Here is a 56,322-nt window from a genome sequence, read left to right on the forward strand (position 1 = left end):
GCCCATGCTGCGTCGGCTCAAACTACTGATGCTATTACTGAGCCTGAGCCTGGTGCTCGCCGGCTGCAATCGCGTGGGCCTGGCCTACCGCAACCTGGACGTGATCATCCCCTGGACCCTCAACGACTACCTGGACATGAACGCCGGGCAGAAGAGCTGGTTCAACGACACCCTCAAGCAGCACCTGGCCTGGCACTGCACCACGCAATTGCCGGGTTACCTGGATTGGCTGGACCGCCTGCAGCGGATGGCCGATGACAATCAGGTCACCGACGCTGCCTTGCAGGCCCGTACCGTCGAGGCCAAGCAGGCCATCAACGAAATCGCCCACGAGATCACCCCCTCCGCCATCCAACTGCTACAGGGCCTGGATGATCAGCAGGTCAAGGACATGAACGACGCGCTGGCCAAGGACCTGCGCAAACGCCAGGACGAATACCTCAAGCCGCCCCTGGCACAGCAGATCAAGGAGCGCGCCGAACGCATGAATAAACGCCTGGACGCCTGGATCGGCCCGCTCAGCGCCAGCCAGCAGAACCGCGTAACCGCGTGGTCCATCGCCCTGGGCGAGCAGAACCGGGAATGGATCGGCAATCGCGCCCGCTGGCAGGCGCAATTTATCGACGCCGTGCAACAACGCCGCAGTGCCGATTTCCCGCAGAAGATCCAGCAGTTGCTGGTTGACCGCGAAAGCCTGTGGACCCCGGAGTACAGAGCGGCCTATGCCCGGACGGAAGCGGCGGCGCGCAGCCTGATTGTCGATGTGATGGCCGAAAGTACGCTGCAACAACGGCAGAAACTCACGCAGAAAATCGACAAGGTCCGCAGTGATTTCCAGGCACTTAAATGCTTGAAGAGCGCGCAGTCCTAACCGGGCACCAACGTCCCCAGCCAGGCCACCAGCGCCAGGATCAACACCACTGCGGCAGACTCCAGCGCAATGCTGCGACGCAGTGCTTTGACTGCCACGGTAGTGTCGCCCGCCGCCAGGGCGCGTTGCAGCAACGGCGTGAATTGCGAGCGATTGAGCGCCGCCAGCCCCAGCATCACACCGAACACGCCCAACTTGACGCACAACAGGAGCGCGTAGGTGCCCCCGGTGATGCCATCGAGGTTCGGCCCGACCACAAACAGATAATTCGCCACGCCCGTGCCGATCAGCACCGCTACGAACAGCATGCCCATCCGCTCGAACGCCGCCAGCGCGTGGGCCAGCCTGTGGAGCGCCGGTAACGAGGTACTCCTCAGCGCCAACCCGAATGCAGCCAGCGCGCCGACCCAACCCGCCGCCGCCAGCAGGTGCGCACTGTCGCTGAGGACGTGCCACAACCCCTGCGTACCCTCATGCATCACGCCGTGTCCAGCCCACGCCAGCGTCACCAGCGCAATCGCGCCGAACAGCGGCGCCAGTCGGGTATTGAGCGCAACCAGCACCAGCGCCACCATTCGCAAGCTCCAGGTCCAGCCCAGCTCGGTCTGCCAGAGCATCATCTGCAGGTGCGGCCACAGCGTTTGCCAATCTTCAGCGCCGCTCATGGCCTGGGTCATGACCAGCAGCGACGCCACCGACAGCAGTACGCCCAGGCACGCCGCCAGCCGCAACAGCGGCTGCAGATTCAATAGGCGGCGGTCGCCATAGAGGCCAAACAACCCCAGGCCGAACACCAGCATCAAATCCAGATAAAGCGCAAAACGCAGGAATATCGAGACCGCCTCACTCATGGCTGGACGCTGAACATCACATTCCCCAGGATCGGATGCGTATCGGACGACACCGCGCGCCAATCCACCCGATAAGTACCCGCCGTCAGCGCGGACGCCGGCTTGATCAGCATCACCTTGGGATCGGTACTGGCGGCGACGCTGGCTTTCACCGGCATCGGCGAGTGAGACATGCCGGGCATATCGGTCATGGTCAGTTTGGCGCCAGAAAACTGCGTCAGCAGGTTTTCCGAGAAACGCAGTTCAATCACGGCGGGGGGCGCCCCCTTGGCCCCATCCGATGGTGTGGACGACAGCAGCTTTGGATGAGCTGATACCGCTAGGCTGGTGATCAGTCCGGCGCACAGCACAGTAGTTTTCAACAATGACATGCAAGGCTCCAGGCCGCTCATGGCGGCGAGTGAGTTATAGGATGGGTAAAACCGTCAGAACCACAGACGCACACCGACCACCCAGCGCCATTGGCTGATGTCTTCGCCTTCATCCCGTGCGTATTGCGCGGTCTGGCCGTAGCTGCGGTTCCAGCTGACGCCCACGTAGGGCGCGAACTCACGGCGTACTTCGTAACGCAACCTCAAACCCAGCTCACTGTCCGACAGGCCCGAACCGACGCCGCGCGGCGGGTCGTTGTGTCCATAGAAGTTGAGTTCAGCGGTGGGCTGCAGGATCAGCCGGTTGGTCAGCAGGATGTCGTAGTCGCCTTCCAGGCGAGCAGCGGTACGACCCGCCTCACCGACAAACAACGTGGCTTCGGCTTCGAAGTTGTACAGCGCCATGCCCTGGGCGCCGAACGCCGCCCAGGTCTGGCCGTCGCCCGGTTTGAAGTCATGGCGCACGCCGCTCACCAGGTCCCACCACGGGCTGATGGCGTGCCCCCACAGGGCCTGGACCTCGGCACTTTCAGTGCGACCGGCACTGCGCTCGCCTTCACTGCGCAGCCACAGACGGTCGATATCGCCGCCAACCCAGCCTTTGATATCCCAGTTCAGCGCGCCTGCACCGTCACCGCCCTGCCATTCCAACTGGTTGATCAGCAGCAGCGAATTGACGCCACTGTCATGAACCCTGTGCCCACCGGGGGCGTTGTACACCGCCGCGCGATCAGCATCGGTCAGCGCCGGGATCGGGGTGCGGCTCTCGGTGAGCGCCGGTGTCGCCGGGCTCATGCCCTGGAACTCGTCGGCCTGCACCAACGGAGCGAACGCCAGCCCGATAACGGCGAATAAAACACGATGGCTCATGCTTGCGTCCTTATTCATGCACGCGCACCTCTCGGAACATGCCCATTTCCATGTGGTACAGCAGGTGGCAGTGATAGGCCCAACGCCCCAGCGCATCAGCGGTTACGCGGTAGCTGCGCCGCGAGCCCGGCGGCATGTCGATGGTGTGCTTGCGCACCTGGAACTGGCCGTTTTCATCCTCCAGATCACTCCACAAGCCATGCAGATGAATGGGATGGCTCATCATGGTGTCGTTGACCAGCACCAGCCGGACCCGCTCGCCATACGTGAGCTGCAAGGGTTCGGCATCGGAAAACTTCACGCCATTGAACGACCAGGCGAACTTCTCCATGTGCCCGGTGAGGTGCAGCTCAAGGGTGCGGCTGGGGTCGCGGCCGTCAGGGTCTTCAAAGGTGCTGCGCAAGTCGGCGTAAGTCAGGACACGCCGGCCGTTGTTGCGCAGGCCGATGCCGGGGTCGTCGAGCTTGGGCACCGGGTTCATGGCCTGCATGTCCACCAGCGGGTTGCCTTGCTCGCTGGCCGGATGGGCCTGCATCGACATGGCGCTGTGATCCATGCCCGCCATGTCCGGCATATCCGCCATGGCGCCGTGGTCCATGCCGCCCATGCCCATGTCGTCCATGGTGATCCAGGGGCGCGGGTCCAGCGCCGGCACCGACGCGATTGCTCCCGCTTGAAGGGCCAGCGTGCCGCGGGCGTAACCACTGCGGTCCATCGACTGCGCAAACAGGGTGTAGGCGGCCGCGGTAGGTTCGACCAGCACATCAAAGGTCTCCGCCACGGCAATGCGGAACTCATCGACACTCACTGGCTGCACCGGCTGGCCATCGGCGGCGATCACCGTCATTTTCAGCCCCGGGATGCGCACATCGAAATAGCTCATCGCCGAGCCGTTGATGAAGCGCAGGCGCAGGGTCTCGCCCGCCCGGAACAGGCCAGTCCAATTGCGTTCCGGTGGCTGGCCATTGAGCAGGTAGGTGTAGGTCTCACCGCTGACGTCGGCGAGGTCGGTGGGGTTCATCTTCATCTGCGCCCACATCAGGCGATCGGCGGCGGTGGCCGACCAGCCCTGCTTGCCCACATCCCGCACGAAATCGCCCACGGTGGGTTTGTGCAGGTTGTAGTAGTCGGACTGTTTCTTGAGGGTTTTCATCAGCGCAACCGGGTCTTCATCGGTCCAGTCCGACAGCATCACCACGTAGTCACGTTGGTAAGTGAAGGGCTCGGGCTCCCTGGGATCGATCACCAACGGGCCATACACACCCTGCTGCTCCTGAAACCCCGAGTGGCTGTGGTACCAGTAGGTGCCGTGCTGCTTGAGCGTGAACTGGTAGACAAACACCCCACCCGGCTCGATGCCCTTGAAGCTCAAGCCCGGCACACCGTCCATGGACGACGGCAGGAGAATGCCGTGCCAGTGGATCGACGTCGGCTCGGCCAGGCGGTTCTTCACGCGCACGGTGACCGTGTCGCCTTCGCGCCAGCGCAGCAAGGGGCCAGGCAGGCTGCCGTTGATGGTCAGCGCGGTACGGTTGCGACCGGTGAGGTTGACTGGCATCTGGTCGATGAACAAATCGAATTCGGTACCCGCCAGCACGGTGGGCTGGCCGGGACTGGTGAGCGCCCAGACCGGGCTGCGCCAGAGCCCTAGCCCGCTGAGCAAGCCGCCGGCGGCCAGGCCTTTGACGAAAGTTCGTCGGGTAGTGGTGGAGTGCATGCCGATTCAATTCCATGGGTTGAATGGCAGCAGATTAGGCAGGGCCGGCTGTCAGCCAGCTTAGCGGCAGATTACCGATCTGACAGGTTCGCCCGGCACCGTACTCGGTGCCGGAGCGTAGCGGGTCAGGCGATCTGCGCCTTGGAGGCCACTTCGGCAAAGGTCGTTGGGTCCAGTGCATCCGCCTGTTCGTCCAGCACCTGGCGCGGGTGATCATTGCCCGGGATCGAACTGTCGATCAGCGCCAACAGCTGCGCGCCGAGCGGAGTCAGGATGAAATTCTCACCATTGCCGCCCTCCTCTTCAGGGCGCGACTCGATGAAGCCGCGCTTGAACAACAGCGCTTCATAATCTGCCGCGGTGTTCTTGAGCGCGTCCAGGTTACCGGTGGACTCGCCCGCCGTGGCCTTCTCGGCCGCTTCCTGCTCGGCGTATTTGCGTGGGGCGAAGCTGCCCTCGCCGTTCTGCACTTCATGCAGCAGACGTTCGATCAGATCCCAGTTGTAAGTCGTCATCCTGATTCCTCCTGCAGGCGGGTGGAAAATAGCCTGTCTAGAGGTGTGACACGCCCTGTCGGTCACCGTTCAGCCGAATAGACGGACGTTATTTCTCTGAACTTTCCAGACGTTCGCGGCCTCAACAGCTCATATCCGCCAAGGAGGTGTGCCCATGAAAACCCTGATGAACCTGGCCGTCGCGGCCGCGCTGTTTAGCGCCCTGCCCGCCTGGGCCTGTACGCCCGACGAAGCCACGAGCAAGCGCGAGCAATTGGCTCAGGAAGTGACCAGACTGACCGAACAGAATCCGACCAAGGCCAAGGAGATCAACGACGAACTGCAGAAGATGGACCTGGATACGCAAAGCGCGGAGTTCCCCGACAAATGCCAGTTGATCGACGCCCGGCTCAAGGAACTCAAGGAAGCCGCCGCCAAAGCCAAAGACTGAGGGCATAAAAAAACCGGACAATCGTCCGGTTTTTTCACATCACCCGCGCCTTATTCGGCAGCCGGGGCTTGCGGCTTGCGGCGCTTGAGCGGTGCCATGCCGTCCTTGCTGACGAGCGACAGGTTGTCGGTCTTCGGCCGGTTGGCGATCTTGCGCTTGGTGGGCGACTTGGCGCCGGTTTTCTTCTTATCGCCCTTGGCGTCGGTCTTTTTCTTCTTCACGCCAACGGCCTTGCCCGAGGCCTTGACCTTCTTCGGCCCGGTGTAGGTGCCTTTGACTTCCTTGATGGTACGGCGCTCGAACGACTGCTTGAGGTAGCGCTCGATGCTCGACATCAGGTTCCAGTCGCCGTGGCAGATCAGCGAGATGGCCAGGCCATCGTTGCCGGCACGCCCGGTACGGCCGATACGGTGCACGTATTCGTCGCCGCTGCGGGGCATGTCGAAGTTGATCACCAGGTCCAGGCCGTCCACGTCCAGGCCGCGTGCGGCAACGTCGGTGGCCACCAGGATCTTCACGCCGCCGGCCTTGAGGCGGTCGATGGCCAGCTTGCGGTCCTTCTGGTCTTTCTCGCCGTGCAGCACGAACGCCTTGTATTCCTGGGCCACCAGGCGACCGTAGATGCGGTCGGCGGCGGCGCGGGTGTTGGTGAACACAATGGCTTTCTGATAGGTCTCGTTGGCCAGCAGCCAATTGAGGATCTGCTCTTTATGCACGTTGTGGTCGGCGGTGACGATCTGCTGGCGCGTGGTCGCGTTCAGGTCGCTGACGTTGTTGACCTGCAGGTGCTCAGGATTGTTCAGCACCTTGGCGACCATCTCGCGCAGGGTGGAACCGCCGGTGGTGGCGGAGAACAGCATGGTCTGCTGGCGGTTGACGCACTCGCCCACCAGGCGCTGTACATCGTCGGCAAAGCCCATGTCGAGCATGCGGTCGGCTTCGTCCAGCACCAGCACTTCGACTTCCTTGAGGTCGAGGTTGCCGGCGTTGAGCTGCTCGATCATGCGCCCCGGGGTGCCGATCAGGATGTCCGGCACCTTGCGCAGCATGGCGGCCTGGACCTTGAAGTCTTCACCGCCGGTGATGATGCCGGACTTGATGAAGGTGAACTGGGAGAAGCGCTCGACTTCCTTCAAGGTCTGCTGGGCCAGCTCGCGGGTCGGCAGCAGGATCAGGGTCTTGATGCTGACGCGCACTTTGGCCGGACCGATCAGGCGGTTCAGCACAGGCAGGACAAAAGCGGCGGTCTTGCCACTCCCGGTTTGAGCTGTCACCCGCAGGTCACGCCCTTCGAGCGCGAGCGGGATGGCCGCTGCCTGCACAGGCGTAGGCTCGACAAATTTAAGCTCGGCCACGGCTTTGAGCAGGCGTTCGTGCAGGGCGAATTGGGAAAACACGGGTGCTACCTCGAAGAAATACAAAAAATCAGCTGCATAGGTTACCGGTTTCGGGCGCCCAAACCGAGTTTCTTTACGTGAACGGTGTGAATCGGCCGCTTTTTTGTCAGGACATTTGTCCATGGCGTCAACTTTGTTGCACTTAAATGCTCTAATCGCCCCGTCTTGTCCCACAGAAGAATCGGTTTCACCCATGGATATCAAACAGCTCTGGCTCAACGCCCAGGACCTCTGGGGCGCCCTCGATGAACACCCGCTGCTGCACGCCAGCCTCGGCTTGCTGGTGTTGCTGGTGGTGGCCCTGATGCTCGGACGAGTGGCGCGCTACCTCATCCTCCACGCCGTCAAACTGCTTGGCCGGCAACCGTCCCTGCACTGGCTCAACGACCTGCGGCACAACAAGGTCTTCCATCGCCTGGCGCAGATGACGCCGTCACTGGTGATCCAGTTCGGCCTGTACCTGGTGCCGGACCTGAGCAAGACCGCCATCCTGTTCATCGGCAACGTGGCCCTGGCGCTGACCATCCTGTTCCTGGTGCTGGCCATCAGCGCCCTGCTCAACGCCCTGCTGGACATCTACGCCCGCACCGAACACGCGCGCACCCGCTCGATCAAGGGCTATGTGCAGTTGGCGAAGATGGTGCTGTTCGTGTTTGGCGCGATCATCATCGTCGCCACCCTGATCGACCGCTCTCCGCTGTTGCTGCTGTCGGGGCTGGGTGCTATGTCGGCGGTGATCCTGTTGGTGTACAAGGACACGTTGCTGTCGTTCGTCGCCAGCGTGCAGTTGACCAGCAACGACATGCTGCGGGTCGGCGACTGGATCGAAATGCCCCAGGTCGGCGCTGATGGTGATGTGGTGGACATCACGTTGCACACGGTCAAGGTGCAGAACTTCGACAAGACCATCGTCTCCATCCCCACCTGGCGCCTGATGTCCGAGTCGTTCAAGAACTGGCGCGGCATGCAGGCCTCCGGCGGGCGCCGCATCAAGCGCAGCCTGTTCATCGACGCCAGCGGCGTGCGCTTCCTGCGCGACGACGAAGAACTGCGCATGACCCAGGTGCACCTGCTCACCGACTACATCGGGCGAAAACAGGTCGAACTCAAGGCCTGGAACGAAGCCCAGGGCCACAGCGCGCAACTGTCGGCCAACCGCCGCCGCATGACCAACCTCGGCACCTTCCGCGCCTATGCCCTGGCCTACCTGAAAAGCCATCCGGACATCCAGCCGAACATGACCTGCATGGTGCGCCAGATGCAGACCACCGCCCAGGGCGTGCCGCTGGAGATCTACTGCTTCACCCGCACCACGGCATGGGCCGATTACGAGCGGATCCAGGGGGATATCTTTGATTACCTGCTGGCGGTGTTGCCGGAATTTGGCTTGAGTCTGTATCAGCAGCCGAGTGGAAATGACTTGCGCGCCGGGGTGTTGCCGGCGGTGTTGGGGGCCAGTCATTTGCCGGCCCCTGAAAGTCGCGCTGGCTAAACCAGGGAGCGGTTGGGCGCCTTCGCGCCCAACCGACTGATCCACACCGCCCCCAGAATCACCACCCCACCCAACGCCAACCGCCCCAGCGGCTCATGCTGGTTCCAGATCAGCAAATTCAGCAGCAACCCCACCGGCACATGCAGGTTATTCATCACCGCCAGCGTACCGCCCTGCACCAGGCAGGCACCCTTGTTCCACCAGTACATGCCCAGCGCCGTACTGACCAGGCCAAGGAACACCAGCACGCCCCATTGCAGCGGCGCCTCCGGCAGGAAGTCAGCCTTGCCGAACAGCAGGAATGCCGGCAACACCACCAACAACGCGCCCACATAGAAGTAACCAAAGCGCCGGTAGTGCGGCAGGTCACTGGGGTAGCGCGCCACCAGGTGCTTGTACATCACCTGGCCGGCGGCGTAGGTGAAGTTGGCCAATTGCAGCAGCAGGAAACCGCCAAGGAAATGCGGGGTGATCTGGTCGAAGCGAATCACCGCTGCGCCCGCTACCGCCACCAGTGCGGCGACCAGCGCCCAGGGGTTGAAGCGACGGTTGAGGGCGTCCTCGATGAGGGTCACGTGCAACGGCGTGAGAATGGTGAACAGCAGCACTTCCGGCACGGTGAGCACACGAAAGCTCAAGTACAGGCACACATAGGTCACGCCGAACTGCAGCGCGCCGATCACCAGCATGCCGCGCATGAAGGCCGGTTCCACCGAGCGCCAGCGGGTCAGCGGGATGAACACCAGCCCGGCCAGCAGCACACGCACCAGCACGGCGAAGTAGCTGTCGACGTGACCGGCGAGGTATTCGCCGATCAAGCTGAAGGAAAATGCCTGAATCAGGGTAACAACCAGTAAGTAGCCCATGCGCGCCTCGTTTCGAATGGGCGGGACATTAACGGTTTTCGACGGTTGAAGAAACTCGGGGCAAAAAAAACCCGACCTCGCTAAAGCGTCAGTCGGGCGGTAGCACTCAGGAGCAAAAGTGCAAAGGGAGGTTCGTTACGCGTACTTGAAGGGTTGGCGTGGAGCGATATAAACACTGCGCGATTATGTGACGATTAAAGGATCAAGCCACCTGGGCCAGCAGCGCCTTGGCGTGGTTGATGCCCTTTTCCTGGAAGTCACCGCTCAGGTTCACCCCTTCGGCATGAATGAAGGTGACGTCATGAATCCCGATGAAGGCCATGACCTGACGCAGGTACGGTTCCTGGTGATCGGAGCTGGCGCCGGTGTGGATGCCGCCGCGAGCGGTGAGCACGATGGCGCGCTTGCCAGTCAGCAGACCCTGAGGGCCGGTGGCGGTGTACTTGAAGGTCACACCCGCACGCAACACGTGGTCCAGCCAGGCTTTGAGGGTGCTGGGGATCGCGAAGTTGTACATCGGCGCAGCCATCACCAGGACGTCGGCGGCGAGCAATTCGTCGGTCAATGCGTTGGAACGATCCAGGGACGCCTGTTCGTCGGCGTTGCGCTGATCGGCCGGCTTCATCCAGCCGCCGAGCAGGTTGGCATCCAGGTGTGGAACCGGGTTGAGCGCCACGTCACGCACGGTAATCTGATCTGTCGGGTGAGCGGCCTGCCATTGGCTGATGAATTGCTGGGTCAGTTGGCGGGAAATCGAATCCTGCTGGCGAGCGCTGCTTTCGATGATCAGAACGTTGGACATGGCGTTGTAGGCTCCATCTGTGATTGCTGTAAGTCGATGGAGTGAAGATTAAACAGAGCCAATTCGATTAAAAAGCGCAAAAAACTGCTATAACCCATCTATAAATTTGTTCAAAGGCGGAGCATGCTCCGCCCTCGGCTTATTTCGGCGTGCAGGCCAGGGCGATACGCATCTTGATAATGGCGCGGTTGAACTTGACCGTGGTGTTGGTGCTCTTGCCCGCCGGCACCGTGACCGTGCGGCGACGCGGCGATTCCGGGCCGTTGGTGAAGGTTACCGAGCACACGGCATCGTGGGTGCCGTAGTTATTGAGTTGGATCGAACTGATGTCGCCGTCCACGTCAGAGGCGGTGTAATCGATGCTCACGCCGTCGATCTTCTTGGTCACGTCGATGGGGTAGGCAAACGCACTCATCGGCAGCAGCGCCAGCAACACACAACAGAATTTTCTCATTCGGCAGTCTCCAATAAGGACAGCCAGCTTAGGACAAGAGGAGCCCATCTTGAAAGCGCCCCGCGTTACCCTCGATCAATGGCGCACGCTGCAAGCCGTGGTCGACCATGGCGGCTTCGCCCAGGCGGCCGAAGCGCTGCACCGCTCGCAGTCCTCGGTGAGCTACACCGTGGCCCGCATGCAGGACCAGCTTGGCGTACCGCTGTTGCGCATTGACGGGCGCAAGGCGGTACTCACCGACGCTGGTGAAGTGCTGTTGCGCCGCTCCCGGCAACTGGTGAAAAACGCCAGCCAGTTGGAGGACCTTGCCCACCATATGGAGCAGGGCTGGGAAGCCGAAGTGCGCCTGGTGGTGGACGCGGCCTATCCGAATGCGCGCCTGGTGCGCGCTCTTTCCGCCTTCATGCCCCAGAGCCGTGGCTGCCGCGTGCGCCTGCGGGAAGAGGTGTTGTCTGGCGTTGAAGAGTTGCTGATGGAAGGCGTCGCCGACCTGGCGATCTGCGGGTTCAGTATCCCCGGCTACCTGGGCACGGAAATGAGCGACGTGGAGTTTGTCGCAGTGGCCCATCCCGAGCACACGCTGCACCGCATGAACCGCGAACTGAGCTTCCAGGACCTGGAAAGCCAGATGCAGGTGGTGATCCGCGACTCCGGCCGCCAGCAACCGCGCGATGTGGGTTGGCTCGGCGCCGAACAGCGCTGGACCGTCGGCAGCCTGGCCACCGCCGCCGCCTTTGTCGGCAGCGGCCTGGGCTTCGCCTGGTTGCCCCGGCACATGATCGAGCGCGAACTCGCCGAAGGCGTTCTCAAGCAACTGCCGCTGGAACAGGGCGGTAGCCGCCACCCCACGTTCTACCTGTATTCAAACAAGGACAAACCCCTGGGGCCTGCCACGCAGATCCTCGTGGAACTGCTGCGCACCTTTGACACTGCACCGCTGGACGCGCCCTTCGCCGCCCCCCGGCAAGCCTGAAACGGAGTTCGCCCATGGCCTGGTTCGACCATGAAGGATGCAGCCTGCACTACGAGGAATATGGCCACGGCACGCCGCTGGTGCTGATCCACGGCCTGGGCTCCAGCAGCCAGGACTGGGAACTGCAGATTCCAGTGCTGGCCCGGCATTACCGCCTGATCGTGGTGGACGTGCGCGGCCACGGCCGCTCGGACAAACCGCGCGAACGCTACAGCATCCCGGGTTTCACCTACGACCTGATCGCCTTGTTCGAACACCTGGACCTGCCACCGGCCCACGTGGTGGGCTTGTCCATGGGTGGCATGATCGCTTTCCAACTGGCCGTGGACGAACCGGCGCGGGTCAAGAGCCTCTGCATCGTCAACAGCGCCCCCGAGGTCAAGGTGCGCAGTGCCGATGATTACTGGCAGTGGGCCAAGCGCTGGAGCCTGGCACGCTTGCTGAGCCTCTCCACAATCGGCAAGGCGTTGGGCGAACGGCTCTTCCCAAAACCGCACCAGGCCGACCTGCGCCGCAAAATGGCCGAACGCTGGGCAAAGAACGACAAACGTGCTTATCTCGCCAGCTTCGATGCGATTGTGGGATGGGGGGTGCAGGAACATCTTTCGCGCATTACCTGTCCTACGCTGGTCATCAGCGCCGACCACGACTACACCCCTGTGGCGCAGAAACAAAACTATGTAAAACTGCTGCCCGATGCGCGACTGGTGGTGATAGAAGATTCCCGCCATGCCACGCCCTTGGATCAACCCGAAGTCTTTAACGCAACCTTGCTCGAATTTCTAAAGACAGTCGAAACCACTACCCAGGATCACTGACCCATGCTGAAAAAAATCGCCTTCTTTGCCGGTTCTGTTCTGTTCGCCGCCAACCTGATGGCCGCCGAGCCCGCCAAGGCGCCCCACGTATTGATCACCACCACCAACGGCGATATCGAGATCGAACTGGACCCGGTCAAGGCGCCAATCAGCACCAAGAACTTCCTGGCCTATGTCGACAAGGGCTTCTACACCAACACGATTTTCCACCGTGTGATCCCGGGTTTCATGGTCCAGGGCGGCGGGTTCACCGCGCAGATGGCGCAGAAGCCGACCGACGCGCCAATCAAGAACGAAGCCAGCAACGGCCTGCATAACGTACGTGGCACCTTGTCGATGGCGCGCACCAATGACCCGAATTCGGCCACCAGCCAATTCTTCATCAACGTCGCCGACAATGCGTTCCTCGACCCAGGCCGCGATGCCGGTTACGCCGTGTTCGCCAAAGTGGTCAAGGGCATGGACGTGGTCGACATCATCGTCAACTCCCAGACCACCACCAAGCAAGGCATGCAGAACGTGCCAATCGATCCTGTCGTGATCAAGTCGGCCAAGCGCCTCGACTGAGCCTGGCAGGCAGTTCCGCGCGCAGCCCACAAGGCTGCGTGCGCATTTGAAAGGAGAGCCCGCACGGCGGGCGTCATACCTAATGCTCTATCGTCGCTTTGAACAACTGATCGACATCTTCCGCGACGCCCCCAGCGCCGCCCCGCCTGATAAAGTCCTGCCCTTCTACCTCTACTACCTGCGCCAGGTGTGGCCGCATTTCGCCGCCTTGCTGGTGGTGGGCCTGATCGGCGCGCTGATCGAAGTGGCGCTGTTCAGCTACCTGAGCCGCATCATCGACCTCGCCCAGGGCACGCCGCCCGCCGACTTCTTTCAGGTGCACAGCACCGAGCTGATCTGGATGGCCGTGGTCGCCCTGTTGCTGCGCCCGATCTTCGGCGCCCTGCATGACCTGCTGGTGCACCAGACCATCAGCCCCGGCATGACCAGCCTGATCCGCTGGCAGAACCACAGCTACGTGCTCAAGCAGAGCCTGAATTTCTTCCAGAACGACTTCGCCGGGCGTATTGCCCAGCGCATCATGCAAACCGGCAACTCCCTGCGCGACTCCGCCGTGGCGGCGGTGGATGCGATCTGGCACGTGGCGATCTACGCCATCAGCTCCCTGGTGCTGTTTGCCGAGGCCGACTGGCGCCTGATGATCCCGCTGGTGACCTGGATCCTCTGCTACAGCCTGGCGCTGCGCTACTTTGTGCCAAGGGTGAAGGAGCGCTCGGTGATTTCCTCCGAGGCGCGCTCCAAATTGATGGGCCGCATCGTCGATGGCTACACCAACATTACCACCTTGAAGCTGTTCGCCCATACCCGCTATGAGCAGGAGTATGCCAAGGAAGCGATCATCGAGCAGACCGAAAAAACCCAGCTGGCCAGCCGCGTGGTCACCAGCATGGACATCGTGATCACCACCATGAACGGCCTGCTGATCGTGACCACCACTGGCCTGGCGCTGTGGCTGTGGACGCAGTCGCTGATTTCGGTTGGCGCGATCGCCCTGGCCACCGGCCTGGTGATCCGAATCGTCAACATGTCCGGCTGGATCATGTGGGTGGTCAACGGCATTTTCGAAAACATCGGCCAGGTGCAGGATGGCCTGAAGACCATCGCCCAGCCGCTGGCGGTGATCGACCGCGACAATGCCCCGCGCCTGAGCGTGCCCCATGGCGAAGTGCGTTTCGAGCAGGTGGATTTCCACTATGGCAAGAAGAGCGGGATCATTGGCGGCCTCGACCTTGAGATCAAGGCCGGTGAAAAGATCGGCCTGATCGGCCCGTCCGGTGCGGGCAAGTCGACCCTGGTCAACCTGCTGCTGCGCCTGTACGACCTGCAAGGCGGGCGTATCCTGATCGACGGCCAGAACATCGCCGACGTCGCGCAGGAAAGCTTGCGCGAACAGATCGGCATGATCACCCAGGACACGTCGCTGCTGCACCGCTCGATCCGCGACAACCTGCTGTACGGCAAGCCCGATGCCACCGACGAAGAACTCTGGGCCGCCGTGCACAAGGCGCGCGCGGATGAGTTCATCCCATTGCTGTCGGACTCCGAAGGCCGCACCGGGCTGGATGCGCATGTCGGTGAGCGCGGCGTGAAACTCTCCGGCGGGCAGCGTCAACGTATCGCCATCGCCCGCGTACTGCTCAAGGACGCGCCGATCCTGATCATGGACGAAGCCACCTCAGCGCTGGACTCGGAAGTGGAAGCCGCGATCCAGGAAAGCCTGGAAACCCTGATGCAGGGCAAGACCGTGATCGCGATTGCCCACCGCTTGTCGACCATTGCGCGGATGGACCGCCTGGTGGTGCTGGAGAAAGGCCAGATTGCCGAAAGCGGCAGCCATGCCGAACTGCTGGCCCATGGTGGGTTGTATGCACGGTTGTGGCAGCACCAGACCGGCGGCTTCGTCGGCATCGACTGACCCTTACAACCCCTTTCCGATCCAACCTGTGGGAGGGGGCTTGCCCCCGATAGCGGCAGATCAGTCACCGGATACAGCGACTGATACTCCGCAATCGGGGGCAAGCCCCCTCCCACTTTAGAACCCTGGATTTGTGCCATAACCGTGCTGTACTCAGTGCAGTGCCCAGACGGGCGCTGAAGTAAATCTGCAGGGAGCATCACTGATTTACTGATTGGGTAGAGCGATCTATCAAGGACGGGTTGCATGTCTTTGTTCAAGCGTTCAGTCACAGAGGGGTTGGGTACGTTTTGGCTGGTGTTGGGCGGGTGCGGGAGTGCGGTGCTGGCCGCGGCGTTTCCCGCAGTCGGGATCGGGTTGTTGGGCGTGTCCCTGGCCTTCGGGCTCACGGTGCTGACCATGGCGGTGGCCATCGGGCATATCAGCGGTTGTCACCTCAACCCGGCAGTATCGGTGGGGCTGGTAGTGGGCGGGAGGTTTCCGGCCAGGGAGTTACCGGCGTACATCGTCGCGCAGGTGGTCGGTGGCACGGTCGCCGCTGCGTTGCTGTACTTCATTGCCAGCGGCAAGCCAGGGTTCGAACTGACATCGGGCCTGGCGTCCAACGGCTATGGCGAACATTCGCCAGGCGGGTATTCACTGGCGGCGGGGTTTGTGTGTGAGCTGGTGATGACGGCCATGTTTGTGGTGATCATTCTGGGCGCCACCGACCGCCGCGTCCCCAAGGGCGTGGCACCCTGCGCCATCGGCCTGGCCCTGACCCTGATCCACTTGATCTCCATTCCCGTGACCAATACCTCGGTCAACCCGGCCCGCAGTACCGGCCCGGCACTGATCGTCGGCGGGTGGGCGATCCAGCAATTGTGGATGTTCTGGCTCGCGCCGATCCTGGGTGCGGTGATCGGTGGGTTCACTTATCGATGGCTGGGCAAGGAGGCGCCGGGCTGAGGCAAACGGGTTCAGCCCTGCCGATAAGGCAGGGCTGCTCTTATCGGACAGCCATTCACCCTTGATGGGCCTGCATGTACTGACGCAATAGCTGGTTAATACGCGTCTGGTAACCAGATCCTTGATCTTTGAACCACTCCAGTACATCAGCGTCCAGCCTGATAGTGACCGCCTGCTTCACTGGAACACGTAACTCGGCACGCCGGAAAAAATCGGCATCCAGCTCAGGAATATCGCTGGTATCGATCTCGTCATCACTCATTTTGGCCAAGCGCTCCCAGTCAGTTTTCGATGTTTGCGTCATAGTATTTTGCCTCTTTCTTGGTTGCTTTTCGGGCAGAAATGATGCGAATCACACCACCATGCCGCTCGGTATATACGACCACATCCACTAACAATTTGATCCAGCCAATACTGATCCAACGCTCTTCGCCATAATCCGCTCGATCATCGCGTAAGGCCAGCATCGGGTGCCTGAAGATATCTGGAACGTCATTGAAATCGATGCCGTGTTTAATAATATTGGCTTTATTTTTGGATTCATCCCACTCAAATAGCATGGCACGACCTGTATGTACTTTTGTACATACAGAATAGCAATTTCAGCCTTGCATGGAAGCGCCACAAGACCAGCAGCTCAGCCCTGCCGATAAGGCAGGGCTGCCCTTGCCTCCTGTGCATACGCCACGATCCCCACCCGTTCACGCTCGAGAAAATCCTCCACGGCATTCTTCAGTCCCGGATGGCGCAGGTAGTGCCACGACCGCGTGATCACCGGCTCGAACCCACGGATCAACTTGTGCTCGCCCTGCGCCCCCGCATCGAAGCGTTGCAGGCCGTGGGCGATGGCGTAGTCCATGCCTTGGTAGAAGCAGGTTTCGAAGTGCAGGCGATCAAACTCTGCCAGGCAACCCCAGTAGCGGCCGTAGAAACTGTCGCCGCCGAGCAGGCTGAAGGCCATGGCTACCGGGCGCGAGCCTTGCTTGGCCAGTACCACGCGGATCGCTTCGGGCATGCGCTCGGCCAGCAGGCTGAAGAAAGCGCGGGTCAGGTAGGGAGATTGGCGGCGCACGGCATAGGTGTTGGCGTAGCAGGCGTAGACAAAATCCCACTGCGCCTCGCTCAGTTCATGGCCTTGCAGCCACTCGAAATCGATCCCCTGCCCCGCCACTTGCTCGCGCTCCTTGCGCATCTGTTTGCGCTTGCGCGAGCTCAAGGCGTCGAGGAAGTCCTGGAAGTCGCGGTAGCCCCGGTTCTGCCAGTGATACTGACAGCCCAGGCGTTGCAACCAGCCCGCTTGCCGGGCCAGTGCAGCATCGGCCAGGTCATCCGTGAAGTTGATATGGGCGCTGGAAAGCTCCTCGATCTCGAGGTAACCCGGCAGGCTCTTGAGCAGCTCAAAACCGTCATCGGCACTCGCGGCCAATAAGCGCGGACCGCTGACCGGGCTGAAGGGTACCGCCGTGAGCAACTTGGGGTAATAGTCGATACCGGCGCGCTCGCAGGCATCAGCCCAGCCGTGATCGAACACGTACTCGCCATAGGAATGCCATTTGCGATAGCTGGGCAACGCCGCCACCAGCCGCTCACCCTCCCAGTGCAGCAAATGCTCCGGCTGCCAGCCCGATTGCGGGCCCAGGCTGGCGCTGTCTTCCAAGGCACTCAGGAACGCATGCCGCACGAACGGCTGCCCCTGCGGCACCAGCGCATCCCAGGCTTGCGGGGCAATTTCGGACAGGCTGTCCAGGCGTTGCAGCGGCATCGGCATCCTCACTGGTTCGGGGCGTGAAAGCCTGGCGAGTATCGCCGATTGCCAGCCCTGGCACATCCCCGATTCGCACGACAAGGCTCTAAACCAATAGTTCCGAACATAAATAATTTGTCATCTAGATGACATCACTTCGCCACTGCACCGTCATAAACGGTCGCGATACTGACGCCTGTTTTTAGAGCGCCTGGTTCTACCCGGCGGCTATTTTCCGTCCGTCATCGGTCGGTTGTGTCCTGGATGGTTTGCCATCCCTCCTCACTTTCGGAGATTGATATGCGTCTTGCTTCCACTAAAACTGCGGCGGTCCTGTGCGGCGGCCTGTTACTGGCCCTGAGCGTTCCGGCCAGCGCTGCAGTCGACGCTAAATTGCTCGACATGCTCAAGGCCAACGGCCAGATCACCGCAGCGCAGTACACCGAACTGCAAAGCGAATTGGCCAAAGACCAGAAAGAACAGCAGATCGCACGGCAAGCTCAACAAGAGACCAACGAACAGATCGCGGCCACCGCGAAGAAAACCAATGAGCTGAGCAGCTTTGACCAGAAGCTGGCCTGGGCCGCCAAGACTCAGTTCAAGGGTGACGTACGTTTCCGTCAGGAAACCGTGAAAATCCAGGGCGAATCCAACAACGGCGGCCGTGACAAGGACCGTCAGCGCATCCGTGCCCGCCTGGGCGCCTACACCGAGATCAACTCGCAGGTCGACACCGGTATCCGTATTGCCACCGGCAGCAGCGACGATGCGCGCTCGACCAACCAGGACCAGGACAACTACTTCGACAAGAAGTCGATCTGGCTGGACCTCGGCTACATCGACTACCACCCGGACCAGATCAAGAACCTGCACGTGATCGGCGGCAAGATGCTGCAACCGTGGGTGAACATGGGCGACGTCATCTGGGATAGCGACATCAACCCTGAAGGCCTGGCCCTGACCTACAAATACCCACTGGGCAGCAGCGCCGAACTGTTCGGCAGCCTCGGCAACTACAACCTCAAGGACAACGTCGACGGCGACGGCGTGCAGTTCCGTCACGACCTGCGCCTGACCTCTGGCCAATTGGGCACACGCTTCTCGGTCACCGACAACCTGAAAATGACCCTGGGCGGCAGCGTCTACGCCTACCAGAATGACAAGGACAGCCGTTGCACAACCACCACCACGCCTTGCGCACTGGCGGTCAACGGTAACTCGGCCGACAACCAGTTCCGCCTGTATGAAGGCTTTGCCCAAGCCGACATTGGCGGCCTGGCTGTTCCGCTGGCGTTCTACGGCCAGTACGTGAAAAACAACGACGCCGTGACCGACCAGGACACCGCCTGGCTGATCGGCGCCAAGTCGAAAGTGTTCGGTTTCAACCTGGACTACAACTACCGCGACATTCAGCGTAATGCCGTGGTGGGTGCCTTCACCGACTCGGACTTCGCCAACGGCACCACCGGTTCGCGCGGTCACAAGATGAAGGTCAGCTACGACATCGACAAGAACTTCGCCCTCGGTGCCACGTACTTCCTGACCAAGGCCGACTACGCCAGCCGCACCCAGCGTGATGCCAACACCAACACCCTGCAGCTGGATGCAGAAGCCAAGTTCTAACAGTAAGTGTTGAAAGCCTTGGGCCAGGACGGCCCGAGGTGGCTGTACCAGTCTTGCGTAGGTGGATCGGTCCCCATCATCCGTTCGCTCCACCCACGCGAGCCTGTTTATTCCCCGCCTTTATGATCCTTGAGCCGCTCGTCAGCCAGACGCTGCGCCAAGGCCTCCACACCGTCTACCGGTTCGTCCGGCATTATCCTCAGCGTCGCCTGCATCAGGCGCATCTGGCGGATAAACCGGCGGCAGTTCGGGCAGAACATCAAGTGATGACGCACCAGCAGACGTTCGCGAAAGGTCAACTGCCCATCGAGATAGTCACTGGAACGTGCCACTTGTTCTTTACAGGTCAACATTCGCCCGTTTCCTCAAAATGCTCCACCGTGGCGAAGACTTTAAGCCGTGCCCGATGCAACAGCACACGGACATTGGAGAGCGACAACGCCAGAAGATTACAGATCTCTTCCAACTCCAGGCCCTGGCGCTCACGCAGTACCAGCACACTGCTCTGCAACTCCGACAGGCTCAGGATCGTATGCTCCAGGCATTTGCGCAGTTCATCCTCGGTGAGCAAGGCTTCCGGGGTGTCCTGGTGCCAGGCATACGGGGCGACGGCCCAGTGACCATCGTCGGGGGTGAAGCGATCGTCACCGATAGTGCCGTGGGGCGAGGGCAGATCGTCGAGCAACACTTCGCGACGGTTCTGCTTGTAGCGCCCCTTGGCAGCGTTGGCGGTAATGGTCAGCAGCCAGGTCTTGAGGCTGGAACGGCCTTCGAACCTGGCCAGGTTGCGCACCACTGACAGCCAGGCGTCCTGCACGACTTCGTCGGCGTGACGCTGGCCGACGATGGCATAGGCCACCGCCCGCATGGCGCTCTGGTAGGTGGTGACCAATTCCTTGTAGGCCCGCTGCTCACCCTTGAGCAGGCGTTCAAGCAGGTGCGCGTCGTCCGCTGCTGCCATTCAAGACCTCGACTGTCTTAGCGTTTGCGCAGGATCACGCTGCCGATCGAATAGCCCGCGCCAAACGAGCTGAGCACCGCCACGGAGCCCTTGGGCAGGTCATCCTGATTCTTGTGGAACGCAATCACCGAACCCGCCGAACTGGTATTGGCGTAGGTATCGAGGATCACCGGCGCTTCTTCCACCGTGGCTTCGCGGCCCAGCAGTTTCTTGACGATCAGGTGGTTCATGCTCAGGTTGGCCTGGTGCAACCAGAAGCGCTTCACGTCGGTCACGTTCAACTGGTTCTCTTCCAGGTGCACGCCGATCAGCTCGGCGACCATCGGGCATACGTCGCGGAACACCTTGCGGCCTTCCTGTACGAACAGTTTGTCCGGCGCGCCGATGCCCTCTTCCGCGGTGCGGTTGAGGAAGCCGAAGTTGTTGCGGATGTTATTGGAGAACTTGGTCAGCAGCTTGGTGCTCACCACGTCGAACTGGTGTTCGGAGGTTGCCAGGTCGGCGCGCTCCAGGACCACGGCGGTGGCCGCATCGCCAAAGATGAAGTGGCTGTCGCGGTCGCGGAAGTTCAGGTGGCCGGTGCAGACCTCCGGGTTGACCATCAGGATCGCCCGCGCCTGGCCCAGCTGGATGCTGTTGGCGGCGTTCTGGATGCCGAAGGTGGCCGAGGAACAGGCCACGTTCATGTCAAAACCAAACCCTTCGATGCCCAAGGCTTCCTGGACTTCGATGGCGATGGCCGGGTAGGCACGCTGCAGGTTGGAACAGGCGACGATCACGCCGTCGATGTCGGCAGCGGTTTTGCCCGCGCGCTGTAGAGCTTGTTCAGCGGCGCCGACGGCCATCTGGCAGAGCACCGACCATTCGTCGTTGCTGCGCTCGGGCAGGCGCGGGGCCATGCGCTGCGGATCGAGAATGCCGTCCTTGTCCATCACGAAGCGGCTCTTGATGCCGGAGGCCTTTTCGATGAACGCGGCGCTGGATTCGGTCAGCGGCTGCACGTCACCGCGCTCGATGGCGGCGGCGTTGTCGCTGTTGAACTGTTGCACGTAAGCATTGAAAGACTGCACCAGCTCTTCGTTGGAGATGCTGTTGGCCGGGGTATACAGGCCAGTGCCGCTGATGACGACGTTATGCACGGTCGTTCCTCTAAATCTGTCAGGCAGAAGATATTGGTACCGTCGTACCAAACTGTAAGTAGTCCGATTCCGCTCCGCGGACACCAAACTGGCATCGCTTTATTCCATCGCGCCGCAGCCTTTCGCGACGATCCCGGCATTTATAACCGCGAAGTTTGCCACAACCCTCGGAATTTGGCGCTATCTGTGGGAGGGGGCTTGCCCCGATAGCGGTGGGCCAGTCAACACATCCTTTAATGACAGACCGCAATCGGGGGCAAGCCCCCTCCCACACTGGACCTGTATTGCCCTGGAAACCGTGCAAATATCAGGCTTCTACCAGGCTCCACTGCTTGCTCAGGCGCTTGTCGGAAATCGGCACTTTGGTACCCAGTTGCTGGGCAAACAACGACACCCGGTATTCCTCCAGCCACCAGCGATACAGCTCCAGTTGGGGATCGCGCTTGCCTTCCTGGGCATGTTTTTTCAGGCGGTTTTCGTACTGCGTCCACAGGCCGCCCAGCTCGCCGCTCCACACCCGATCCTTCTGCACCTGGCTCGGCAATTTCTCCAGGCGCAACTCGATGGCCTTGAGGTAACGCGGCAATTCCTTGAACCACTGCGCCGGGGTTTCCCGTACAAAACCGGGGTACACCAGGTGGCTCAGTTGCTGCTTGATGTCGTTCAAGGCCACGGCCTGGGCCAGGTCGATCTTGCCTTTGAAGCGTTTTTGCAGGCCATGCCAGAGTTTCAGCACCTCCAGGGTCAGGCGCGCCAGGCGCTCGGCGTGTTCGGTCCAACTGCCGCGCTTGCGCTCGGCCAGGGCCGCCAAACCTGCGCCATCCCGCGGCAGGCTGGCTTCGCCTTCGAGCACGCAGGTGTCGAGGCTGGCCAGCAGGATGTCTTCCACCAGCGCATCGATCCGGCCCAATTCGCGGTACATCAGGCCCAGTTCGGTCAGGCCCGGCAGTTTGCCGCGCAGGAATTTCGCCGGTTCCGCCAGTTGTTGCATCAGCAGGCGTTGCAAGGCACGGCGATGCTGGAACTCAGCCTCGGCCGCCGTGGAGAAACGCCCTTCCTTGACCGTGCCGTTTTCCTCCACCAGCGCCGGATACACCGTCATCGACAACCCGGCGATCTTCTGTTGCGTCTTCTCGGCTACCGCCGCGAACACCTTGGCCTCCACCGGCTGCTGGCTTTTTGCAGTTTGCGGTACGGCCAGCGCGGCCTGGCTGGCCTCGGCAAAGCGCGCCGTCAGTTCGGCGAGATCCCGGCCTTCACCGAGGAACTTGCCCTGGCCGTCGACCACTTCCAGGTTCATCTTCAGGTGGCTTTCCACCTGCTGCGCGGCTTCGGCCCAGGCTTCATCGCTGACCCGCACCCCGGTCATGCGCAACAATTCGCGGCCAAGGGCCTGGGGCAACGAGCCCTGGCCGAATTCGATGCGTTGCAGGGCCGCCTTGACGAAGTCCGGCACCGGCACGAAGTTCTTGCGCAGCGCCTTGGGCAAGTTGCGCACCAGGGCGATGCACTTGGCCTCGATCACCCCCGGCACCAACCACTCCAGGCGCTCCGCCGGCAAGGCGGGCAACAGCGGCGCCGGCACGCGCAAGGTCACACCGTCACGCGGGTGGTTGGGTTCGAAGTGGTAACTCAAGGCCAGTTCCAGGTCACCCAAATGCAGGGTGTCCGGGTAATGCGCAGCGGTGACTTCGCTGGCCTCGCGGGCCAGTACGTCTTCTTCGCGCATGATCAGCAGTTGCGGGTCTTTCTGGCTGTTGACCTTGTACCAACTGTCGAAGGTCGCGGTCTGGTGGATCTCTGCCGGCAGGCGCGCATCGTAGAAGGCGAACAGCGTTTCCTCGTCGGCCAGAATGTCGCGCCGGCGCGCCTTGGCCTCCAGCTCGTCGAGCTGCTCCAGCAATTGCTGGTTGGCCGCCAGGCACTTGGCCCGCGACTGGATCTCGCCACGCACCAGGCCTTCACGGATAAACAGTTCGCGAGACACCACCGGGTCGACCGGCCCGTAATGCACCGGACGGCGCCCGACCACAATCAGCCCGAACAGGGTGATCTGCTCGAAGGCCACGACCTGGCCGCGTTTTTTCTCCCAGTGCGGCTCGAAGTGGTTTTTCTTGATCAGGTGCCCGGCCAGCGGTTCGATCCAGTCGGCGTCAATCTTGGCGACCATGCGCGCATACAGCTTGGTGGTTTCCACCAGTTCGGCGGTCATCAGCCATTGCGGGCGCTTCTTGCCGATGCCCGACGAGGGGTGAATCCAGAAACGCCGCTGACGCGCGCCCAGGTAATCGCCGTCCTCGGTTTTCTGGCCGATCTGGCTGAGCAAACCGGACAGCACCGCCTTGTGCAGTTTCGGGAAATCCGCCGGCTCTTTATTGACGCTCAACTGCATGTCGCGGCAGATCAGGCTCAACTGGCGATGGGAATCACGCCACTCGCGCAGGCGCAGGTAATTGAGGAAGTTCTTGCGGCACCAGTTACGCAGCGGGCTGGCAGTGAGCTCCTGGCGCTGCTCTTCAAAACCGCGCCACAAATTGACCAGGCCGGCGAAGTCCGAATCCGGGTCCTTCCACTGTGCGTGGGCCTGGTCGGCGGCCTGCTGACGCTCCGGCGGGCGCTCACGCGGGTCCTGGATCGACATGGCGCTGGCGACGATCAGCACTTCCTGCAAGCTGCCAAGCTTGGCGGCTTCCAGCAACATGCGGCCCATGCGCGGGTCCACCGGCAGGCGCGCCAACTGGCGGCCCAGCGGGGTGAGCTGACTGTTGCGGTCGACCGCCGACAGCTCTTGCAGCAGGTTGAAACCGTCGCTGATCGCCTTGCCGTCCGGCGGTTCGATAAACGGGAAGTCGGTGATTTCGCCGAGACGCAAATGCAGCATCTGCAGGATCACGGCGGCGAGGTTGGTGCGCAGAATTTCCGGGTCGGTAAATTCCGGGCGGCCGATAAAATCTTCTTCGCTGTACAAACGAATGCAGATGCCCGGCTCGACCCGGCCGCAACGGCCTTTACGCTGGTTGGCGCTGGCCTGGGAAATCGCCTCGATCGGCAGGCGCTGCACCTTGGCGCGGTAGCTGTAGCGGCTGATACGCGCGGTGCCACTGTCGATCACATAACGAATGCCCGGCACAGTCAGCGAGGTTTCTGCGACGTTGGTCGCCAACACCACACGTCGGCCCGGATGGGACTGGAAGATGCGCTGCTGCTCGGCTGGCGACAGGCGCGCGTACAACGGCAGGATCTCGGTGTGCTTGAGCTGGGCCTTGCGCAGCATGTCGGCAGCGTCACGAATCTCGCGCTCGCCCGGCAGGAACACCAGCACATCGCCCGGGCTGCGCCGCTCGCTGCGCTCATAGGCGGCAATTTCATCCAGGGTGGCGAGGATCGCCTGGTCGACGGTGAGGTCGTCCTCGACGCGGTTGCCCTCCTCGTCCTGCTCCAGGGTCAGTGGGCGATACCAGGTGTCCACCGGGAAGGTGCGGCCCGACACCTCGACAATCGGCGCATCGTCGAAATGCTTGGAGAAACGCTCCAGGTCGATGGTCGCCGAGGTGATGATGACTTTCAGGTCCGGGCGACGTGGCAACAGGGTTTTCAGGTAGCCCAGCAGGAAGTCGATGTTCAGGCTGCGTTCGTGGGCTTCGTCGACGATGATGGTGTCGTAGCGTTCCAGGTAGCGGTCGTTCTGGGTTTCTGCCAGCAGGATGCCGTCGGTCATCAGCTTGATCAGGGTGTTGGAATCGCTCTGGTCTTCAAAGCGCACCTGATAGCCGACCAGCGCGCCCAATGGCGTGGCCAACTCTTCGGCGACCCGGCTGGCCACGCTGCGTGCGGCGATCCGGCGGGGCTGGGTATGACCAATGAGACCGAACTGGCCGCGACCGATTTCCAGGCAGATCTTCGGCAACTGGGTGGTCTTGCCCGAGCCGGTTTCGCCGGCAATGATCAGCACCTGGTGCTTGTTCAGCGCTTCTTTGATTTCATCGCGCTTGGCCGCAATCGGCAGGCTGTCGTCATAACGAATCACCGGCAGGCTGGCGCGCCGCGCCGTGACCTGTGCGCAGGACGCCTGCATGCGCGCGACCCACTGCACCAACTTGTCCTCGTCGGGCTTTTTGCGCAACTCAAGCAACTGCCGACGCAAACGGTGGCGGTCGGCGAGCATGGCGTGATCAAGGGTTTTGAGCAGTTGGTCGATGGTGGGCGCTTGGTCGGTCATCAGGGCGGCAAAGGTCTTCTGAGTGAGGCAGGGCACGCCTGCATAGCTACGGACGGAAAAACGAGGGGCGATTGTCGCAGATTTCGGCATTTCTGGAGACGCTCAGTCAGTGACTGGCCGCGTAGCGCCTCCAAATGAACATATTTCATACACGAGCAAGTCGCTCATCCGACCCTTTCACAGTAAAAATCCGATGGTTTAAGTGAAGTACGCAGGATCAAATCAACCCGCCAGAAATCTCTGGCAGGTCACTGCATCGCTTATGAAACGGGAGCTTTTATGCCTATCGAATCGACAAACAGCCAATCTCATCTACCCAGCTACGATCAATCCATGGAAGCCCAACCGCGCTCGGCAGCGTCGGAACCACCCCCCCCCTATGAGTTCCCGCCCGCGTACACCGAGAAGCCATCGCACAATGCATCCTCCCGGACCTACTCGACACCGCCCACTAATTTGACGGCAAATCGAATCTCGAGCTTTCACACGACCAGTCAGGCAGTACGAGGAATGGGGTTCATGAGCGGCCTGTGACGCAACGGTCCTGGATCCACTCGAGCTACTAGAAGCGACAAATTCCTTCCACGCTCATCGCACGAGGTATATATGCCCATCAACTCCAACAACCACACGTACAGCAGCGGCAGTAACCACAGTTATGCCGACAAATATCAGTCTATCGCGCCTGAAAGCACTCCATCCCAAGGCTCGTGGCTTAGACCGTCTGGGAGCCAATCATCCGCGCCACTACTGGACCAACAACCCCATTCAAAGCTGAGCCCGACCAAGCAAAAGGAACTCGAAACGCTCAAAAAAAATAAAGACAAGTTGGAAAACCTTCCCGTCACGTTCCCGACACCCGCGCTACCTGTGTCAAGTTTTCAACCTGCTATCAATCTGACTCAAAAACGGATCGATCAACTTTCTAATCCGCCAAAAACCAGCAACCCGATCACAAAGTTCAATAACGCCCGTGAAGTCAAGAAAACCGATAACGAGCTTAATAAAGAAATGGTATCCCTATACAAACAAGCTCGCGACGTGCAAACCCATGGCACCAACCCTACCGACAAGAACCGAGCGTCCAACGTTACGGATGAACTGACTGCGATGGGCCTAAACCAACCCTGGCTGGAGGATGTTCGCAAGGAAAACCGTAAAGGAAACAGCTGATGCGCCGAGAGGAGCGCCATCACCGGTGCGCTCCTCAGTCAACGACCGCTATGACGCAACGCTGGAGCATACCGGTTGAGATCGACTGGGGGCTTAATGCTCCTGCAACCCAGAACACTGCATTTTGAAACCAGGAGGTTCTATGTCCATAAACTTCAAGAGTGCCCATAACCCCCCCTTCAATCCGCCCAGCTATGCCGAGGCTACCGAGCCGCCAACCTATTACGAAGCCACGAAGCCGCCCCCAGCCTATACAGAAAAACCAGCGTCCACTTCAAACAGCCAAGCCACATGGCAGCCGACAATCAACCTTACGGCGCTGAGACTGGGATACCAACCCGAAGAAAACAGCCTGGCAATGATCGGAACGCCTCGCTGATCGGCGCCCACTCAACAAATCGTGTGCTTACCCAGCCCGTATCGGTATGACCCAATACGGGCGTTTCCATGTCAATTGATTCCAGCTGTTCCGCCGCCCAACTCAGTCGCTGCTACAGTTGATCGCGCTCCTTGCGCCGATACGGAAAGACATCGATCACCTTCCCGGCCCGAATCGCCTCCTGCAGTCCCGTCCAGTAATCCGCGTTGTACAGCTCCCCGTGCAGCTCATCGAACAACTTGCGCTGACCAGCATCCGCAAACAGGAACGGCGGGAATTCCTCGGGGAACACATCCAGCGGGCCGATGGAGTACCAGGGTTCTGAGGCCATCTCATCTTCCGGGGTGCGCGGTGCGGGGATGTGACGGAAGTTGGCTTCGGTGAGAAAACAGATTTCGTCGTAGTCGTAGAACACCACGCGACCGTGGCGGGTAACGCCGAAGTTCTTCAGCAGCATATCGCCAGGGAAGATATTGGCGGCCGCCAGCTGTTTGATCGCCAGGCCGTAGTCTTCCAAAGCTTCGCGCACCTGGGCGGGGTTGGCGTTGTCGAGGTAGAGGTTGAGCGGGGTCATGCGCCGTTCGGTCCAGCAGTGACGGATCAGCACCGTGTCGCCTTCGACTTCGACGGTGCCAGCGGCGACTTCCAGCAATTCGACGAGGCATTCGGGTTCGAATTTGCTCAGGGGAAAACGGAAATCGGCGAACTCCTGGGTGTCAGCCATGCGTCCGACCCGATCGACGCTTTTGACCAGGCGGTACTTCTCGATCACCGTGGCGCGGTTGACGTTTTTCGACGGTGAAAAACGGTCCTTGATGATCTTGAACACGGTGTTGAAGCCCGGCAGGGTGAACACGCTCATGACCATGCCGCGCACGCCGGGGGCCATGATGAACTGATCGTCGGTGGTCGCCAGGTGGTTGATCAGGGCGCGGTAGAACTCCGACTTGCCGTGCTTGTAGAAGCCGATGGAGGTGTACAACTCGGCGATGTGCTTGCCCGGCAGGATGCGCTTGAGAAAGCCGATGAATTCCGCCGGCACCGGTACATCGACCATGAAGTAGGAGCGGGTGAACGAGAAGATGATCGACACATCGGCTTCATCGGTGATCAGCGCATCGATCTGGATGCCCTGTCCTTCACGGTGCAGCAGCGGGATCACCAGCGGCCATTGTTCGTCGCGGGTGTAGATGCGCCCGACGAGGTAGGCGCCTTTATTACGGTAGAGCACCGAGGAAAACAGCTCGACCTTGAGGTCCGGGTCCTTGCACACCCAGTCCGGCAGGTTTTCCCGCAGTTGGGTTTCGAGGCGATGAAGGTCGGCTGCGAGGTCGGCGTAGGGTTCGCTGAAGCGGTAGTCGGCAAAGATCTGCGCGAGCATTTGCGGGATTTGCCCGGCGGGCGTGTAGGTGCGCGTCTGCGCGGCCCGTGCCCGGCGCAGGCTGGGCCGGGTGGTGTGGATGAACATGCAGCCGTCGCTGATCAGGTCGTGGCTGAACAGGCCGCAGAAGATCGAGTTGTACCAGGTCTCGGAGAGTTCATCGTCGAAGCGCAGGTCGATCAGGCCGATGTAGGCACTTTTGACCACGGGCCACACATCGATGTCGAGCAGCGCGGCGTCATTGAAGTGCTCACGCAACCGCTGGGTCACCTCGGAGACCTTTTCCTCATAGAGGTTGATGCGCGCCGCCGACGCCGCCTGGCCCTGCTGCCACTGGGCCTTTTCGAAACGCTCGCGGGCGCCATCGGTGATCTGGCGGAAGTGTTCGCGGTAATCGTCGAAGCCATCGAGGATCATCTGGGCAATGGCGAGGGCGGATTGCGACATGCGGGAAACCTCGAGCGGGCATCGGGAAGCCCTGAGCTTAGCCAGTGTACGAACACAGGAGAAGAGTCATTTTTTGTGCAGCCTTGTACAACTCCGTTCATTTTGTACATTTATTTTCAATTTATTTAATTCGACCAATTGGTCAATAAACACACTGAAAAGTCGCACATTGTTTTCCCCATACGCCCACAACGACGCGGCCTTGCCGCTTAGCGCCGGAATCCCGCGTACTTCCCTCGGAGCTCTGCTCCAAATACACCGTTGGATCCAACTAAGGGAAACCCTGATTACCACCTTGATGGCACTTTGATATATAGCGCGCCCTCTCCCACCCTAACAAGGTCCGAAGACCGATCCGGGAACAGGTTCTAATCGCCCAAGGAGCATAGAGATGTCATTGAGGAACATGAGGATCGGTCTGCGTGCCAGTCTGAGTTTTGGGGTTTTGGCCAGCTTGCTGGTGATTGTGGGCATGTTCGGCCTGGGCCAGATGGCCAAGCTGCGCCAAAGCGCGCTGGTCATCGAGCAATCGTGGATGCCGAGCATCGAGAACATCCACGACAGCGCAGCCTTTGTCGCCAGCATCCGCCTGGAAGCCTTGCGTCTGGCGACCACCGACGAATCGCGGATCCGTGACAACAGCAAAGCCCTGATCACCCGCCAGCGCAGCGAACTGCAAACCCTGCTCGAGCATCACAAAAGCCTGCTCAGCAGCGACGAAGAACGCCAGATGCTCAAACAGCTCGAAGGTAACGTGAACGCTTACCTGGCCCTCGTCGAACAGATCGTCACCCTGGTGGACAAGGATCAGCAGCAAGACGCCATTGACCTGCTCAACACCCGCCTCGCTCCCCAGGGCGTGATCCTCAGCAAGAGCCTGGAGGACCTGATCGTCTTCAACCAGAACGGCGTGGAAACCGCCGTGGATTCCGCCGCGCAGACCTATTCCAGTGCACAGTGGATCGTCGGCCTGATCATCGTATTCGCCTTGATCGCCACCTTGTTGCTCGCCTGGCTGCTGACCCGCAGCATCACCGCCCCGCTCGGCCAGGCGCTGAGCGTGGCCCGCACCATTGCCGACGGCGACCTGAGCCAGCCCATCGCCGTCAGCGGCAAGGACGAACCGGCCCAATTGCTCAACGCCCTGGCGACCATGCAGGCGCAATTGCGAGGCACCATCCGGGGCATCAGCGAATCGGCGCAACAGCTGGCCTCCGCCGCCGAGGAGATGAGCTCGGTGATGGAACAAAGCACCCGTAGCCTGCAGGCGCAGAACGATGAGATCGAACAGGCGGCCACCGCCGTCACCGAAATGAGCGCGGCCGTGGACGAAGTGGCAGGCAATGCGGTGTCCAGCGCCGAGGCGTCCCAGGCCTCCGACGAGGACAGCAAGCACGGCCACTACCAGATCAGCGAAACCATCAGCTCGATCCAGAACCTGGTCGACGAGGTGCTCGGCGCCTCGAACAAGGCCGAAGGCCTGGCCGTGCAAGCCCAGGACATCAGCAAGGTGCTGGAAGTGATCCGCGGCATCGCCGGGCAAACCAACCTGCTGGCGCTCAACGCCGCCATCGAAGCAGCCCGCGCAGGCGAGGCCGGGCGTGGTTTTGCAGTGGTAGCCGATGAAGTGCGCTCCCTGGCGCAACGCACCCAGGACTCCACCGAAGAAATCGAGCAGATGATCACCGGCATCCAGCGCGGCACCCAGGATACGGTCGAAGCGCTGAACAGCAGCGCCGAGCACGCCGGCCAGACGCTGCAACGGGCCAACAGCGCCGGTAGCGCCCTGGAGAAAATCACCGCGGCCATCTCGCAGATCAGCCAGCGCAACCTGGTGATCGCCAGCGCCGCCGAGCAGCAGGCGCTGGTGGCACGTGACGTGGACCGCAGCCTGGTGAACATCCGCGACCTGTCCACCCAGACCGCCGCCGGTGCCACCCAGACCTCGGCCGCCAGCCAGGAACTGTCACGCCTGGCGGTGGACCTGAATGGGCTGGTGACGCGGTTTGTCCTGTAATCATTAGACATGTCATGCAACACTCGCGGCCTTATTGAGGTAGGAGTGTTCCGTGAGACCTGTCGACACCTTGTACCTGCTGGGGCTCGCCGCCATCTGGGGCGCGAGCTTCCTGTTCATGCGCATTATCGCGCCGGAGATCGGCACGCTGCCGACGGCGTTTTTCCGCGTGTCGATCGCCGCCGCCGGGTTGCTGGTGATCCTGGCGGTGATGCGGGTGAGCTGGGATTTCCAGGGTAAGTTCAAGACTGTATTGCTGCTCGGTGTGATCAACTCCGGCATTCCCGCGACCATGTATTCAGTCGCCGCCCAGGTGCTTCCGGCGGGTTACTCGGCGATCTTCAACGCCACCACGCCGTTGATGGGTGTGCTGATTGGCGGGTTGTTCTTCAGCGAACGCCTGACCCCATCGAAAGTCGCCGGGGTGTGCCTGGGCCTGTTTGGCGTGGGAGTGCTGACCCGCGCCGGGCCGGTGGCGTTTGACCTGGAATTATTGATGGGCGCGCTGGCCTGTTTGCTGGCGACCACCTGTTACGGCTTTGCCGGGTTCCTGGCAAGGCGCTGGCTGGATCAGCGCGGTGGCTTGGACAGCCGCCTGTCGGCCCTGGGCAGCATGCTCGGCGCGACGTTGTTCCTGTTGCCGTTCTTTGCCTACAGCGCCATCAGCCAACCGCCGGCGAGTTGGGGTGGATGGCAGGTGTGGGGATCGTTGCTGGGGTTGGGGCTGGTGTGTACGGCGTTTGCCTACATTCTTTACTTCCGGTTGCTGACGTCCATCGGGCCGGTTAAGTCGATGACCGTTACCTTCATGATTCCGCCGTTTGGGGTGTTGTGGGGCGCGTTGTTGCTGGATGAGCCATTGTCCATGGCGCATCTGTATGGCGGGGTGTTGATTGCGGGGGCGTTGTGGTTGGTGTTGCGGCCGCGAAAATTGTAGGAGCCCGGCTTGCCGGGCTCCTACAATACAGTGTCAACGCTTACGGAAGACAAACACCAAACCGATGATGATCAACCCCATCCCCAACAGGCTCAACATCCCAAGCCTATTGCCAAAGATCAGGTAGTCCATCACCGCCGTCACCGCCGGCACCAGATAGAACAGACTGGTGACATTCACCAGGTTGCCCCGGGCGATCAGGCGGTACAGCAACAGCGTGGCCAGCAACGACACCACCAAGCCCATCCACAGCACCGGCAGGTAAAAGCTGCTGCTGTGTTCAAAATGGAACGGCTGGAACGGCACAAACACCGAACACAGCAGCAACCCCGCCAGGTACTGCACCGGCAGCGTGCCCAAGGGCTCGTCGGTGATGCGTTTCTGCATGATCGAGCCGAAGGTCATGCTGGCCAGGGCCAGCAACCCGAACAGCATGCCCGCCAAGGACATGCCAGAGAGGCCGATGCCTTGATACACCACCATGATCAGCCCCGCCAAACCGAGGCCCAGGCCGAGCACACGGCTGAAAGAACGCTGGCGCTCTATCAGCACCACGGTGAGGATCGGCTGTACGCCCATGATGGTTGCCATCACGCCGGGGGTGACGTTGAGGTCCAGGGCCAACAGATAGAAAATCTGGTAGGCGCCCAACAACACCAACCCCGTCGCCGCTGCGTATAACAGTGGCTTGCCGGGGCGCGGCAGTTTCAACTTGAGGATCGGTATCAGCACCACCAGGCCCCCGAGGGCAATGGCAAAACGGATCAGCAGAAACGCAAAGGGTGACGCGTGGGCCAGGCCCCATTTGGAGAAGATCGCCCCACTGCTCCACAGCAGGACAAACAGGCTCGTCGAGGCCGCCGCGGCCACGGATTGTTTCGAAAAAACAGACATGGTTACCACCTGTCATCAGGCAAAAAAAGCCGATTCAGCAGACGCTGAAATGCATTAGGTTTTTTTCAGGCGGGCAGACGGGAACAGCGATCAGCTGATCAGCCCGCAATACCAACACCCGGCGGTGATACGACTGCGTACACCGACGTGCTGCTGACAGGTGGAGGGTAGTGACTGATCTGCGCAGGCTGCTTGTCCCCGCACGGCACGACCGCAGCGTTGACCGCTGAATCGACTACCGCTGTGCGCTGGGAAGCAGGCATGGGCTGATCTTGTGTGAAGGGATGAAGAGGCTCGGACTATAACCAGCCGGTGATAGGTTTTGCAATCACTCTGAATGGAGGAGTTTCATGTGGGGCCCGTAGGACAGATCGCTATAATGCCGCCCAGTTTTTCCCAAGGATTTCCCATGATCGCATTGCCCTGGCTGTACCTGGCGCTTCTTTCCATTGGCTATCTACTGGCCTTGATCTACGGGCAATTGGGCGCGCTGGCGGGCGTGTCCGTCGCCCTGCTGCTGATTGCCGGCTACGCCGTACGCCAGCAACGCACGCCGTGGGCACGCTACCTGGGCCACGGGCTGTTTGTGGTGCTGGCCCTGAGCCTGGCGATGCACTGGTTGCCGGGTTTCTACAACGGGCGCGGCATTGCCTCGCAGCGTTTCACCGAGGATGCAGTACCCTTCTCGATGTACCTGAACCAGGACAAACCGCTGATCGGCTTCTGGCTGTTGCTGGCCTGCCCGTGGATTGTGGCGCGGCGTTCGTTGCGTTTGTCGATCTGCGTGGCCGCCCTGGCGTTGACCCTCACCGCCATCGCCGCCCTCGGCGGAGCGGCGTTGCTGGGCGTGATCAGTTGGGCACCGAAATGGCCGGAACAGGCCTGGCTCTGGGTACTTAATAACCTGCTGCTGGTGACGCTGGTGGAAGAAGCCCTGTTCCGGGGTTACGTACAGGGCGGTTTGAGCCGACGTTTCAAACACCTCCCTTACGGCGAGAACCTGGCGCTGCTTCTGGCCTCGCTGCTGTTCGGCCTGGTGCACATCGGCGCAGGCTGGCATTGGGTATTGCTGGCGAGCATCGCCGGGGTGGGTTACGGCCTGGCCTATCGGTTTGGCGGCCTGGGCGCAGCGGTGGCCACGCACTTTGGCTTGAATCTGCTTCACTTCGGGTTGTTTACCTACCCGATGCTGGCCGGTTGATCTCCTGCTGGGGAACGTGCATCCCGTCGATTGTTGCAAAAATAAGTTAAATAAACCGCCGTTCTTGCCGATACCCCCTGAAAGCCTTGCGGATTGAACAATCATGCGTAATAACCAACCCGTTACCCAGCGCGAACGTACCTTCCCCGCTCAGCAACGGTTGATCTCCACCACAGATGCCAAAGGCGTGATCACCTACTGCAACGACGCCTTCGTCGAAATCAGTGGGTTCTCCCGTGACGAACTGGTGCGTGCCCCGCACAACCTGGTGCGTCACCCGGACGTTCCGGCGGCGGTGTTCGCGCACATGTGGTCAACGCTCAAACAAGGCTTGCCATGGATGGGCATTGTCAAGAATCGCTGCAAGACCGGTGACCACTACTGGGTTAACGCCTATGTGACGCCGGTTTTCGAAGGCAACCAGGTGGTCGGCTACGAATCGGTGCGCATCAAGCCCACCGCCGAGCAGATCCGCCGGGCCGAAGCGCTCTACCAACGCATCAACCAGGGCAAGTCGGCGATCCCTCAGCGGGACAAGTGGTTGCCGGTGTTGCAGGACTGGCTGCCGTTTATCCTGGTGAGTCAGTTGAGCTTCATGATTGGCGCTTCACTCAACTCCCACTGGGGCTTTGCCCTGGCGGCGGGGTTGTCGGTGCCGCTGGGCCTGCTCGGCCTGAGCTGGCAACAGCGCGGCCTCAAGCGTTTGCTGCGCCTGGCCGAGCAGACCACCTCCGACCCGTTGATCGCGCAGATGTACACCGACAGCCGTGGCGCCCAGGCGCGCCTGGAAATGTCGATCCTCAGCCAGGAGGCGCGTCTCAAGACCTGCCTCACCCGCCTGCAGGACACTGCCGAACACCTCAACGACCAGGCCGCACAGTCCAACACCCTGGCCCATAACAGCTCCAGCGGCCTGGAACGCCAGCGCGTCGAGACCGAGCAGGTGGCCACGGCGGTCAACCAGATGGCGGCGACTACCCAGGAAGTCGCCAGCCATGTGCAGCGCACGGCCGATGCGACCCAAGAGGCCAACCGCCTGACCGGTCGCGGCCGCGATATCGCCGGGGAAACCCGCGAGGCGATCCAGCGTCTGTCCGTGGCTGTGGGTGAGACCGGTGTGACTGTGACCCAGTTGGCCAAGGACAGCGATGAAATCGGCGGTGTGGTCGACGTGATCAAGGGCATTGCCGACCAGACCAACCTGCTGGCGCTCAACGCCGCCATCGAAGCGGCGCGTGCCGGGGAGATGGGCCGTGGTTTTGCGGTGGTGGCCGATGAAGTCCGCCAACTGGCCCAGCGTACCGCCGAGTCAACCGGGCAGATCCATGCATTGATCGCCAAGCTGCAGCAGACCGCCGCTGCCGCCGTGCAAACCATGGACGCCGGGCATCGCCAGGCCGAAGAAGGTGTAGCGCGGGTGATGGAAGCGGACCAGGCGTTGGTGGGCATCAGTGAAGCGGTGGCGCATATCACCGATATGACTACCCAGATCGCGGCTGCCACCGAAGAGCAAAGCTCGGTGGCCGAAGAGATCAGCCGCAACATCAGCACCATTGCGCTGTTGGCGGACCAGACCTCGGAGCAGGCGCTGAACTCGGCGCAGTTGAGTGAAGAGCTGACGCATACCGCCAATACTCAGTACTCGCTGGTGGAGCGGTTTAACCGGTAGGTCGCTATCGGGGGCAAGCCCCCTCCACCTTTGACTGTGTTCACAATTGGAATGTGAGAACACGGTCAAGTGTGGGAGGGGCTTGTCGAAGCGTCGCGCCGCTCCGATGAGGCCCTATAGGCCAGCCAAAAACCCAGCCCCCCCCACTGCCGCGGCTTCCAGATGCTGCTCATGATTGAACCCCGACGCCTTCAAAGGCTTCAAGTCATGATCCCCCGCCACCAGCCACATCACCTGGATGCTCGGCGACAGCTCATACCCTTCCACCGCCGCCCGATTGCCCAGTGCATCGCGCTCGCCCTGCACAATCAAGGTTGGCGTCCTCAGCCCGACCAGATGTTCGACCCGTGGCTTTTCCGGCTTGCCCACCGCATAGAACGGATAGCCCAGGCACACCAGCCCATTGGCACCCAATTCATCAGCCAGCAAACTGGCCATGCGCCCGCCCATGGACTTGCCGCCAATGGCCAGTTTCCCAGCGACATGACGTCGCACCTCGGCATACACCTCACGCCAGCATTCGAGTAGCTTCGGGGCCGGGTTGGGCGGGCGTTTACCGCCGTCAACCCGGCGCTGGGCCATGTAGGGAAACTCGAAGCGCAACACGTTGACGCCATGCCCGGCAAGGCGTGCAGCCATATCGTTCATGAAGGATGAGTCCATCGGTGCACCGGCGCCGTGGGCCAGGATCAGCGTCGCGGGTGCAGCCTCAGCCGCCCCCGCCGCGACATCCCACAACCACCCATGTTCCCGCACACACTGCGCCCATTGATCCCCGTCAATACTGGCCTTGTGCTCTTTGCCCATGCTTGCCTCGCTTTTTAGTCTGCCTATAACTCCAGCCCAAGTGCCGCATCTGCTTGGGTTGAACCGTGGATGGGGAACCATGAACACTACTTTAAGTACCGCCTATAACTACAAGGTGGTCCGCCAATTCGCCATTATGACGGTGGTGTGGGGCATCGTCGGCATGGGGCTCGGGGTTTTTCTCGCGGCCCAATTGGTGTGGCCTGCACTCAACTTCGACTTGCCCTGGACCAGCTTCGGCCGCCTGCGCCCGCTGCACACCAACGCGGTGATCTTCGCCTTCGGTGGCTGCGCGTTGTTCGCCAGCTCCTTCTACTCGGTGCAGCGTACCTGCCAGACGCAGCTGTTCGCGCCGAAAATCGCCGCGTTCTGCTTCTGGGGCTGGCAGTTGGTCATCCTGCTGGCAGCGATCTCCCTGCCGCTGGGCTACACCAGCTCCAAGGAATACGCCGAGCTGGAATGGCCGATCGACATCCTGATCACCATTGTCTGGGTGGCCTATGCCATCGTGTTCTTTGGCACCGTGGCCAAGCGCAACACCAAGCACATCTACGTCGGCAACTGGTTCTTCGGTGCGTTCATCATCACCGTGGCCATCCTGCATATCGTCAACAACCTGGAAATCCCGGTCAGCCTGACCAAGTCCTACTCCCTCTATGGCGGTGCGACGGATGCCATGGTGCAGTGGTGGTATGGGCATAACGCGGTAGGCTTTTTCCTCACCGCCGGTTTCCTCGGCATGATGTATTACTTCGTGCCCAAGCAGGCCGAGCGTCCGGTGTATTCCTATCGCTTGTCCATCGTGCACTTCTGGGCGCTGATCACCCTGTACATCTGGGCCGGCCCGCACCACTTGCACTACACCGCGCTGCCGGACTGGGCACAGTCCCTGGGCATGGTGATGTCCCTGGTGCTGCTGGCACCGAGCTGGGGCGGCATGATCAACGGCATGATGACCCTGTCGGGCGCCTGGCATAAGTTGCGCAGCGACCCGATCCTGCGCTTCCTCGTGGTGTCACTGGCGTTCTACGGCATGTCGACGTTCGAAGGCCCGATGATGGCAATCAAGACCGTCAACGCCCTCTCCCACTACACCGACTGGACCATCGGCCACGTACACGCCGGCGCCCTCGGTTGGGTGGCGATGATCTCCATCGGCGCGTTGTACCACATGATCCCGAAAGTCTTCGGCCGCGAGCAGATGTACAGCCTCGGCCTGATCAACGCGCACTTCTGGCTGGCCACCATCGGCACCGTGCTCTACATCGCCTCGATGTGGGTCAATGGTATCGCCCAGGGCTTGATGTGGCGGGCGGTCAACGAAGACGGCACCTTGACCTACTCCTTCGTCGAAACCCTGGTGGCCAGCCACCCTGGCTTCATCGTGCGGCTGGTGGGCGGTGCGATCTTCCTCAGCGGCATGTTCCTGATGGCTTACAACACCTGGCGCACCGTGCGTTCGGCGCAGCCTGTCGAAGCCGCCACCACTGCGCAGTTGGCCTGAGGAGTCTGTGATGAAACACGAAACGATTGAAAAGAACGTCGGCCTGCTGATGCTGCTCATGGTGCTTGCCGTGAGCATCGGTGGCCTGACCCAGATCGTCCCGCTGTTCTTCCAGGACGTGACCAACAAGCCGGTGGAGGGCATGAAACCCTACACCGCGCTGCAACTGGAAGGCCGCGACATCTACATCCGCGAAGGCTGCGTACAGTGCCACTCGCAGATGATCCGCCCGTTCCGCGCCGAAACCGAACGCTACGGCCATTACTCGGTCGCCGGTGAAAGTGTGTGGGACCACCCGTTCCTGTGGGGCTCCAAGCGCACCGGTCCAGACCTGGCGCGCGTCGGCGCACGCTACTCGGACGACTGGCACCGCGCGCACCTGTATAACCCGCGCAACGTGGTGCCCGAGTCGAAAATGCCGGCCTATCCATGGCTGGTCACCGCCGCCGTCGACAGCAGCCACACCGAGACCAAGTTGAAAGTGATGCGCACCCTCGGCGTGCCGTACACCGACGACGACATCAGTGGCGCCGTGGCCAGCCTCAAGGGCAAGACCGAGATGGACGCGCTGGTCTCGTACCTGCAAGTGCTCGGCACCGCCATCAAGAGCAAGAGGTGAGCCATGGGATTTGAATTCGATGCAGGCACCATCCGCGGCCTCGGCACGCTGGTGGTTGCCATCGCCTTTATCGGCCTGTCGCTGTGGGTGTTCAACAACCGGCGCAATGCGGAATTCGAGCAGGCGCGCCTGCTGCCCTTCGCCGATGAACCCTCTCCATCCGACGCTCAAGAAGAGCCTGCAATAAGGAGCACCCGGCCATGACCCTATTCTGGAGTACATGGATCTGCGTACTGACCCTCGGCAGCCTGATCGGCTTGACCTGGCTGCTGGTCGGCACCCGCAAGGGCGAGACCAAGGGCAGCGTCGACCAGACCATGGGCCACGCCTTCGACGGTATCGAGGAATACGACAACCCGCTGCCCCAGTGGTGGTTCATGCTGTTCGCCGGCACCCTGGTGTTCGCGGTCGGCTACCTGATCCTCTACCCGGGCCTGGGCAACTGGAAAGGCGTGTTGCCGGGCTATGAAGACGGCTGGACCCAGGCCAAGGAATGGGACAAGGAAATGGCCAAGGCCGACGCCAAGTTCGGGCCGATCTTCGCCAAATTCTCGGCCATGCCCGTGGAAGAAGTGGCCAAAGACCCGCAAGCGCTGAAAATGGGCGGTCGCCTGTTCGCCTCCAACTGCGCGGTGTGCCACGGCTCGGACGCCAAGGGCGCGTTTGGCTTCCCGAACCTGGCGGACAACATCTGGCGCTGGGGCGGTTCGGCCGAGGCGATCAAGACCACCATCCTCAACGGTCGCCACGCGGCGATGCCGGCCTGGGGTGACATGCTCGGCGATGAGGGTGTAAAAAACGTTGCGGCCTTTGTTCGCCACGACCTGGCCAAGTTGCCCCTGCCCGCCGACAGCAGCGCCGATGTGGCTGCCGGCCAGGCAGCCTTCAACACCACCTGTGTCGCCTGCCACGGGCCGGAAGGCCACGGCATGGAAGCCATGGGCGCGCCTGACCTGACCAAACCGGCCGGCTACATCTACGGCACCAGCCTCGCGCAGTTGCAGCAGACCATCCGCCACGGCCGCCAGGGCCAGATGCCGGCGCAGGAAGTGCTGCAAGGCAATGACAAGGTGCATCTGCTGGCCGCCTACGTTTACAGCCTGTCCCACAACGCTGATGGCGCAACGCCAGAAAGCCAGGCGCAATAACCTCTGATCGCCGCCCCATTTTGGGGCGGCAACCCTGGCGCTGTACGCGACCAAGTGTCACACCCCTCCAAAGCACAACTTTCCCCTCCTCACTTTCGGGTCTACGCTTGTTCCCACAGCGGACCGATCCTGGCGTACGCAACGACATTCGTTGCGACCCTCGAATTTTCCTGTCCACTCGATCAGCTTTCGATTTCCGATTTTGTCCTTACACCAAACATGGAAAGGGCGCAGAATCTGGCGTGGAACGCATTGATACCGGTCAGTCATTGCGTTGCAATGACCCCTCGCTTTCTACATACTTGCGGCCGATTTTACCTATAAAAAAACCTAAACCGTGGAACCTTAGAATGAGCACAGCAATCAGTCCGACTGCTTATAACTATAAGGTAGTCCGCCAGTTCGCCATCATGACGGTGGTCTGGGGGATCCTTGGCATGGGGCTCGGGGTGTTCATCGCCTCGCAACTGGTCTGGCCGGAATTGAATTTCGGTTTGCCATGGACGACCTTTGGCCGCCTGCGCCCGCTGCACACCAACCTGGTGATCTTCGCCTTCGGCGGATGTGCATTGTTTGCCACCTCCTACTATGTCGTGCAGCGAACCTGCCAGACGCGACTGATCTCCGACAGCCTTGCGGCCTTCACCTTCTGGGGTTGGCAAGCAGTCATCGTTGGCGCCATCGTCACCCTGCCACTGGGCTACACCACCACCAAGGAATACGCCGAGCTGGAATGGCCCATCGCCATTTTGCTCGCCATCGTGTGGGTGACCTACGCCGTGGTGTTCTTCGGCACCATCGTCAAGCGCAAGACCAAGCACATCTACGTGGGCAACTGGTTCTACGGCGCGTTCATCCTGGTGACGGCGATGCTGCACATCGTCAACCACGCCTCGTTGCCGGTGAGCCTGTTCAAGTCCTACTCGGCCTACGCCGGGGCCACGGACGCGATGATCCAGTGGTGGTACGGCCACAACGCCGTGGGTTTCTTCCTCACCACGGGTTTCCTGGGGATGATGTACTATTTCGTGCCGAAACAGGCCGAACGTCCCATTTACTCGTACCGCCTGTCCATCGTGCATTTCTGGGCGCTGATCACCCTGTACATCTGGGCCGGCCCGCACCACTTGCACTACACCGCGTTGCCGGACTGGGCACAGTCCCTGGGCATGGCGATGTCGATCATCCTGCTGGCCCCGAGCTGGGGCGGCATGATCAACGGCATGATGACCCTGTCCGGCGCCTGGCATAAATTGCGCACCGATCCGATCCTGCGCTTCCTGGTGGTGTCGCTGGCGTTCTACGGCATGTCGACCTTCGAAGGGCCGATGATGGCGATCAAGACCGTCAACTCGCTGTCCCACTACACCGACTGGACCATCGGCCACGTACACGCCGGCGCCCTCGGTTGGGTGGCGATGATCTCCATCGGCGCGCTGTACCACATGATCCCCAAACTGTTCGGCCGTCCGCAGATGCACAGCGTTGGCCTGATCAACGCGCACTTCTGGCTGGCCACCATCGGCACCGTGCTCTACATCGCCTCGATGTGGGTCAACGGCATCACCCAGGGCCTGATGTGGCGAGCCATCAACGATGACGGCACCCTCACCTACTCCTTCGTCGAAGCGCTGCAAGCCAGCCATCCGGGTTACATCGTGCGCGCCCTGGGCGGTGCATTCTTTGCCTCCGGCATGTTCCTGATGGCCTACAACGTCTGGCGCACCGTGCGTGCCGCCGACCCGGCAGAAGCCGAAGCCGCCGCCAAGATCGCCGTTGTGGGAGCTCACTGATGAAGCATGAAGTAGTCGAGAAGAATATCGGCCTGCTGGCCTTCTTCATGGTCATCGCCGTGAGTATCGGCGGCCTGACCCAGATCGTTCCGCTGTTTTTCCAGGACGTGACCAACAAGCCGGTGGAAGGCATGAAGCCGCGCACCGCCCTTGAACTGGAAGGCCGCGACGTCTACATCGCCAACGGCTGTGTCGGCTGCCACTCGCAGATGATCCGCCCGTTCCGTGCCGAAACCGAACGCTACGGCCACTACTCGGTCGCCGGTGAAAGCGTGTGGGACCACCCGTTCCTGTGGGGTTCCAAGCGTACCGGCCCGGACCTGGCCCGTGTCGGCGGGCGTTACTCCGATGACTGGCAGCGTGCGCACCTGTACAACCCGCGCAATGTGGTGCCTGAGTCGAAAATGCCGGCGTACCCGTTCCTCGTGGAAAACAAGCTCGACGGCAAGGACACCGCGAAGAAGATGGAGGTCTTGCGCACCCTGGGCGTGCCCTACACCGACGAAGACATCGCCGGTGCAGCGGCCGCCGTGAAGGGCAAGACCGAAATGGACGCACTGGTGGCCTACCTGCAGGGCCTGGGCACCATCATCAAAAGCAAACGGTGATCTATGGATATCGGGATGATTCGTGGCCTGGGCACCGTTGTGGTGATGGTGGCCTTTATCGGCCTGGCGTTGTGGGTGTTCAGCCCCAAGCGCAAGTCGGAGTTTGAAGACGCGACCTTGCTGCCCTTTGCGGATGATCCCGAAGCCATCAAGCACGTCGAGCAAGCTTCTAGGAGTAACAAAGAATGACTACGTTCTGGAGTCTGTACGTCACAGTCCTCAGTCTGGGTACCATCTTCGCCCTGACCTGGCTGCTGCTGTCGACCCGCAAGGGCCAGCGCGCCGAGCAAACCGACGAGACCGTCGGCCATTCGTTCGACGGCATCGAGGAATACGACAACCCGCTGCCCAAGTGGTGGTTCATGCTGTTCGTCGGCACCATCGTCTTCGCCCTCGGCTACCTGGCGCTGTACCCCGGCCTGGGCAACTGGAAGGGCCTGCTGCCGGGCTACAACTACCTCGACACCGACAAGCAAACCCCCTTCGCCAATGGCCAGACCGGCTGGACCGGCGTGCACGAATGGGAAAAGGAAATGGCCAGGTCGGACGCCAAGTTCGGGCCGATCTTCGCCAAATTCGCGTCGATGCCGATTGAAGAAGTGGCCAAAGACCCGCAAGCGTTGAAGATGGGGGGTCGCCTGTTCGCCTCCAACTGCTCGGTGTGCCACGGTTCCGATGCCAAGGGCGCCTATGGCTTCCCCAACCTGACCGATGCCGACTGGCGCTGGGGCGGCGAGCCTGCCACCATCAAGGAAACCATCATGAAGGGCCGTCATGCGGTGATGCCGGCCTGGTTGGATATCCTCAAGGAGCAAGGCGTCAGCGATGTGGCTGCGTTCGTGCTCACCAACCTCGACGGGCGCAAACTGCCCGAAGGCGTGAAAGCCGATGTGGCCAACGGCGAGAAACTCTTCGCCGCCAACTGCGTGGCCTGCCACGGCCCGGCCGGTAAAGGCACTCCTGCCATGGGCGCGCCCGACCTGACCCACCCGGGCGCCTTCATCTACGGCTCGAGCTTCGCCCAACTGCAACAGACCATCCGTTGGGGCCGCCAGGGCCAGATGCCGGCGCAGGAACAGCTGCAAGGCAATGACAAGGTGCACTTGCTGGCGGCGTATGTGTACAGCTTGTCCCATGGGGATAAGAAGGCTGAAGAGCAATAAAAGCCGCTGCAATACCAATGTGGGAGGGGGCTTGCCCCCGATTGCAGTGTGTCAGTCAGTGCATCTGTCGCTGATCCACCGCTATCGGGGGCAAGCCCCCTCCCACATTGGATCCGCAGTGTTTCAGAGAACCGGGCCAGCCAAAACCGGCCATACTTGCCAGATCAATTGATCCAGATCACTTAGGTCGCCCCCTTTCAGCACCACCGGGGGCGTATCATTACACCACTGCAACACCCCTAATTTGACCCCGGCTGGCACGTACTGGCCAAGGCAAATCTCCACCGCCGTGGGATGCAATGATGAGTAACCAGATACCGGTACATGACGTTACCCCGCCTGCCAAAACCGTCGACCTCTACGCCTCGCGAGAGAAAATCTACACGCGCGCCTTCACCGGCCTGTTCCGCAACTTGCGCATGCTCGGCGGGGCCGGTCTGTTCCTGCTGTACTTCGGCACGGTGTGGCTGAACTGGGGTGGCCACCAGGCCGTGTGGTGGAACCTGCCCGAGCGCAAGTTCTTCATTTTCGGGGCAACTTTCTGGCCCCAGGACTTCATCCTGCTCTCGGGCATTCTCATCGTTGCCGCGTTTGGCCTGTTCTTCATCACGGTGTACGCCGGTCGCGTGTGGTGCGGCTACACCTGTCCGCAGAGCGTGTGGACGTGGATCTTCATGTGGTGTGAGAAGGTCACCGAAGGCGACCGCAACCAGCGCATCAAGCTCGACAAGGCACCGATGGGCGCCAACAAATTCCTGCGCAAATTCAGCAAGCACACCCTGTGGCTGTTGATCGGCTTTGTCACCGGCATGACCTTTGTCGGCTACTTCTCGCCGATCCGCGAACTGGTGTTCGACTTTTTCACCGGCCAGGCCGATGGCTGGTCGTATTTCTGGGTGGGTTTCTTCACCCTTGCCACCTACGGCAACGCCGGCTGGCTGCGCGAACAGGTGTGCATCTACATGTGCCCGTACGCGCGCTTCCAGAGCGTGATGTTCGACAAGGACACCCTGATCGTTTCCTACGACCCACGCCGCGGCGAACTGCGCGGCCCGCGTAAAAAAGGCACCGACTACAAGGCCCAGGGCCTGGGCGATTGCATCGATTGCACGATGTGCGTGCAGGTGTGCCCCACCGGTATCGACATCCGCGACGGCCTGCAGATAGAGTGCATCGGCTGCGCCGCCTGTATCGATGCCTGCGACAACATCATGGACAAGATGGAGTACCCGCGCGGCCTGATCAGCTACACCACCGAGCACAACCTGTCCGGGCAGAAAACCCACAAGCTGCGCCCGCGCCTGATCGGCTACGCCCTGGTGTTGCTGGCGATGATCAGCCTGCTGGTGGCGGCATTCTTCATGCGCTCGCTGGTGGGTTTCGACGTGAGCAAGGACCGCGTGCTGTACCGCGAGAACGCCGAAGGCCGCATCGAAAACGTCTACAGCCTGAAGATCATGAACAAGGACCAACGCGACCACACCTACGTGCTCGATGCCGCCGGCCTGCCCGACCTCAAGCTGCAAGGCCGCCGGGAGATCAAGGTGGCGGCCGGCGATATCGTCAGCATGCCGGTGGAGCTGTCGAGTGCGCCGGAACAATTGCCGTCGAGCACCAACGAGGTGAAATTCATCCTCACCGATGCCGATGACGCCAGCGTCCATATTGAAGCCAAGAGCCGATTCATCGGCCCTCAAGTCCGCTAACAGGGAACCGAACAATGTCCGTAGCAACCGCCGCAAGCCCTTGGTACAAGCACCTCTGGCCGTGGATCATCATCGGCATCCTGGCCTGTTCGGTGACCTTGACCCTGTCCATGGTGACCATCGCGGTGAACAACCCGGACAACCTGGTCAACGACAACTACTACGAGGCCGGCAAAGGCATCAACCGCTCCCTGGACCGCGAGCTGCTGGCCCAGACCTTGCAACTGCGCGCCAAGGTGCACCTGGATGAGCTGACCGGTGAAGTCGAGGTCAACCTCACCGGCTACAGCAACCCGAAAACCCTGGAATTGAACCTGATTTCCCCGACCCAGCCGGAGAAAGACCGCAAGATCAACCTGGCCCGCAGCGACAGCGAGCCCGGCCGCTACATCGGCCAGGTCACCGACAAGGTCGAAGGCCGGCGGTTCGTCGAGTTGCTCGGCGTGGAAGGCGACCGGACCTGGCGCATGTTCGAGGAAGAACAAGTCAGCCACGACAAGGACTTGCTGCTGGGTGATGAACCGTTGCAGGGTGCCGAAGACCTGAAAAAGTAAAAAGCCTGCGCTTCGCGCATCGGGGGCAAGCCCCCTCCCACACTGGATTGGGTTTACACATATCTATTGGTGAAATCAGTCAAATGTGGGAGGGGGCTTGCCCCCGATGAGGCCCTACCAGCCACCATAGATTCCCAAGCCATGACCACCCCCTGCTACCACTGCGCCCTCCCCGTCCCCTCCGGTAGCCGTTTCACCACGGTCATCCTCGGTGAGCGCCGCGAACTCTGCTGCCCCGGCTGCCAGGCCGTGGCCGAAGCCATCGTGGCCGGTGGCCTGGAAAGTTATTACCAGCACCGCAGCGAAGCCTCGGCCAACCCTGAGGCGTTGCCGGTGCAACTGGTGGACGAATTGGCGCTGTATGACCGCGCCGACGTGCAGAAACCCTTCGTGCGCCACGAGGGCGAGCTGGCCGAAACCACCCTGCTGATGGAGGGCATCAGCTGCGCCGCCTGCGGCTGGCTGATCGAGAAACACCTGCGCAGCCTGCCCGCCGTGGCCGAGGCGCGGTTGAACCTGTCCAACCACCGCCTGCACGTTCGTTGGGTTGATGGGCAACTGCCATTGAGCCACCTGCTCAGTGAACTGCGCCATATCGGCTACGCCGCTCACCCCTATCAGGCCGATCGCGCTGCCGAGCAGCTGGCCGGCGAAAATCGCCTGGCCCTGCGCCAATTGGGCGTGGCCGGCTTGCTGTGGTTCCAGGCAATGATGGCAACCATGGCTACCTGGCCGGAATTCAATATCGACCTGAGCCCGGAGCTGCACGTGATCCTGCGCTGGGTGGCGATGTTTCTTACAACACCCATCGTGTTCTACAGCTGCGCACCGTTTTTCAAGGGCGCCTTGCGCGACTTGCGCACGCGCCACCTGACCATGGATGTCTCGGTGTCCCTGGCCATCGGCGGGGCTTACCTGGCGGGCATCTGGACGGCAATCACCGGCGTGGGCGAGTTGTACTTCGATGCGGTGGGCATGTTTGCGTTGTTCCTGCTGGCCGGCCGTTACCTGGAGCGCCGCGCCAGGGAGCGCACGGCCGCCGCGACGGCGCAACTGGTGAACCTGCTGCCAGCCTCGTGCCTGCGACTCAAGGCCGACGGCCAGAGCGAGCGCATCCTGCTCCCCGAACTGACCCTGGGCGACCGCGTGCTGGTGCACCCCGGCGCCGTGCTGCCGGCGGATGGCGTGATCCTCGATGGGCAATCGAGCATCGATGAATCCCTGCTCACCGGTGAGTACCTGCCGCAACCGCGCCAAAGCGGCGATGCGGTCACGGCGGGCACGCTGAATGTCGAGGGGGCATTGACCGTCGAAGTACGTGCCCTGGGCCATGACACGCGCCTGTCCGCCATCGTGCGCCTGCTGGAGCGCGCCCAGGCCGATAAACCACGCCTTGCGCAGATCGCCGACCGCGCCGCACAGTGGTTCCTGTTGTGCTCGCTGATCGCCGCCGCGCTGATCGGCTTGCTGTGGTGGGAGCTGGATGCGTCGCGGGCGTTCTGGATTGTGCTGGCGATGCTGGTGGCGACCTGCCCCTGCGCGTTGTCCCTTGCGACACCTACCGCCCTCACCGCCGCCACCGGCACCTTGCACAAACTCGGGCTGCTGTTGACGCGCGGCCATGTGCTGGAAGGGCTCAACCAGATCGACACGGTGATCTTCGACAAGACCGGCACCCTCACCGAAGGGCGCCTGGCGTTGAGAGCCATACGCCCGCTGGGCACCTTGAGTACCGACCTGTGCCTGAGCCTCGCCGCCGCCCTGGAAAACCGCTCCGAACACCCGATTGCCCGCGCCTTTGGGCGTGCGCCAGTGGCCGCCGATGAGGTCGTCAGTTCGCCAGGACTGGGCCTTGAAGGTCGCGTCGGCGAGCGCGTATTGCGCATTGGCCAGCCGGGCTTTGTCTGCGAACTCAGTGGTTGCCCGATCCCGGCAGCGCCGGAGGTTTGCGGCCAATGGCTATTACTCGGCGACCGCGACGGCGCCCTGGCCTGGTTCGTGCTCGACGACCGCCTGCGCAGTGATGCGCCTGCATTGCTGGCCGCGTGCAAGGCGCGGGGTTGGCGCACGCTATTGCTGTCCGGGGACAGTTCGCCGATGGTCGCCAGCGTCGCCGCCGAGCTGGGTATCGACGAGGCCCACGGCGGCCTGCGCCCGGATGACAAACTGCAGGTCCTTCAGCAACTGCACAAGCAAGGCCGCAAAGTGCTGATGCTTGGCGACGGTGTCAACGATGTGCCGGTACTCGCCGCCGCGGACATCAGCGTGGCGATGGGCACGGCCACCGACCTGGCCAAGACCAGCGCCGATGCAGTGTTGCTGTCAAACCGCCTGGACGCCCTGGTGCAAGCCTTTACTCTGGCGCGGCGCACTCGCCGGGTAATCATTGAAAACCTGCTGTGGGCCGGGTTGTACAATGGCCTTATGCTGCCGTTTGCCGCCCTGGGCTGGATCACTCCCATCTGGGCGGCGATCGGCATGTCCCTCAGTTCGTTGACCGTGGTGCTCAATGCCCTGCGCCTGACTCGCCTGCCGAGCGCGCCGGCCGCCCGAGCCCCCTCAGTAACCCGCCCGCTGCCAGTGTGAGCCGTGCGGGCATGGAGTGCAGATGCCAGCTTTATACGTAATGATCCCGGCGGCGCTGCTGTTAGTGGGCGTGGCCATCTACATCTTCTTCTGGGCGGTGGACAGCGGCCAGTACGACGACCTCGACGGCCCGGCCCATAGCGTGCTGTTCGACGACCAGGACCCGAACCACCTGGCCGGCGTCGAAGAGGCCAACCACTCCGAACAACCACCAAAAGACCCGCCTCATGCTTGAGCTGGCGCCGCTGCTGGTCTCTGCACTGATCCTCGGCCTGCTCGGTGGAGGCCATTGCCTGGGCATGTGCGGCGGGTTGATGGGCGCGCTGACCCTGGCGATCCCCAAGGAGCAACGCGGCCGCCGGTTTCAACTGCTGCTGGCCTACAACCTGGGACGCATCCTCAGCTATGCCGCGGCCGGCGTGTTGATCGGCCTCGCCGGCTGGGCGGTGGCGAACAGCCCGGCGGCGATGTTCATGCGCGTGCTCGCCGGCCTGCTGTTGATCAGCATGGGCCTGTACCTGGCCGGCTGGTGGAGCGGTCTCACCCGTATCGAAAGCCTCGGACGCGGCCTATGGCGCTATATACAGCCGGTCGCCAACCGTTTGCTGCCCGTGTCCAACGTATCGCGTGCATTGCTGCTGGGCGCGTTGTGGGGATGGTTGCCGTGCGGATTGGTCTACAGCACGCTGCTATGGGCGGCGAGCCAGGGCAATGCGCTGGACAGCGGGTTGCTGATGCTGGCGTTCGGGCTGGGGACCTGGCCGGTGCTGTTGGCTACCGGCCTGGCCGCAGAACGGGTCACTGCATTATTGCGCAAACGCAGCGTGCGTATGACCGGTGGCGTGCTGGTCATACTCTTCGGTATCTGGACGTTGCCCGGCCCGCACCAGCACTGGTTGATGGGCCACTAAATCGCCATGTGGCATAGCGCCGCTCCCCGTTGATGCAAATCAAGATGCCATCCCCGCCACGCCCCTAGACTCGGCCCACTAGCCTATCCGGGGGAACGCCCGCATGCTCGACGCCATTCGTTGGGATACCGATCTGATTCACCGCTACGACCTGGCGGGACCGCGCTACACGTCCTACCCTACCGCCGTACAATTCGACAGCCAGGTCGGCACCTTCGACCTGCTCCACGCCCTGCGCGACAGCCGCAAGGCGGTGCGGCCGCTGTCGTTGTATGTGCATGTGCCGTTCTGCGCGAACATCTGCTACTACTGCGCCTGCAACAAGGTCATCACCAAGGACCGTGGCCGCGCCCAGGCCTACCTGCAACGCCTGGAGCAGGAAATCCAGCTGGTGGCGTGCCACCTCGACCCCAGACAGCCGGTGGAACAGCTGCACTTCGGCGGCGGCACCCCGACCTTTCTCAGCCACGACGAATTGCGCCAGGTGATGAGCTGCCTGCGCCAGCACTTCAATTTGCTGGATGACGATTCGGGCGACTACGGCATCGAGATCGACCCACGCGAAGCGGATTGGGCCACCATGGGCCTGCTGCGCGAACTAGGTTTCAACCGCGTGAGTATCGGCCTGCAAGACCTCGACCCCGAGGTACAACGGGCAGTCAACCGCCTGCAAAGCCTGGAAGAAACCCGCGCGGTGATCGATGCCGCACGCACCCTGCAATTTCGCTCGATCAATGTCGACCTGATCTACGGCCTGCCCAAGCAAACGCCGATCAATTTTGCGCGCACCGTGGAGGAGGTGATCAGGCTGCAACCCGACCGCTTGTCGGTGTTCAACTACGCTCACCTGCCCGAACGTTTCATGCCCCAGCGGCGCATCAACACCGATGAACTGCCGTCCCCGGCGTCAAAGCTGCTGATGCTGCAAACCACCATCGAGCAACTGACCCAGGCCGGCTACCGTTACATCGGCATGGACCACTTCGCCCTGCCCGACGACGAGTTGGCCATCGCCCAGGAAGAAGGCACCCTGCAGCGCAATTTCCAGGGCTATACCACCCACGGTCATTGCGACTTGATCGGGCTCGGGGTGTCAGCGATCAGCCAGATCGGCGACCTGTACTGCCAGAACAGCAGTGACCTCAACGCCTACCAGAACACCCTGGCCGGCGCGCAACTGGCCACCAGTCGCGGCCTGGTCTGTACCACGGACGATCGCTTGCGGCGGGAGATGATTCAGCAGTTGATCTGCAATTTCAGCCTGGCATTCGAGACGATCGAGCAGGCCTTCAACATGGACTTTCGCGGGTATTTCGACGACATCTGGCCGCAACTGACGGCGATGGCCGAGGATGGCCTGATCGAACTCGACGCCCAAGGCATTCGCGTTTTGCCAGCCGGGCGCCTGCTGGTGCGTTCGGTGTGCATGGTGTTCGATGCCTACCTGGAACACCAGAACAGGCAGCGGTTTTCGCGGGTGATCTGAAACACCCTACGCCATAGCGAGGGAGCCGGCCTTCAACGCGTCTTCCCCGCTAAGGCCTTTCATGGCCTTGGCCAGGGAGGTTTGTGCAGTCATCAGGCTCGCTTGCAACTGGGCAAGCGCCCCTTGCAGATTGCTGACCTTGATCCGTGCCTCGTCGGGGCTGAGGCTCTTGTCCGCCATCACGGCTTGCAGTTCGGCCTGCTTCTCGGCGATCTGCTCCTTGAGCTTGCGAATCATCTTGAGAACCTGCTGGACGTTATCCGGCAGACCGCTGTCTTCGATGTCGTTGCTGGGTTTCTTGGCCTCCGTCAGGGCTTTCAAGGCAGCTCCGGAAAAGGTCACCTTCACCCCCTCCTCGTCCTTTTTTTCCCGCAGCGGCGCCTCAGTAGCGTCCTTGAGCGCTTTGGCAGCCTTGGTGAGCTTGGCTTCTGCCACCAAGTCTTTCGGCTCCGCAAAGGACTGCACCTGAGTGCGTGCAGCGTTCGTTGCACCGATGGAAATCATGATATCGAGCCTCCAAGCTCAAGGATTCGTGACTTTGTATCGGCGGCGACACAAAATTCTTTATACCGTTGCTGGTTTTTTGTACACGCTGGCCTCACCAGCCCACAGTGCGTTACCCTTACGTCTTATGTGTGTTTTCCCACAAGGATTTAAGAAATGTCCGAGCCAGTTAAACTGCGCGCTCACAGCCAGGCTCATTGCAAGGATTGCAGCCTGGCCCCCCTCTGCTTGCCACTTTCGTTGAATCTGGAAGACATGGATGCGCTGGACGAGATCGTTAAACGTGGTCGCCCGCTGAAAAAAGGCGAGTTCCTGTTTCGCCAGGGCGATAAGTTCGATTCCGTTTATGCAGTACGCTCGGGTGCGTTGAAGACATTCAGCCTGAGCGACAGCGGCGAAGAACAGCTCACCGGTTTCCACCTGCCCAGCGAACTGGTGGGCTTGTCGGGCATGGACACCGAGATCCACCCGGTGTCGGCCCAGGCGCTGGAGACAACCTCGGTGTGCGAAATCCCCTTCGAGCGCCTTGACGAGCTGGCCCTGCAATTGCCGCAACTGCGCCGCCAGTTGATGCGCGTAATGAGCCGCGAGATTCGTGACGACCAGCAAATGATGCTGCTGTTGTCGAAGAAAACCGCCGACGAGCGCATCGCGACCTTCCTGGTCAACCTGTCGGCGCGGTTCCGTGCCCGGGGTTTCTCGGCCAACCAGTTCCGCCTGAGCATGTCGCGCAACGAAATCGGCAACTACCTGGGCCTGGCGGTGGAAACCGTGTCCCGCGTATTTACCCGTTTCCAGCAGAACGAGCTGATCGCCGCCGAAGGCAAGGAAGTGCATATCCTCGACCCTATCCAGTTGTGCGCGCTGGCCGGTGGTTCGTTAGACGGTTGACGCAGACACTTGCGGCCGCGCCAACCGGCGAGGCCGCAGGTATACTTCGAGTCCGTTTCCAGCCCCAGGACTCTTCGACGATGACCTTCGATTCGTTCGACATCAAATCCCTGATCCGTCCCGTCATCGACTTCCCCAAGCCCGGGGTGATCTTTCGTGACATCACGCCGCTGTCCCAATCGCCCCGAGCCCTGCGCCTGGTGGCCGACACCTTTGCCCACCGCTACGTTGAGACCGATTTCACCCATATCGGCGCCATGGATGCGCGGGGTTTCCTGATCGGTTCGATCATCGCCTACCAACTGAACAAGCCGCTGATCCTGTTCCGCAAGCAGGGCAAGCTGCCCGCTGACGTGCTGGCCGAGGGTTACCAGACCGAGTACGGCGAGGCCTTCCTCGAAGTGCACGCCGACAGCCTGTGCGAAGGCGACTCGGTGTTGATGTTCGATGACCTGATCGCCACCGGCGGCACCCTGATCGCGGCGGCGAACCTGGTACGCCGCATGGGCGCGAAGATCTTCGAGGCCGCGGCGATCATTGATTTGCCGGAGCTGGGGGGGTCGCAACGTTTGGAGGACATGGGGATTGCGACATTCTGCCTGACGCAGTTTGCGCTGACTGAACAATAACGCTTGCCTGGGCTGACGCCATCGGGGGCAAGCCCCCTCCCACATTTTGATCTGTGAACCGGTCAAGTGTGGGAGGGGGCTTGCCCCCGATGAGGCACTGAAAGGCACTAAAGATCAGAAGCCCATCTGCTTGCTGATGATTTCATTCATTACCTCACGGGTGCCGCCACCGATGGAGAGGATACGGTTGTCGCGATACAACCGCTCCACCAGGCTGCCACGCATATAACCCTGGCCCCCGAGGATCTGCACCGCGTCGTAGGTGACGCGGTCGGCGGTGTCGGTGGCAAGGTTCTTGGCCATGGATATCTCCTTGATCACGCTGATACCGGCGGCCATCTTTGCTGCCTGCCGATAAGTGAACTCCCGAGAGACCTCCACGGCGGTGGCCATTTCCGCCAGGCGATGCTTGATCACCTGGAATTTGCCGATGGGTTTGCCGAAGGCTTCGCGCTCGGCGGCCCATTTGAGGCTTTCCTCCAGGGCCAGTTGCGCGGTCATGTTGGCCATGAGCGCCAGGGCCAGGCGCTCGCTCTGGAAGTTGCCCATGATGCAGGCAAAGCCCATGTTTTCGGCGCCGATAAGGTTGCCTACGGGCACCCGACAATCGTCGAAGAACAATTCAGCCGTGTCCGACGCCCACCAGCCCATTTTCTTCAGGGGCTGGCCGACGGTAAAACCGGGAGTGTCTTTTTCGATCAGCAGCAGGCTGATCCCGGCAAAGCCCGGCCCGCCAGTGCGGACGGCGACGGTGTAGAAATCGGCGCGGATGCCGCTGGTAATGAAAGTCTTGCTACCGCTGACGCGGTAATGGTCGCCGTCACGAATGGCCCGGGTTTGCAGGCTGGCCACATCAGAACCGCCACCCGGTTCGGTGACTGCCAGGGCGATGATCTTTTCGCCGGCCAGCACCTGGGGCACCACCCGTTCGCGGACCTCGGGCCTGGCCCATTTGACCACCGGCGGCAAACCGATATCGAGCGACCCCAAGCCTGCCACCACGCCACCGGAGCCACAGCGCATCAGTTCCTCGCTGGCCGCGACCTTGGCAAACAGATCACCGTCGTGGCTGCCGCCGAAAGCTTCGGGATAACCGATACCGAGGATGCCCGCCGCTCCGGCCTTGAGGTACAACTCCCGGGGAAAGCTTTCGGCCTCCTCCCATTGCTCGATACCCGGCAGCATCTCGCGCTCGACAAAGCGACGCACGCTGTCGCGGACCAATTGGTGGCTGGGGTCGAAGTAGTCCTGATAGGCAGACATCGGCAAGCTCCACGGTGAGGTGGAGCGAAATTACCAAGCGCTTGCTTGGTTATCAAGCCATGGAGTCAGAGCGCGATAGGTTTGCGGCCGGCGAATGAATGCGCCAGCGTGCCGCCATCGACCAATTCCAACTCGCCACCCAGCGGCACGCCATGGGCAATGCGCGAGGTGATCAGACCTTTGTTGGTGAGCAGTTGGGCAATGTAATGCGCGGTTGCCTCGCCTTCCACCGTCGGGTTGGTGGCCAGGATCACTTCGGTAAAGGTGCCCTGCTCTTCGATGCGCGCCACCAGTTGCGGAATGCCGATGGCTTCCGGGCCAAGGCCGTCCAGGGGCGACAGGTGGCCCTTGAGCACGAAGTAGCGCCCGCGATAGCCGGTCTGCTCCACCGCGTATACATCCATCGGCCCTTCCACCACGCACAGCAGCGTGTCGTCGCGGCGCGGGTCGGCGCATTGCGGGCAGAGTTCTTCTTCGGTGAGGGTGCGACACTGGCGACAGTGACCCACGCCGGTCATGGCCTGGCTCAAGGCCTGGGCCAATCGGGTGCCGCCGCTGCGATCACGCTCCAGCAGTTGCAGCGCCATACGCTGGGCGGTTTTCTGGCCGACACCCGGCAATGTGCGCAGGGCGTCGATCAGTTGGCGAATCAGGGGGCTGAAGCTCATGGGCATGGGTCCGACAAAACAACGAGACGCGGTTTATACCCGCGCCCCGGATTAGCGTCAAATACTCAATCCTGCGCGACGCGTACCACCAACTTGCCGAAATTGCGCCCTTCCAGCAAACCGATAAAGGCTTCGGGCGCCTGCTCCAGACCGTCGACCACATCCTCGCGGAACTTGATCTTGCCGTCGCGCACCCACGGCGCCATGGCGCTGAGGAATTCAGGCTGGCGGTCACCGTAGTCATCGAACACGATAAAGCCCTGGATGCGCACACGCTTGGTCAACAAGGTACGTTGCAGTGCCGGCAAACGATCAGGCCCGCTGGGGGCTTCATGGGCGTTGTAGCCGGCGATCAGCCCGCACAGCGGGATGCGAGCCTTCGGATTCAACAACGGCACCACCGCATCGAACACCTTGCCGCCGACGTTTTCAAAATAGATGTCGACGCCCTTGAAGCACGTCTGCGCCAGGTCATCGGCAAAGGTCGCGCTCTTGTGATCGACGCAGGCATCAAAGCCCAGCTCGTCCACTACATAGCGGCACTTTTCTGCGCCCCCCGCGATCCCGACCACACGCAAGCCCTTGAGCTTGGCTACCTGCCCGACCACCGAGCCCACCGCGCCGGACGCGGCCGCCACCACCAGGGTTTCCCCGGCCTTGGGCTGACCGATGTCCATCAGGCCCATGTAGGCCGTCATGCCCGGCATACCCAGCACGCCCAGTGCCATCGACGGGCTGGCCAGGCCCTTGGGCACCGGCATCAGGTTGCGACCATCGGAAATGCTGTGACTCTGCCAACCGGTAGCACCCACCACCAGGTCGCCCACTTCGAATTTCGGATTACGCGACTGCTCGATACGACTGACAGCGCCACCGGTCATCACTTCGTCGATTTCTACCGGCGCCGCGTAGGACGGTGCATCGCTCATGCGGCCGCGCATGTAGGGGTCGAGGGACAGGTACAGGGTTTTCAGCAGGACCTGGCCGTCTGCCAGCTCCGGCAGGTTCACCCGTTCCAGGCGGAAATTTTCCGGGGTGGGTGCGCCCTGGGGGCGCGAGACCAGGACGATGCGCTGGTTCAGGGTCGGTTCTTGAGGCATGAAGGGGCTCCTTTATCGAATCCATCGGTATAGGGTGCAGACCATGCGTGGCGTGCCCGGGTTCGATCCAATTGGCACAAACAAAAATGCCAGGCACAAGGCCTGGCATTGGAGTCTAGCTAAAGCACGCCGATCAGAACGGCAGCTTCATGCCCGGAGGCAGTTGCATGCCCGCGGTCACGCCGGACATTTTGTCCTGGCTGTTGGCTTCGATCTTGCGCACAGCGTCGTTGACGGCCGCGGCGAACAAGTCTTCCAGCACTTCGCGGTCATCATCGCTGACGCCTTCGAGCAGGCTCGGGTCGATGCTCACGCGCTTGATGTCGTGACGACCAGTCATCACCACGCTGACCATATCGCCACCGGCTTTACCGGTGACTTCGGCGTTGGCCAGTTCTTCCTGCATCTTGGCCATCTTTTCCTGCATCTGCTGCGCCTGCTTCATCAGGCCGGCCATGCCACCTTTCATCATGGGAATCACCTCAAAAGTACGTGGATCAATAAGTAGCCCGGTTTTATGACGCCTGGGGCACCGGGGCTTCGACAGGTTCAATAGTATCGTGACGGACGACCGCACCGAACTGTTGCATCATTTGCTGGATGAGCGGATCGGCATGGATCGAATCCTCGGCCTCACGCTGGCGGTTGATGCGCCGACGAGTCGCGGCCTGGGCCGGGGTTTCCTGCTCTGGCTTGATCAGCTCTATGGCGATGGTCAGCGTGCGCCCATGGTACTGGTTC

General features: G+C 61.5%; 55 protein-coding genes (1 of these 55 only partly in view). 30 read left to right on the forward strand and 25 right to left on the reverse strand.

The genetic code is table 11. The features are described from left to right. Nucleotides 1–4 precede the first annotated feature (4 nt). Nucleotides 5–871: a DUF6279 family lipoprotein gene (locus BM110_RS19715; RefSeq protein ID WP_093514028.1), complete on the forward strand. Its 867-nt coding sequence runs from the start codon at nt 5–7 to the stop codon at nt 869–871. On the opposite strand, the gene copD is transcribed toward BM110_RS19715, so the two are convergent. The 5 genes from copD to BM110_RS19740 form a co-directional block, all read right to left on the reverse strand. Then, nucleotides 868–1,722: a copper homeostasis membrane protein CopD gene (copD, locus tag BM110_RS19720; protein WP_092242889.1), complete on the reverse strand. Its 855-nt coding sequence runs from the start codon at nt 1,720–1,722 to the stop codon at nt 868–870. The two genes, BM110_RS19715 and copD, sit on opposite strands and share 4 nt — an antisense overlap. Then, nucleotides 1,719–2,093, reverse strand: coding sequence for a copper homeostasis periplasmic binding protein CopC (copC, locus tag BM110_RS19725; RefSeq protein ID WP_092242886.1), 375 nt, complete (start codon nt 2,091–2,093; stop codon nt 1,719–1,721). The genes copD and copC overlap by 4 nt, the downstream gene beginning before the upstream one ends. Nucleotides 2,094–2,147: 54 nt before the next feature. Next, nucleotides 2,148–2,963, reverse strand: a complete 816-nt coding sequence (locus tag BM110_RS19730; protein WP_093514029.1) for a copper resistance protein B — start codon at nt 2,961–2,963, stop codon at nt 2,148–2,150. Nucleotides 2,964–2,973: 10 nt separating this feature from the next. Further along, entirely contained in the window at nt 2,974–4,680 is a 1,707-nt protein-coding gene (locus tag BM110_RS19735; protein WP_093514030.1) for a copper resistance system multicopper oxidase, read from the reverse strand. Between the two features lie 125 nt (nt 4,681–4,805). After that, entirely contained in the window at nt 4,806–5,195 is a 390-nt protein-coding gene (locus tag BM110_RS19740; RefSeq protein ID WP_093514031.1) for a transcriptional regulator, read from the reverse strand. A 154-nt stretch (nt 5,196–5,349) separates the two neighbouring features. Between BM110_RS19740 and BM110_RS19745 the strand changes: the two genes are divergently transcribed. Then, entirely contained in the window at nt 5,350–5,625 is a 276-nt protein-coding gene (locus BM110_RS19745; RefSeq protein WP_092242875.1) for a hypothetical protein, read from the forward strand. A 50-nt stretch (nt 5,626–5,675) separates the two neighbouring features. On the opposite strand, the gene BM110_RS19750 is transcribed toward BM110_RS19745, so the two are convergent. Continuing rightward, nucleotides 5,676–7,022 carry a DEAD/DEAH box helicase gene (locus BM110_RS19750; protein ID WP_071491541.1) on the reverse strand — a complete coding sequence of 449 codons (1,347 nt, stop codon included), beginning with the start codon at nt 7,020–7,022 and terminating at the stop codon, nt 5,676–5,678. Between the two features lie 193 nt (nt 7,023–7,215). Here BM110_RS19750 and BM110_RS19755 point away from each other — a divergent pair, with 193 nt between their 5' ends. Then, nucleotides 7,216–8,514: a mechanosensitive ion channel family protein gene (locus tag BM110_RS19755; RefSeq protein ID WP_093514032.1), complete on the forward strand. Its 1,299-nt coding sequence runs from the start codon at nt 7,216–7,218 to the stop codon at nt 8,512–8,514. Here BM110_RS19755 and BM110_RS19760 read toward each other — a convergent pair. From BM110_RS19760 to BM110_RS19770, 3 genes are all read right to left on the reverse strand, one after another. Further along, on the reverse strand, nt 8,511–9,380 hold the full coding sequence (locus BM110_RS19760) for a carboxylate/amino acid/amine transporter (RefSeq protein WP_092242869.1): 870 nt from the start codon (nt 9,378–9,380) through the stop codon (nt 8,511–8,513). The genes BM110_RS19755 and BM110_RS19760 overlap by 4 nt on opposite strands. A 202-nt stretch (nt 9,381–9,582) precedes the next feature. Next, nucleotides 9,583–10,182, reverse strand: coding sequence for an FMN-dependent NADH-azoreductase (locus BM110_RS19765; RefSeq protein WP_071491348.1), 600 nt, complete (start codon nt 10,180–10,182; stop codon nt 9,583–9,585). 139 nt (nt 10,183–10,321) lie between these two features. Continuing rightward, on the reverse strand, nt 10,322–10,636 hold the full coding sequence (locus BM110_RS19770) for a hypothetical protein (RefSeq protein WP_058425359.1): 315 nt from the start codon (nt 10,634–10,636) through the stop codon (nt 10,322–10,324). A 49-nt stretch (nt 10,637–10,685) separates the two neighbouring features. Between BM110_RS19770 and BM110_RS19775 the strand changes: the two genes are divergently transcribed. From BM110_RS19775 to aqpZ, 5 genes are all read left to right on the forward strand, one after another. Then, complete coding sequence (locus BM110_RS19775) at nt 10,686–11,609, forward strand: PA3225 family LysR-type transcriptional regulator (protein ID WP_071491349.1); 924 nt, start codon at nt 10,686–10,688, stop codon at nt 11,607–11,609. Nucleotides 11,610–11,623: 14 nt separating this feature from the next. Beyond that, complete coding sequence (locus tag BM110_RS19780; protein WP_093122127.1) at nt 11,624–12,427, forward strand: alpha/beta fold hydrolase; 804 nt, start codon at nt 11,624–11,626, stop codon at nt 12,425–12,427. 3 nt (nt 12,428–12,430) lie between these two features. Beyond that, nucleotides 12,431–12,994: a peptidylprolyl isomerase gene (locus BM110_RS19785; protein WP_071491351.1), complete on the forward strand. Its 564-nt coding sequence runs from the start codon at nt 12,431–12,433 to the stop codon at nt 12,992–12,994. Between the two features lie 82 nt (nt 12,995–13,076). After that, entirely contained in the window at nt 13,077–14,909 is a 1,833-nt protein-coding gene (locus BM110_RS19790) for an ABC transporter ATP-binding protein (RefSeq protein ID WP_092242864.1), read from the forward strand. Between the two features lie 246 nt (nt 14,910–15,155). Next, a complete protein-coding gene (gene aqpZ / locus BM110_RS19795; RefSeq protein ID WP_093514033.1) occupies nt 15,156–15,857 on the forward strand; it encodes an aquaporin Z in 702 nt (233 codons plus the stop codon). Between the two features lie 55 nt (nt 15,858–15,912). Here aqpZ and BM110_RS19800 read toward each other — a convergent pair whose 3' ends face one another. The 3 genes from BM110_RS19800 to BM110_RS19810 all read right to left on the reverse strand — a co-directional run bounded on the left by BM110_RS19800 (nt 15,913) and on the right by BM110_RS19810 (nt 17,619). Then, entirely contained in the window at nt 15,913–16,161 is a 249-nt protein-coding gene (locus tag BM110_RS19800; protein WP_093514034.1) for a BrnA antitoxin family protein, read from the reverse strand. Next, a complete protein-coding gene (locus tag BM110_RS19805; RefSeq protein ID WP_093514035.1) occupies nt 16,139–16,417 on the reverse strand; it encodes a BrnT family toxin in 279 nt (92 codons plus the stop codon). The genes BM110_RS19800 and BM110_RS19805 overlap by 23 nt, the downstream gene beginning before the upstream one ends. 77 nt (nt 16,418–16,494) lie before the next feature. Further along, nucleotides 16,495–17,619, reverse strand: coding sequence for a GNAT family N-acetyltransferase (locus BM110_RS19810; RefSeq protein ID WP_092242859.1), 1,125 nt, complete (start codon nt 17,617–17,619; stop codon nt 16,495–16,497). Nucleotides 17,620–17,901: 282 nt separating this feature from the next. On the opposite strand from BM110_RS19810, the gene BM110_RS19815 reads away from it, so the two are divergent. Then, nucleotides 17,902–19,224 carry a putative porin gene (locus tag BM110_RS19815; RefSeq protein ID WP_028617432.1) on the forward strand — a complete coding sequence of 441 codons (1,323 nt, stop codon included), beginning with the start codon at nt 17,902–17,904 and terminating at the stop codon, nt 19,222–19,224. Between the two features lie 107 nt (nt 19,225–19,331). On the opposite strand, the gene BM110_RS19820 is transcribed toward BM110_RS19815, so the two are convergent. The 4 genes from BM110_RS19820 to hrpA all read right to left on the reverse strand — a co-directional run bounded on the left by BM110_RS19820 (nt 19,332) and on the right by hrpA (nt 25,543). After that, the gene (locus tag BM110_RS19820; protein WP_071491356.1) at nt 19,332–19,577 is read right to left on the reverse strand and encodes an anti-sigma factor family protein; all 246 of its coding nucleotides are present in this window, start codon (nt 19,575–19,577) and stop codon (nt 19,332–19,334) included. Then, nucleotides 19,571–20,185: an RNA polymerase sigma factor gene (locus tag BM110_RS19825; protein WP_093514036.1), complete on the reverse strand. Its 615-nt coding sequence runs from the start codon at nt 20,183–20,185 to the stop codon at nt 19,571–19,573. The genes BM110_RS19820 and BM110_RS19825 overlap by 7 nt, the downstream gene beginning before the upstream one ends. A 17-nt stretch (nt 20,186–20,202) precedes the next feature. After that, nucleotides 20,203–21,324 (reverse strand): beta-ketoacyl-ACP synthase III, encoded by a 1,122-nt coding sequence (locus tag BM110_RS19830; protein ID WP_071491358.1) that lies wholly within the window; start codon nt 21,322–21,324, stop codon nt 20,203–20,205. Between the two features lie 307 nt (nt 21,325–21,631). Continuing rightward, a complete protein-coding gene (gene hrpA, locus BM110_RS19835) occupies nt 21,632–25,543 on the reverse strand; it encodes an ATP-dependent RNA helicase HrpA (RefSeq protein WP_093514037.1) in 3,912 nt (1,303 codons plus the stop codon). A gap of 606 nt (nt 25,544–26,149) precedes the next feature. On the opposite strand from hrpA, the gene BM110_RS19840 reads away from it, so the two are divergent. Then, complete coding sequence (locus tag BM110_RS19840) at nt 26,150–26,716, forward strand: hypothetical protein (RefSeq protein WP_093514038.1); 567 nt, start codon at nt 26,150–26,152, stop codon at nt 26,714–26,716. Nucleotides 26,717–27,207: 491 nt separating this feature from the next. Here BM110_RS19840 and aceK read toward each other — a convergent pair whose 3' ends face one another. Further along, a complete protein-coding gene (gene aceK, locus BM110_RS19845) occupies nt 27,208–28,923 on the reverse strand; it encodes a bifunctional isocitrate dehydrogenase kinase/phosphatase (protein ID WP_093122104.1) in 1,716 nt (571 codons plus the stop codon). A gap of 406 nt (nt 28,924–29,329) precedes the next feature. Here aceK and BM110_RS19850 point away from each other — a divergent pair, with 406 nt between their 5' ends. Continuing rightward, the gene (locus BM110_RS19850; RefSeq protein WP_371914798.1) at nt 29,330–30,940 is read left to right on the forward strand and encodes a methyl-accepting chemotaxis protein; all 1,611 of its coding nucleotides are present in this window, start codon (nt 29,330–29,332) and stop codon (nt 30,938–30,940) included. Between the two features lie 52 nt (nt 30,941–30,992). Continuing rightward, on the forward strand, nt 30,993–31,877 hold the full coding sequence (locus tag BM110_RS19855) for a DMT family transporter (protein ID WP_093514040.1): 885 nt from the start codon (nt 30,993–30,995) through the stop codon (nt 31,875–31,877). Nucleotides 31,878–31,910: 33 nt separating this feature from the next. Here the strand turns inward: BM110_RS19855 and BM110_RS19860 are convergent, their stop codons facing one another. After that, nucleotides 31,911–32,771, reverse strand: a complete 861-nt coding sequence (locus tag BM110_RS19860; RefSeq protein WP_092242840.1) for a DMT family transporter — start codon at nt 32,769–32,771, stop codon at nt 31,911–31,913. A gap of 409 nt (nt 32,772–33,180) precedes the next feature. Between BM110_RS19860 and BM110_RS19865 the strand changes: the two genes are divergently transcribed. Further along, nucleotides 33,181–33,972 (forward strand): CPBP family intramembrane glutamic endopeptidase, encoded by a 792-nt coding sequence (locus tag BM110_RS19865; RefSeq protein WP_092242837.1) that lies wholly within the window; start codon nt 33,181–33,183, stop codon nt 33,970–33,972. Nucleotides 33,973–34,075: 103 nt separating this feature from the next. Next, the gene (locus BM110_RS19870) at nt 34,076–35,641 is read left to right on the forward strand and encodes a methyl-accepting chemotaxis protein (RefSeq protein WP_058427327.1); all 1,566 of its coding nucleotides are present in this window, start codon (nt 34,076–34,078) and stop codon (nt 35,639–35,641) included. Nucleotides 35,642–35,755: 114 nt separating this feature from the next. On the opposite strand, the gene BM110_RS19875 is transcribed toward BM110_RS19870, so the two are convergent. Then, nucleotides 35,756–36,448 carry an alpha/beta family hydrolase gene (locus BM110_RS19875; RefSeq protein WP_093514041.1) on the reverse strand — a complete coding sequence of 231 codons (693 nt, stop codon included), beginning with the start codon at nt 36,446–36,448 and terminating at the stop codon, nt 35,756–35,758. Nucleotides 36,449–36,527: 79 nt separating this feature from the next. Here BM110_RS19875 and ccoN (BM110_RS19880) point away from each other — a divergent pair, with 79 nt between their 5' ends. From ccoN (BM110_RS19880) to hemN, 14 genes are all read left to right on the forward strand, one after another. Then, complete coding sequence (gene ccoN, locus BM110_RS19880) at nt 36,528–37,952, forward strand: cytochrome-c oxidase, cbb3-type subunit I (protein ID WP_058427329.1); 1,425 nt, start codon at nt 36,528–36,530, stop codon at nt 37,950–37,952. A 10-nt stretch (nt 37,953–37,962) separates the two neighbouring features. Beyond that, nucleotides 37,963–38,571 (forward strand): cytochrome-c oxidase, cbb3-type subunit II, encoded by a 609-nt coding sequence (ccoO, locus tag BM110_RS19885; RefSeq protein ID WP_017735321.1) that lies wholly within the window; start codon nt 37,963–37,965, stop codon nt 38,569–38,571. A 3-nt stretch (nt 38,572–38,574) separates the two neighbouring features. Continuing rightward, nucleotides 38,575–38,775 (forward strand): cbb3-type cytochrome oxidase subunit 3, encoded by a 201-nt coding sequence (locus BM110_RS19890; RefSeq protein WP_010208563.1) that lies wholly within the window; start codon nt 38,575–38,577, stop codon nt 38,773–38,775. Beyond that, on the forward strand, nt 38,772–39,719 hold the full coding sequence (gene ccoP, locus BM110_RS19895) for a cytochrome-c oxidase, cbb3-type subunit III (RefSeq protein ID WP_058427331.1): 948 nt from the start codon (nt 38,772–38,774) through the stop codon (nt 39,717–39,719). Before BM110_RS19890 ends, ccoP (BM110_RS19895) begins: the two co-directional genes overlap by 4 nt. A 350-nt stretch (nt 39,720–40,069) precedes the next feature. After that, a complete protein-coding gene (ccoN, locus tag BM110_RS19900; protein WP_071491365.1) occupies nt 40,070–41,512 on the forward strand; it encodes a cytochrome-c oxidase, cbb3-type subunit I in 1,443 nt (480 codons plus the stop codon). Further along, nucleotides 41,512–42,120 carry a cytochrome-c oxidase, cbb3-type subunit II gene (gene ccoO, locus BM110_RS19905; RefSeq protein ID WP_003193167.1) on the forward strand — a complete coding sequence of 203 codons (609 nt, stop codon included), beginning with the start codon at nt 41,512–41,514 and terminating at the stop codon, nt 42,118–42,120. Before ccoN (BM110_RS19900) ends, ccoO (BM110_RS19905) begins: the two co-directional genes overlap by 1 nt. Nucleotides 42,121–42,123: 3 nt before the next feature. Next, entirely contained in the window at nt 42,124–42,309 is a 186-nt protein-coding gene (locus tag BM110_RS19910) for a CcoQ/FixQ family Cbb3-type cytochrome c oxidase assembly chaperone (RefSeq protein ID WP_003175465.1), read from the forward strand. After that, nucleotides 42,306–43,283: a cytochrome-c oxidase, cbb3-type subunit III gene (gene ccoP, locus BM110_RS19915; protein ID WP_071491366.1), complete on the forward strand. Its 978-nt coding sequence runs from the start codon at nt 42,306–42,308 to the stop codon at nt 43,281–43,283. The genes BM110_RS19910 and ccoP (BM110_RS19915) overlap by 4 nt, the downstream gene beginning before the upstream one ends. Nucleotides 43,284–43,585: 302 nt before the next feature. Beyond that, complete coding sequence (gene ccoG / locus BM110_RS19920; protein WP_071491543.1) at nt 43,586–44,989, forward strand: cytochrome c oxidase accessory protein CcoG; 1,404 nt, start codon at nt 43,586–43,588, stop codon at nt 44,987–44,989. Between the two features lie 14 nt (nt 44,990–45,003). Further along, a complete protein-coding gene (locus BM110_RS19925; protein ID WP_071491367.1) occupies nt 45,004–45,543 on the forward strand; it encodes a FixH family protein in 540 nt (179 codons plus the stop codon). A gap of 141 nt (nt 45,544–45,684) precedes the next feature. Continuing rightward, on the forward strand, nt 45,685–48,129 hold the full coding sequence (locus BM110_RS19930; protein ID WP_093514042.1) for a heavy metal translocating P-type ATPase: 2,445 nt from the start codon (nt 45,685–45,687) through the stop codon (nt 48,127–48,129). A gap of 22 nt (nt 48,130–48,151) precedes the next feature. Then, nucleotides 48,152–48,364, forward strand: coding sequence for a cbb3-type cytochrome oxidase assembly protein CcoS (gene ccoS / locus BM110_RS19935; RefSeq protein WP_092242829.1), 213 nt, complete (start codon nt 48,152–48,154; stop codon nt 48,362–48,364). Further along, nucleotides 48,357–49,040: a sulfite exporter TauE/SafE family protein gene (locus BM110_RS19940; RefSeq protein WP_093514043.1), complete on the forward strand. Its 684-nt coding sequence runs from the start codon at nt 48,357–48,359 to the stop codon at nt 49,038–49,040. The genes ccoS and BM110_RS19940 overlap by 8 nt, the downstream gene beginning before the upstream one ends. Before the next feature lie 103 nt (nt 49,041–49,143). Next, entirely contained in the window at nt 49,144–50,526 is a 1,383-nt protein-coding gene (hemN, locus tag BM110_RS19945; RefSeq protein ID WP_093514044.1) for an oxygen-independent coproporphyrinogen III oxidase, read from the forward strand. Nucleotides 50,527–50,532: 6 nt separating this feature from the next. On the opposite strand, the gene BM110_RS19950 is transcribed toward hemN, so the two are convergent. Continuing rightward, nucleotides 50,533–51,030, reverse strand: a complete 498-nt coding sequence (locus BM110_RS19950; RefSeq protein ID WP_093514045.1) for a hypothetical protein — start codon at nt 51,028–51,030, stop codon at nt 50,533–50,535. A 156-nt stretch (nt 51,031–51,186) separates the two neighbouring features. On the opposite strand from BM110_RS19950, the gene fnr reads away from it, so the two are divergent. Both fnr and BM110_RS19960 read left to right on the forward strand, forming a co-directional pair. Continuing rightward, entirely contained in the window at nt 51,187–51,921 is a 735-nt protein-coding gene (gene fnr, locus BM110_RS19955) for a fumarate/nitrate reduction transcriptional regulator Fnr (RefSeq protein ID WP_071491372.1), read from the forward strand. An 80-nt stretch (nt 51,922–52,001) separates the two neighbouring features. Continuing rightward, nucleotides 52,002–52,550 (forward strand): adenine phosphoribosyltransferase, encoded by a 549-nt coding sequence (locus BM110_RS19960; RefSeq protein ID WP_093514046.1) that lies wholly within the window; start codon nt 52,002–52,004, stop codon nt 52,548–52,550. 114 nt (nt 52,551–52,664) lie between these two features. Here the strand turns inward: BM110_RS19960 and BM110_RS19965 are convergent, their stop codons facing one another. The 5 genes from BM110_RS19965 to dnaX all read right to left on the reverse strand — a co-directional run. Further along, entirely contained in the window at nt 52,665–53,813 is a 1,149-nt protein-coding gene (locus BM110_RS19965) for an acyl-CoA dehydrogenase family protein (protein ID WP_092242814.1), read from the reverse strand. 65 nt (nt 53,814–53,878) lie between these two features. Then, nucleotides 53,879–54,481: a recombination mediator RecR gene (gene recR / locus BM110_RS19970; protein WP_015885312.1), complete on the reverse strand. Its 603-nt coding sequence runs from the start codon at nt 54,479–54,481 to the stop codon at nt 53,879–53,881. 65 nt (nt 54,482–54,546) lie between these two features. Next, nucleotides 54,547–55,581, reverse strand: coding sequence for an NADP-dependent oxidoreductase (locus BM110_RS19975; RefSeq protein ID WP_092242811.1), 1,035 nt, complete (start codon nt 55,579–55,581; stop codon nt 54,547–54,549). Nucleotides 55,582–55,714: 133 nt separating this feature from the next. Then, nucleotides 55,715–56,053, reverse strand: coding sequence for a YbaB/EbfC family nucleoid-associated protein (locus BM110_RS19980; protein WP_017527493.1), 339 nt, complete (start codon nt 56,051–56,053; stop codon nt 55,715–55,717). Nucleotides 56,054–56,096: 43 nt separating this feature from the next. After that, nucleotides 56,097–56,322 carry the final stretch of a DNA polymerase III subunit gamma/tau gene (gene dnaX, locus BM110_RS19985; protein ID WP_092242809.1) on the reverse strand. Its footprint extends 1,814 nt past the window's final position, so the window shows 226 of its 2,040 coding nt (coding positions 1,815–2,040); the start codon falls outside the window, past its right edge; its stop codon occupies nt 56,097–56,099.

The sequence above is a fragment of the Pseudomonas sp. NFPP28 genome, from assembly GCF_900115535.1.
Classification (GTDB): domain Bacteria; phylum Pseudomonadota; class Gammaproteobacteria; order Pseudomonadales; family Pseudomonadaceae; genus Aquipseudomonas; species Aquipseudomonas extremorientalis.

Excerpts from the sequence above, each read along its gene's own strand:
- BM110_RS19870 (WP_058427327.1), top strand. The coding sequence starts at position 34,076 with ATGCGTAATAACCAACCCGTTACCCAGCGCGAACGTACCTTCCCCGCT.
- BM110_RS19910 (WP_003175465.1), top strand. The coding sequence starts at position 42,124 with ATGGATATCGGGATGATTCGTGGCCTGGGCACCGTTGTGGTGATGGTG.
- BM110_RS19860 (WP_092242840.1), bottom strand. The coding sequence starts at position 32,771 with ATGTCTGTTTTTTCGAAACAATCCGTGGCCGCGGCGGCCTCGACGAGC.
- BM110_RS19800 (WP_093514034.1), bottom strand. The coding sequence starts at position 16,161 with ATGACGCAAACATCGAAAACTGACTGGGAGCGCTTGGCCAAAATGAGT.
- aqpZ (WP_093514033.1), top strand. The coding sequence starts at position 15,156 with ATGTCTTTGTTCAAGCGTTCAGTCACAGAGGGGTTGGGTACGTTTTGG.
- ccoN (WP_071491365.1), top strand. The coding sequence starts at position 40,070 with ATGAGCACAGCAATCAGTCCGACTGCTTATAACTATAAGGTAGTCCGC.
- BM110_RS19875 (WP_093514041.1), bottom strand. The coding sequence starts at position 36,448 with ATGGGCAAAGAGCACAAGGCCAGTATTGACGGGGATCAATGGGCGCAG.
- ccoG (WP_071491543.1), top strand. The coding sequence starts at position 43,586 with ATGAGTAACCAGATACCGGTACATGACGTTACCCCGCCTGCCAAAACC.
- ccoP (WP_058427331.1), top strand. The coding sequence starts at position 38,772 with ATGACCCTATTCTGGAGTACATGGATCTGCGTACTGACCCTCGGCAGC.
- BM110_RS19745 (WP_092242875.1), top strand. The coding sequence starts at position 5,350 with ATGAAAACCCTGATGAACCTGGCCGTCGCGGCCGCGCTGTTTAGCGCC.
- BM110_RS19865 (WP_092242837.1), top strand. The coding sequence starts at position 33,181 with ATGATCGCATTGCCCTGGCTGTACCTGGCGCTTCTTTCCATTGGCTAT.
- copD (WP_092242889.1), bottom strand. The coding sequence starts at position 1,722 with ATGAGTGAGGCGGTCTCGATATTCCTGCGTTTTGCGCTTTATCTGGAT.
- ccoS (WP_092242829.1), top strand. The coding sequence starts at position 48,152 with ATGCCAGCTTTATACGTAATGATCCCGGCGGCGCTGCTGTTAGTGGGC.
- BM110_RS19980 (WP_017527493.1), bottom strand. The coding sequence starts at position 56,053 with ATGATGAAAGGTGGCATGGCCGGCCTGATGAAGCAGGCGCAGCAGATG.
- BM110_RS19770 (WP_058425359.1), bottom strand. The coding sequence starts at position 10,636 with ATGAGAAAATTCTGTTGTGTGTTGCTGGCGCTGCTGCCGATGAGTGCG.
- BM110_RS19765 (WP_071491348.1), bottom strand. The coding sequence starts at position 10,182 with ATGTCCAACGTTCTGATCATCGAAAGCAGCGCTCGCCAGCAGGATTCG.
- BM110_RS19805 (WP_093514035.1), bottom strand. The coding sequence starts at position 16,417 with ATGCTATTTGAGTGGGATGAATCCAAAAATAAAGCCAATATTATTAAA.
- BM110_RS19975 (WP_092242811.1), bottom strand. The coding sequence starts at position 55,581 with ATGCCTCAAGAACCGACCCTGAACCAGCGCATCGTCCTGGTCTCGCGC.
- BM110_RS19960 (WP_093514046.1), top strand. The coding sequence starts at position 52,002 with ATGACCTTCGATTCGTTCGACATCAAATCCCTGATCCGTCCCGTCATC.
- recR (WP_015885312.1), bottom strand. The coding sequence starts at position 54,481 with ATGAGCTTCAGCCCCCTGATTCGCCAACTGATCGACGCCCTGCGCACA.
- BM110_RS19890 (WP_010208563.1), top strand. The coding sequence starts at position 38,575 with ATGGGATTTGAATTCGATGCAGGCACCATCCGCGGCCTCGGCACGCTG.
- BM110_RS19940 (WP_093514043.1), top strand. The coding sequence starts at position 48,357 with ATGCTTGAGCTGGCGCCGCTGCTGGTCTCTGCACTGATCCTCGGCCTG.
- BM110_RS19715 (WP_093514028.1), top strand. The coding sequence starts at position 5 with ATGCTGCGTCGGCTCAAACTACTGATGCTATTACTGAGCCTGAGCCTG.
- BM110_RS19950 (WP_093514045.1), bottom strand. The coding sequence starts at position 51,030 with ATGATTTCCATCGGTGCAACGAACGCTGCACGCACTCAGGTGCAGTCC.
- BM110_RS19965 (WP_092242814.1), bottom strand. The coding sequence starts at position 53,813 with ATGTCTGCCTATCAGGACTACTTCGACCCCAGCCACCAATTGGTCCGC.
- BM110_RS19810 (WP_092242859.1), bottom strand. The coding sequence starts at position 17,619 with ATGCCGCTGCAACGCCTGGACAGCCTGTCCGAAATTGCCCCGCAAGCC.
- BM110_RS19840 (WP_093514038.1), top strand. The coding sequence starts at position 26,150 with ATGCCCATCAACTCCAACAACCACACGTACAGCAGCGGCAGTAACCAC.
- ccoN (WP_058427329.1), top strand. The coding sequence starts at position 36,528 with ATGAACACTACTTTAAGTACCGCCTATAACTACAAGGTGGTCCGCCAA.
- BM110_RS19850 (WP_371914798.1), top strand. The coding sequence starts at position 29,330 with ATGAGGATCGGTCTGCGTGCCAGTCTGAGTTTTGGGGTTTTGGCCAGC.
- BM110_RS19760 (WP_092242869.1), bottom strand. The coding sequence starts at position 9,380 with ATGGGCTACTTACTGGTTGTTACCCTGATTCAGGCATTTTCCTTCAGC.
- hrpA (WP_093514037.1), bottom strand. The coding sequence starts at position 25,543 with ATGACCGACCAAGCGCCCACCATCGACCAACTGCTCAAAACCCTTGAT.
- BM110_RS19755 (WP_093514032.1), top strand. The coding sequence starts at position 7,216 with ATGGATATCAAACAGCTCTGGCTCAACGCCCAGGACCTCTGGGGCGCC.
- hemN (WP_093514044.1), top strand. The coding sequence starts at position 49,144 with ATGCTCGACGCCATTCGTTGGGATACCGATCTGATTCACCGCTACGAC.
- BM110_RS19740 (WP_093514031.1), bottom strand. The coding sequence starts at position 5,195 with ATGACGACTTACAACTGGGATCTGATCGAACGTCTGCTGCATGAAGTG.
- BM110_RS19925 (WP_071491367.1), top strand. The coding sequence starts at position 45,004 with ATGTCCGTAGCAACCGCCGCAAGCCCTTGGTACAAGCACCTCTGGCCG.
- copC (WP_092242886.1), bottom strand. The coding sequence starts at position 2,093 with ATGTCATTGTTGAAAACTACTGTGCTGTGCGCCGGACTGATCACCAGC.
- BM110_RS19780 (WP_093122127.1), top strand. The coding sequence starts at position 11,624 with ATGGCCTGGTTCGACCATGAAGGATGCAGCCTGCACTACGAGGAATAT.
- BM110_RS19790 (WP_092242864.1), top strand. The coding sequence starts at position 13,077 with ATGCTCTATCGTCGCTTTGAACAACTGATCGACATCTTCCGCGACGCC.
- BM110_RS19730 (WP_093514029.1), bottom strand. The coding sequence starts at position 2,963 with ATGAGCCATCGTGTTTTATTCGCCGTTATCGGGCTGGCGTTCGCTCCG.
- ccoP (WP_071491366.1), top strand. The coding sequence starts at position 42,306 with ATGACTACGTTCTGGAGTCTGTACGTCACAGTCCTCAGTCTGGGTACC.
- BM110_RS19815 (WP_028617432.1), top strand. The coding sequence starts at position 17,902 with ATGCGTCTTGCTTCCACTAAAACTGCGGCGGTCCTGTGCGGCGGCCTG.
- fnr (WP_071491372.1), top strand. The coding sequence starts at position 51,187 with ATGTCCGAGCCAGTTAAACTGCGCGCTCACAGCCAGGCTCATTGCAAG.
- ccoO (WP_017735321.1), top strand. The coding sequence starts at position 37,963 with ATGAAACACGAAACGATTGAAAAGAACGTCGGCCTGCTGATGCTGCTC.
- ccoO (WP_003193167.1), top strand. The coding sequence starts at position 41,512 with ATGAAGCATGAAGTAGTCGAGAAGAATATCGGCCTGCTGGCCTTCTTC.
- BM110_RS19930 (WP_093514042.1), top strand. The coding sequence starts at position 45,685 with ATGACCACCCCCTGCTACCACTGCGCCCTCCCCGTCCCCTCCGGTAGC.
- BM110_RS19820 (WP_071491356.1), bottom strand. The coding sequence starts at position 19,577 with ATGTTGACCTGTAAAGAACAAGTGGCACGTTCCAGTGACTATCTCGAT.
- aceK (WP_093122104.1), bottom strand. The coding sequence starts at position 28,923 with ATGTCGCAATCCGCCCTCGCCATTGCCCAGATGATCCTCGATGGCTTC.
- BM110_RS19785 (WP_071491351.1), top strand. The coding sequence starts at position 12,431 with ATGCTGAAAAAAATCGCCTTCTTTGCCGGTTCTGTTCTGTTCGCCGCC.
- BM110_RS19735 (WP_093514030.1), bottom strand. The coding sequence starts at position 4,680 with ATGCACTCCACCACTACCCGACGAACTTTCGTCAAAGGCCTGGCCGCC.
- BM110_RS19825 (WP_093514036.1), bottom strand. The coding sequence starts at position 20,185 with ATGGCAGCAGCGGACGACGCGCACCTGCTTGAACGCCTGCTCAAGGGT.